We start from the raw sequence: 50758 nt of genomic DNA on the forward strand, positions 1-50758 counted from the left end.
CGGCCGATGTCGGTGTACTTGAGGAGGAGGTGGACGGTGGTGGCGACGAGGATGAGGAGCCAGACCATGACGGGCAGGCCGGCGATCTTGCCGCGTCCGAGGAAGACGAAGAGGTCGTTGTTGAGGACGTAGCCCTGGGCGCGGCCGTTGGAGACGAGTTGGGCGATGCCCTTGTAGGCGGCGAGGCCGGCGAGGGTGGCGATGGTGGGGTTGACGCGGCCGTAGACGATGACGACGCCGTTGAGGATGCCGACGGCGATGCCGATGCCGATGGCGGCGGCGATGCCGGCGAGGGCGTTGGAGCCGGCGGAGGTGAAGGCCATGGCGGAGACGACGGAGGCGATGCCGACCTGGGAGCCGACGGAGATGTCGAGGCCGCCGCAGATGATGACGACGGTCTGGACGACGGCGAGGAGGCCGGTGATGGTGGCGGCCTCGGCGATGACCTGCATGTTGGTGATGCTGAGGAAGTTGTCGTTCAGGATGCCGAACAGGGCCAGGACCAGGACGAGGGCGCCGATCAGGCTCAGGTTCTGACCGCCGACGGCGGCGAGCAGGGGCCTCCGGCGCGCGGCGGGTGCGGGCGCGGGCGCGGGCGCGGGCCGGTTCTTCACCGCCGGGGAGGGGGTGGTCGTGCTCATCGGGGTGCTCCAGGGAGGGTGGGGGCGGTCGGGCGGGCCGGGGCGGTCGAACCGGCGGAGGCGGTCCGGCCGGTGATGTCGTCGGCCATGGCGAGGGCGAGGATGGCTTCCTCGGTGGCCCGGGCGCGGGGGAGTTCGCCGGTGATGCGGCCGTTCTGCATGACGACGATCCGGTCGGCGAGGCCGAGGACTTCGGGGAGTTCGGAGGAGATGACCAGGACGGCGATGCCTTCCTGGGCGAGGTCGGCGATGATCTGGTAGATCTCGGCCTTGGCGCCGACGTCGATGCCGCGGGTGGGTTCGTCGAGGATGAGGACCTTGGGCTTGCGGGCGAGCCAGCGGGCGAGGACGACCTTCTGCTGGTTGCCGCCGGAGAGTTTGCGGACCTCGTGCTCGATGGAGGGGGTGCGCACGCGCAGGCGGTCGGTGTAGTCCTGGGCGAGTTCGCGTTCGGCGCCGCGGCGGACGAAGCGCAGGCGGCGCAGGCGTTCCAGGACGACGAGGGAGGTGTTGTCGCGGATGGAGCGCTGCAGGAACAGGGCCTGGGCCTTGCGTTCCTCGGGGGCCAGGCCGAGGCCGGCGCGGATGACGGCGCCGGGGTTGCCGGAGGGCAGGCGCTGGCCGTCGAGGGTGACGGTGCCGGAGTGGATGGGCAGGTCGCCGGCGAGGGCGAGGGCGAGTTCGGAGCGTCCGGCGCCGATCAGGCCGGCGAGGCCGAGGACTTCGCCGGCGTGGACGCGCAGGGTGATGTCGTGGACGGCGTCGGTGGTGACGTTCCGGACGTCGAGGACGACGCGGTCGGTGGCGACGTCCTGGCGGGAGAACATGCTGCTGAGGTCGCGGCCGACCATGAGGCGGACGAGTTCGCCCTCGGTGGTGGTGGCGGCGTCCTGGACGCCGGCGAGGGCTCCGTCGCGCAGGACGGCGATGCGGTCGGCGAGTTGGAAGATCTCCTGCATGCGGTGGGAGACGTAGATGACGGCGACGCCCTGGTCGCGCAGGCGGCGGATGAGGGCGAACAGGGCGTCGACCTCGTGCTCGGAGAGCGAGGAGGTGGGTTCGTCGAAGGCGATGACCTTGGCGTCGCCGGTCAGGGCGCGCAGGATCTCGACGAGTTGGCGCTGGGCGGGGGTGAGCTGGGAGCCGAGCAGGTCGGGGTCCAGGACGCCGGCGAAGCCGAGGCGCGACAGGTCGGTGGTGATGCGCCGGCGCAGTTCGGCGCGGTCCAGGCGGCGGCCGGCCCTGCGGGGCAGGGAGCCGGCGTAGACGTTCTCGGCGACCGAGACGTGCGGGATGATCTCGGGTTCCTGGGGGATGATCCGGATCCCGGCGCGGCGGGCGTCGGTCGGTGAGGACAGGGCCAGCGGGCGGCCGTCCAGGACGACGTGGCCCTCGGTCGGCTGGTGGTCACCGGTCAGGATCTTCAACAGGGTCGACTTGCCCGCCCCGTTCTCCCCCATCAACGCGGTCACCTGACCGGCCGGGAAGTCGAGGGTGACCCCGCGCAGTGCCTGGACGGCGCCGAACCGCTTGGTGACTGCCACGACAGCGGCCGCTCCGGTGGGTGGCCGGGACCCTGGACTGGACGGGCCGTGCGCTGTGGTCATGACGGATCACCTCAAGGGGTAGTGCGGGAGGGTGCCGGAGGCAGGTGGAGTGGCCGCCTCCGACCATGACGGGGCCGGAGGCGGCCGGGCCGGCCCCGTGGGGGCGTGGGGGCGGGCCGGTTCAGGGGGGTCAGCTGCAGGTGACTCCGGCGCTCTGCCAGGTCGTGGCGTCGACCATGGTGGTGGGCGCGAAGGCCTCCTTCGGAAAGTCCTTGCTGTTCTTGAGCTTGTCGTACATGGTCTGCACGGCCAGCGCGCCGACGTCCTTGCCGTTGATGAACAGCGCGGCCTTCATCCCGGTCGGCTTGCCGCCGCTCCAGTCCTTGCACGCCAGGTACGCGCCCAGACCCACCCCGATCACGTGGTCCGCCGAGATGCCCGCGTTCTGCAGCGCCGTCACCCCGCCCTGCACGTTCTCGTCGTTGCAGCCCCACAGCACCCAGTTCTTCACACCCGGGTTCGCCGTCACCGTCGCCGCGATCTTGTCCTGCGCGCCGGTCGGCGTGTTGTCCGTCGCCACGTCGATGTTCTGCACCCCGGGCACCGCGGCCGCGAACGCCTCCTTCGCACCCTTCACCCGGTCACCGCAGACCGTCACGTCCTGCTTCCACGCCGAGATCACCCGGGTCTCCGCCGGGTTCCAGCCCGCCTTCCTGAACTCCTCACCGGCCCGCTTGCCGACCTCGCCGCCCATCTGCAGCCCGGAGAACCCGATCCGCGACACCAGGTCGTCCTTCGAGCACGCCGCCGGGTCCGGACCACTGGCGCAGATCTGGTCGTCCGAGGTCAGCAGCGCCACCTTGGCATCCCGCGCGGTCTGCACGACCTGCGGCCCCACCGCCGGGTCCGGCACCACGATGATCACACCATTGGTCTTCTGTGCGACCGCGGACTGCACCTCGCTGATGGTCTTGTTCGCGTCGTTGCCGAGATTGACGACCTTCAGGTCGACCCCCAGCTCCGCGGCCTTCGCCTTCGCGCCCGCCGCCTCCCCGACGAAGTACTCCTGGTCGCCCTGCTTCTGCAGGTAGGTGATCGAGATCTTCCCGGAGACCGGCGCCACCGAGGCGTCGCCCGACTTCACGGACTCCTGACCGGTCGAACAGGCCGTGGCCAGGCCCAGCGTGAGGAGGAGACCGGCGGCGCCGGCGGCCCGGCTGCCATGGGTACGGAACATGGGGACGCTCCTTAGCGCGGGTACCGGGTCGGTGCCCGCACGGTGGTGTGGGGGGAGGGGGCGGGACCGCGAACGGCCCACCGGGTGCAGCGGCGGAGGCGCGACGGGGCGCCACCGGGAAAGCGGGCAAAGACGGCGAGGCGAGATCAGCAATAACGCTCAGAACTCAACATGTTCAAACGCGTTGGAACAATGACACTCGCCGCCCGTGCGGGCGTCAAGCTGGTAAACCGACTGATACGCGGTCGTAATCTTTTCCGCCCCGCGCCGACACCTCCCCGGGGCGAAATCCGGTGGGCCGAGAGCCCCCGACAAGCACCCCCCGAGGGGACGGCGAACCGGCCACCCCAGCCACCGGCACCCCTTCCGACCAGGGCGGACATCCACCCACCGGGCAGGTGTCGACTCCCCCGACCCGGCAGCACGCACCAGCCGCCGCAGGCCTGGTGGCGGTTCATCACGAAGCCGCATCACGCCGGGACAGGCCCTTGACTCCCCCGCCATCAGCGGTCAAGACTCAACGCCAGCTTCATGTTGGCGTAAACATCGGCCGTGAAGGGCACCCCGTGAGCACGTCGCAACTCCCCGCCCCACCCGCCCCCGTCGTCCGGCCCCCGGGCCGGCCCCGTCCACAGCTGCGTTCGAGCCGGCGCGGTCACGGGTCCTTCGGCTATGTCTTCTTCGCCCCGTTCCTGATCGTGTTCGTGATCGGCATCGCGGCCCCCCTCGGCTACGCCGCCTACCTGAGCTTCTTCCAGGACCGGCTGGTCGGCGGCAACGTCTTCGTCGGGTTCGACAACTACACCCGCGCCCTGGGGGACGAGCTCTTCCGGACCGGGCTGTGGCGGGTCACCCTCTTCCTGGTCGTCCAGGTCCCGCTGATGCTGCTGCTCGCCCTGCTGGCGGCGCTGGCCATCGACAGCGGACGGCTGCGCTGGCCCGGGCTGTTCCGGATCGGCATCTTCGTCCCGTACGCCGTCCCGGCCGTCGTGGCCTCGCTGATGTGGGGCTACCTGTACGGCGACCGCTTCGGGCTGATCCACCAGATCGGCGACGCCCTGCACACCGACGTGCCCCGCCTGCTCGGCGGCTCGTGGATGCTCGCCTCCATCGGCAACGTCGTGACCTGGGAGTACGTGGGCTACAACATGCTCATCCTGTACGCGGCCCTGCGGACCGTGCCGCAGGAGCTCTACGAGGCCGCCGAGGTCGACGGCGCGGGCGCGATCCGTACGGCCTGGAGCATCAAACTCCCCGCGCTGCGGCCCGCGCTGGCCCTGGCCACCGTCTTCTCGATCATCGGAACCTTCCAGCTCTTCAACGAGCCGAACGTCCTGCAGTCCCTCGCCCCGGACGTCATCTCCACCAGCTACACGCCCAACATGTACGCCTACAACCTGGCCTTCAACGGCCAGCAGTTCAACTACTCGGCGGCGGTCGCCGTGCTCCTGGGCGGAGTGACCGCAGTGGTCGCCTACGCCGTGCAGGCCCGGTCGATGCGAAAGGAACAGAGCCTGTGAGCGCGAACACCCCCAGCGGCCGGGCGGGGCGGGGGCGCAGGCGTTCCAATACGGCGCTCACCGTGGCCATGGGCCTGATGCTGGTCTACGCCCTGCTGCCGCTGCTGTGGCTGCTGATGTCCAGCACGAAGGACACCGGCTCGCTGACCACCGGGTTCGGGCTCTGGTTCGGCCGCGACTTCCACTTCTTCGACAACATCCACGCCGTCCTGACCTACGACCACGGCATCTACCTGCGCTGGTTCGCCAACACCCTGCTGTACGCCGTCGTGGGCGCGGGCGGAGCCGCCTTCATCTCCACCGCGGCCGGCTACGCCCTGGCCAAGTACCGCTTCCGGGGCCGCACCGCGCTGGCCGCGATCGTCCTGGGCGCCGTCGCGATCCCCGGGACCGCGCTGGCCGTGCCGACCTACCTGCTGTTCAGCAAGGTCGGCATCGTGGACACCCCCTGGGCCGTCCTGCTGCCCTCCCTGGCCAGCCCGTTCGGCGTCTACCTGATGCGGGTCTACGCCCTCGGCGCCGTCCCGGACTCGATGCTGGAGGCCGCCCGCATCGACGGGTCCGGCGAGCTGCGCACCTTCTTCACCATCTCGCTGCGCCTGCTCGCGCCCGGATTCGTCACAGTGCTGCTGTTCTCCCTCGTGGCGACCTGGAACAACTACTTCCTGCCGCTGATCGTGCTCAGCGACCCGCAGTGGTTCCCCCTCACCGTCGGCCTCAACCAGTGGAACTCGCTGGCGACCGGCGCGGCCGGCAGCGGTGCCACCACCACCGGCTTCTACCCGCTCGTCATCACCGGCAGCGTGCTGGCGATCGTCCCGCTCGTCGTCGCCTTCCTGTTCCTCCAGCGGTTCTGGCAGTCCGGCCTGGCCGCCGGCAGCGTCAAGGAATGACGCCCCCCGTTCCCGCCCCGCCCACCCCGCCCCACCTCCCGGCAAGGAAGCCCGCCATGACCCCTGCGCACTCCACCCCGCGCCGCAGACTGCTCGCGCTCGTGCCCGCCGCCGCGCTGGCCCTGACCCTGACCGCCTGCAGCTCCTCGGGCGGCGGCGAGGCCGCACCCGCCGACCCGGCGAAGGCCCTGGACACGCCCACCACGCTCACCTTCTGGACGTGGGCCCCCAACATGGACAAGACGGTCGCGCTCTTCGAGCAGAAGTACCCGAAGATCAAGGTCAACCTCGTCAACGCCGGCCAGTCGGCGACCGAGTACACCAAGCTCCAGACCGCAGTGAAGGCCGGCAGCGGCGGCCCCGACGTCGCCCAGGTCGAGTACTTCGCGCTGCCCGAACTCGCCCTGTCCAAGCGGCTGGTGAACCTCAAGGACTACGGCGCCGCCGCTCTGGAGAGCAAGTTCGCGGCCTCCGCCTGGTCCCAGGTGGCCATCGCCGACGGCGTCTACGCCATCCCGCAGGACACCGGCCCGATGGCGATGTTCTACAACAAGAAGATCCTCGACGAGCTGAAGATCGAACCCCCCAAGACCTGGGCCGAGTTCGAGGCCGCGGCCGTCAAGATCAAGGCGTCCGACCCGAAGCGGTTCATCACCTCCATCGACCCCGGCGACGCCGGCGGCGTGGACAGCCTGATCTGGCAGGCCGGCGGCCGCCCGTTCCAGCAGACCGACTCCACCTCGGTCACCGTCAAGCTCCAGGACGCCGGCGCCAAGAAGACCGCCGACCTGTGGACCTCCCTGATCAACCGCAAGCTCGTCGACACCGCCCCGGGGTGGACCAACGAGTGGTGGCAGTCGATGGGCAGCGGCCAGTACGCCATGTGGATCATCGGCGCCTGGGCCCCCGGCAACATCGCCTCCACCATCCCGGACACCGCGGCCGACTGGCGCGCCGCGCCCATCCCGCAGTGGAGCGCGAGCGAGAACGTCTCCTCCGAGAACGGCGGCTCCTCCGTCGCGGTGACCAGCAGCAGCAAGAACAAGGCCGCCGCCGCGGCCTTCGCGATCTGGCTGAACTCCGACCCGCAGGCCGTCCGTTCGCTCTCCGCCAACGGCCTCTTCCCGGCGACCAATGAGCTGCTCAAGGACCCGGCCTTCCTCGACCAGCCGGTGCAGGGCCTCGGCGGCCAGAAGGCCAACCAGGTCTTCGCCGACTCCTCCGCCGCCGTCGCCAAGGGCTGGCAGTACCTGCCCTACCAGCTGTACGCCAACTCGGTCTTCAAGGACACCGTCGGCCCGAACATCTCGACCGACATCAACACCGGCCTGAGCGCCTGGCAGAAGCGCATCACCGACTACGGCAACCAGCAGGGCTTCAAGGTCACCGCGCCGTGACCCGCCGCCGGCGCGGGCGTCCCGGGCGGTCCACCGCCCGCGCCCGCGCCGGCCGGTGACGAACCCGCCCGGACCGGCCGACCGGACCTCGCCGGCCGGTCCGCGCACCCACCTCTCCCAGGAGCAGCAGCACATGCCCGTCCTGCAGATCGACGACGAGGGGTTCACCCTCGACGGCCAGCCGCTGCGGATCATCTCCGGCGGCCTCCACTACTTCCGCGTCCACCCGGGCCACTGGGCCGACCGCCTGCGCAAGGCCCGCCTGATGGGCCTCAACACGGTGGAGACCTACGTCCCCTGGAACCTCCACCAGCCGCGCCCGGACGAGTTCCGCCTCGACGCCGCGCTGGACCTGCCGGCCTTCCTCGACCTGGCCGCCGCCGAGGGGCTGCACGTCCTGCTCCGCCCCGGCCCCTACATCTGCGCGGAGTGGGAGGGCGGGGGGCTGCCGTCCTGGCTCCTCGCCGATCCCGACATCCTGCTGCGCAGCCAGGACCCGCGCTACCTCGCCGCGGTGGACGACTTCTTCGAGCGGCTGCTGACGCCACTGCGCCGGCACCTGTCGACCAACGGCGGCCCGGTGCTGGCCGTACAGGTCGAGAACGAGTTCGGCGCCTACGACGGCGACACCGCCCACCTCGCGCACCTCGCCGCCACGCTGCGCCGCTGCGGCGTCGACGTGCCGCTGTTCACCTGCGACCAGCCCGGCGACCTCGTCCGCGGCGCCCTGCCCGGGACCCTGGCCACGGCCAACTTCGGCAGCCGCTCCGCGCAGGGCCTGGCCACCCTGCGCGCCCACCAGAGCACCGGCCCGTTGATGAGCACCGAGTTCTGGATCGGCTGGTTCGACCGCTGGGGCGGCCACCACGTGGTCCGCGACCCCGCCCAGGCCGCCGAGGAGCTGGACACCGTGCTGGCCACCGGCGCCTCCGTCAACCTGTACATGTTCCACGGCGGCACCAGCTTCGGGTTCACCAACGGCGCCAACGACAAGCACACCTACCGGCCCACCGTCACCTCCTACGACTACGACGCCCCGCTGGACGAGGCCGGTGACCCCACCGAGAAGTACGAGGCGTTCCGCCAGGTCATCGCCAAGTACGCCCCCGTGCCGGCCGAGCCGGTACCCGCGCGGGCACCGAAGATCGGTCCCCTCACCGTCGAACTGACGTCCTGCGCACCGCTGTTCGCCAACCTGCCGGCGCTGGGCGAGGCGGTGCGGGCCGAACGGCCGCTCACCATGGAGCAGCTCGGCCAGGACTTCGGCTTCGTCCTCTACGAGACCGTCCTGCCCGCCGCGGGGCCGGTCCTGCTGGAGGCGGAGACGGTCCGGGACCGGGCCCAGGTGTTCGTGGACGGCCAGCCGGTCGGGGTGCTGGAGCGCGAGCGGCACGAGCGGGCGATCGCGTTCACCGCGCCGCGCGCGGGCGCCGTCCTGAGCCTGCTGGTGGAGAACCAGGGCCGGGTGAACTACGGCCCGGGCATCCACGACCGCAAGGGCCTGCTGGGCCGGGTGCTGCTGGACGGCGCCGAGGCGGCCGGCTGGACCAGCCGGCCGCTGCCGCTGAGCAGCCTCGACGCGCTGCGCTTCACCGAGGACGCGGGCACCCAGGTCGGTCCGGCCTTCCACCGCGGCACCGTGCGGCTGGCCGAGGCCGGCGACACCTTCGTCCACCTGCCGGGCTGGACGAAGGGCAACGTCTGGGTCAACGGCTTCCACCTCGGCCGTTACTGGTCGCGCGGGCCGCAGCGCTCGCTGTTCGTGCCCGGCCCCGTCCTGCGCCCGGGGGCGAACGAGATCACCGTGCTGGAACTGCACGCTGCCCACCGCGCCCGCACCGTGGAGCTGCGCGAGCACGCCGACCTCGGACCGACCGAGGAGTAGGGCGCGACCGGAGCGCGGGGGGGGGGGGGGGGGGGGGGGGGGGGGGGGGGGTGTGGCCCCCCCCCCCCCCCCCCCCCCCGCCGTTGGCGTGGCCGGCACGTGCGCCCGGCGTCAGAAGCGCCCGGGGTCAGGAGCGCCCGTGCCGGAACCGCACGGTCAGGGCCTCCGGTTCGATGATCGGCGGCGGGTAGCCGTCGTCCAGGAGCCAGGGGCGGTGGACCAGCGGGCCGGGGAGGTGGGCGAGTTCGGGCACCCACCGGCGGACGTAATCGCCGTCGGGGTCGTAACGGTCGGCCTGGCGCAGCGGGTTGAGGACCCGGTTGGGCCGGGTGTCGGTACCGGTGCCCGCGACCCACTGCCAGTTGAGCTGGTTGTTGGCGACGTCGCCGTCGACGAGCAGGGACAGGAAGTGGGCGGCGCCGATGCGCCAGTCGAGGTAGAGGCTCTTGGTGAGGAAGCTCGCCGTCAGGAGGCGGGCGCGGTTGTGCATCCAGCCCTCGTGGGCGAGTTGGCGCATTCCGGCGTCGATGATCGGGTAGCCGGTGCGGCCCCGGCGCCACGCCTCGGCCTCGCGCTCGTCGTGGTGCCAGTGGTCGTCCCGGGTGCGGTAGTCGCGGTGCGCGGCCTCGGGGCGGGCGGCGAGCACCTGGTGGTGGAAGTCGCGCCAGGCGAGCTGCCGGACGAACGCCCGTGCGCCGGGGCCGTCGTGCCGCAGGGCGTCGGTGGCGAGTTCCGTCGGGGACAGGCAGCCGAAGTGCAGGTACGGGGAGAGCCGGGAGGTGTCGTCGGCCGCGAGGTCGTCGTGCAGGTCGGCGTAGCCGTCGACGTCCCAGTTCCGCCGGCGCCGGCGGGCCGCCGTCTCGCCGCCGGGCGGCAGGGCGGGTGAGCTCGGACGGGCGGCGGGGAGGTCCTCGCCGCGGACGTGCTCCGGGGTGGCGAGCCGGCGGGGTGCGGCCAGCACGGTCCGCCGGGGTACCTCCAGCCAGGCGCGGTGGTACGGGGTGAAGACCGTGTAGTGGTCGCGCCCGACCGGGGTGACGCGGCCGGGCGGGACGACGGTCAGGGACGCGTCGTGGACGTGCAGCCGGCCGTCGAGGAGCTTGCGCAGCCGTGCCTCGCGCCGGTGCGCGAAGCCGCTCGCGCCCGCGGCGACGTGCACGGTGGCGGCGCCGGTCTCGGCGGCGACGCGGGCCGCCTGCTCGGCCGGGTCGCCCGTGCGCAGGACGAGCCGGGAGCCGGCGGCCCGCAGGGAGGCGTCGAGGTCGGCGAGGCAGTCGGCGAGGAACGCCTGCCGGTTGGGGGCGGCGAACCCCGCGGCCGCGACGGCGGGGTCGAGCACGAACAGCGGGACGACCTGGTCGGCCGCGGTGTGCGCGGCGTGCAGCACGGGGTTGTCGTGCAGGCGCAGGTCCTGGGTGAACAGGGCGATCGAGACGGTCATCGGGGGGACCTCGGGGAGGACGGGGGCTGGGGGGTGCGGGGAGCTCGGGGTTCCCGCGGGGTCCGGCGGGGCGGCAGGGGCAGGAAGCCGCTGGTGCGGGCCGCGTACTCGGCCCAGCCGGGGCGGTGCGCGCCCATCCGGCGCTCCAGCATCGGCTTGCCGCTGCCGAAGGCCAGCAGGTAGGTCATCAGGAGCGGGCTGAGGACGAACGCCGCACCGGCCGGCGTGTCGGCGGCGAGCAGGTACAGGCCCCACCACACGCAGGCGTCGCCGAAGTAGTTCGGGTGGCGGGTGTAGCGCCAGAGGCCGCGGTCCATGACCGCGCCCCGGTTGCCGGGGTCGGCCTTGAACCGGGCGAGCTGCCGGTCGCCGACCGCCTCGAAGAGCAGGCCGACCGCCCAGAGCGCGGTGCCCGCCCAGGCGAGCGCGCCCGGCGGCCGGTCGGTGTACTGGGCGGCCAGGACCGGCAGCGCGACGAACCACACCAGGGCGGCCTGGAGCAGGTAGACGATCCGCAGCGCGTACCGGGTGCGGGCCGGGCCCTCGGGGGCGCGGGAGAGCATCGCGGCGTAGCGGGGGTCCTCGGGCGCTCCCCGGGCGCGCCACCACAGGTGCGCGGACAGGCGAAGGCCCCACACCAGGACGAGCGCGGTCGCGAGCAGCCGGCGGCCGTCGTCCCCGTGCCCGGCCGACAGCGCGTACCCGGTGAGCGCCACCGCGGCGAACGCCAGGCCCCAGGCGACGTCCACACCCCGGTGGCGGCCGGTCCGCACGCCCACCGCGAACGCGACGAGCAGGACGACGAGGGCCGCGGCGGCGGTCGCGGCGAGGCCGAGGAGGAAGGCTCCGGTGTTCACGTCGCCCCCTCCGCACGGGTCAGCAGCAGCTGGTGGACATCGAGGTACCCGGTGCGGAACCCGGCTTCGGAGTAGGCGAGGTACAGCTCCCACATCCGCCGGAACACCTCGTCGAAGCCGAGGGACTCGACCTCCTCGGGCCGTTCGCAGAAGCGCTCGCGCCACAGCCGCAGGGTCTCGGCGTAGTGCGGCCCGAACGCGTCGGTGCCGGTCACCCGCAGCCGGGTGTGGCGGGCGGCGGTCTCGGTCATCGCCCGCACGGACGGGATCCGGCCGCCGGGGAAGACGTACTTGAGGATCCAGGTGTGGCTGCGACTGCCGGCGAGCATGCGGTCGTGCGGCATGGTGATCGCCTGGAGGGCGACCCGGCCGCCGGGGGCGAGGACCCGGTCGAGCACGGTGAAGTAGTCCGGCCAGAACGGGCGTCCGACGGCCTCGATCATCTCGACGCTGACGACGGCGTCGTACTCGCCCTCCGCGGTGCGGTAGTCGCAGAGCCGGACCTCGGCCCGGTCCTGCTGTCCGGCCTCGGCGATCCGCCGCCGGGCGAGGGCGAGTTGCTCCTCGGAGAGGGTCAGGCTGACGACGCGGGCGCCCCGGGCGGCGGCGCGCAGGGCGAGTTCGCCCCAGCCGGTGCCGATCTCCAGCAGCCGGGTGCCGGGGCCGACGTCCGCGAGGTCGAGCAGCCGGTCGATCTTGCGGTGCTGGGCGGCGGCCAGCTCCTCCCGGGTGGCGGTCGGCCGACGGTCCGGTCCGGCGGCGAAGAGCGCCGAGGAGTAGGTCATCGTCGGGTCGAGGAACAGGGCGAACAGGTCGTTGGACAGGTCGTAGTGCCGGCGGACGTTGCTCCGGGCGTTCGCCGCGGTGGGCAGTTCCGCCGCCGGCGGGCGCCGGACGTAGAAGCGGCGCAGCCAGCGCGCGCCGGCCGGGACGAGGGTCTCGGGGGCGCTGGCCAGCGCGGTGAGCAGGGCGACCAGGTCGGGGCTGTCCCAGTCGCCGGCCTGGTAGGACTCGCCGAAGCCGATCAGGCCGCTCTCGCCGAGGCGGTGGAGGAAGGCCCGCGGGTGGTGCAGGCGCAGCACCGGCGCGCCGGGCGGAGCGGGCCGCAGGACCCGGCCGCCGGGGAGTTCGACGAGCAGGCCGCGCCGCGCGGCGACCCGGCGCAGCAGGCGTCCGGCGACGGCCGCGCGCAGCGGCACGTGCGGCACCCTGGCGACGTCCGGCCAGCGGGCGGGATCGACGACGGGCGTCGGCCTCGCCGTCGGGGGAACCGTGGTCGTCATGGGGCGGGCACCTCTTCCGTGGGCACTTCCGTGGGCTCTTCCGTGGGCGTGGACCGCTGCGCGCACCGGTCCGGGCCGGCGGTCGGGCGGGGGTGGACGGGCAGGCCGCTCAGCCAGAGGCGGACGCCCCGGTAGCGGATGTGGAGGCTGACCGCCCAGGTGGCGAGCGGGTGGGCGAGCGCGGCACGCAGCAGGGCGGCGGGGCCGGCCGGGCGGCCGGTGCCGCGGACGGTGGCCGTGAAGGCGTGGCCGCCGCCGCGGTCCAGGTGGACGGTCAGGGCCAGCCGCTCCCCCGGCTCCGGCAGCACCATCCGGTAGCGTCCGTCGACCGGGAAGAACGGTGAGACGTAGAAGTCCTTGGGGGTCTCGGCACGGCCGGCGGGATCGGGCGGCAGCAGGTAGCGGTGGCGGCCGCCGTAGGTGTTGTGGACCTCGACGACCGTGCGGAGCGGGTGGCCCGCGCCGTCGCGGCACCAGTACACGGTCAACGGGTTGAACACGTGCCCGAGCGACCGTGCCTGGGTGAGCATCAGGATCCGGCCCTCGCCGAGCCGTACGCCGTGCTCGGCCAGGTACCGGGCAATGTCCTGACGGATCGTCAACTCTCGGGCTCCCCGGTCGATCCGGTGGTCCCGCGGGCGGAAGGAGGCCAGCGGGCGCAGCGGCCACGGCACCCGGGGGAGGCGGTCCGGGTCGACCAGCCACAGGTAGCCGCGGTGGCGGAACGGCGGCCTGGGCGGATCGGTGCGCACATGGGTGGTGAGGGTGTCGTAGAGGACCGCGCCCCAGGGCCCGGGCAGGGTGGTCACGGCGCGCCCACCCCCAGCAGCGACCGGGCCGCCTCGACCCCGGAGCGGCAGCCGTCCTCGTGGAAGCCCCAGCCGTGGTAGGCGCCGGCGAACGCGGTGCGGGCCGTGGCGAGTTCGGGCAGCCGGCGCTGCGCGGCGAGGGTGCCCGCGGTGTAGACCGGGTGCTCGTAGACGGTGCGGGAGACCACCAGGTGCTCCGGGACGGGCTGGTCCCGGTCCTCGTTGAGGGTGACCAGGTAGTCGTCGTCGGCGTCCAGCCGGAGCAGCCGGTTGAGGTGGTAGCTGACCCGCACCCGGTCCGAGGGGGCGGTGCAGTGGGGCATCCGGTAGTTCCACGAGGCGCGGGCCCACCGGGCGGTGGGCAGCACGGAGGGGTCGCGGTGCAGCACGGTCGGGTTGCGCGAGTAGGTGAAGGCGCCGAGGATCTCCAGCTCCGCGTCGGTCGGGTCGGCGAGCAGGTGCAGCGCCTGGTCGGCGTGGGTGGCGACGACGACGGCGTCGGCCTCGGTCCGGTGTCCGTCCGCGGTGACGACGCTGACCCCGTCCGGGTGCCGGCGCACCGCCCGGACCGGGGCGGACCGGCGGACGGTGGTGAGCCGCTCGGCGATCCGCTCCACGTACGTGCGGGAGCCGCCGACGACGGTCCGCCAGGCCGGCGCGCCGGTCACCCCGAGCAGGCCGTGGTTGTCGAGGAACGTGAACAGGTACCGCGCCGGGTAGTCGCCCGCCAGGTCGGGGGCGCAGGACCACACCGCGGACACCACCGGGGTCATGAAGTGGCTCACGAAGTACGGGGAGAAGGCCTCGGCGGTGAGGAAGTCACGCAGGCTGGGGTCGCCGGCGGCCGGGTCGGCGAGCAGGCGGCGGGCCCGCCGGTGGAAGCGCGGCACCTCGGTGAGCATCCGCAGGTACCGGCCGCGCGTCAGGGCGTCGGGCCTGGCCAGCAGGCCGGCCGGTCCGCGCGCGCCCGCGTACTCCAGACCGCATCCGTCGCAGCGCACGGACATGCTCATCTCGGTGTCCTGGGTGCGCACTCCGAGTTCGGCGAAGAGCCGCAGCAGGTGGGGGTAGGTCCGGGTGTTGTGGACCAGGAAGCCGGTGTCCAGGTCCAGCACCCGCCCGTCCCGCGCGGTCGCCCGCTGGGTGTGGGCGTGGCCGCCGAGGCGCCCGTCGGCCTCGAACAGCTCGACCTCCGTCCCGGCGCGGGACAGCTCGTACGCCGCGGTGAGTCCGGCCACGCCGGACCCCACCACGGCCACCCGGCGCGGACGCGCGCCGCCGTCGCCGCGGGCGGGGGCCCGCGAGGTGGAGACGATGCCGAACGTGGTCACGAGAGCCCCTCCCGACAGGGCCGCGGCGCGGCCCGGTTTGTCGTTGCACCGGATCTTCGGAGCCGACCCGGCCCTTGGATTGGCCCGACTCGTGAAGCGCCCGGCTCGTGGGGACCGGCCCGACTCGTGGATCCGGGCCGACTCGTGGATCCGGGCTCGTGGAGCGGCCCGACTCGTGGATCCGGGCTCGTGGAGCGGCCCGACTCGTGGATCCCGGCTCGTGGAGCGGCCCGACTCGTGGATCCCGGCTCGTGGACCGCCCCGACTCGTGAAGCGGCCCGGCGTCGGGCTGCGGGGGCTCGTGCGCACCGCGCACCGTGGCCGACGAGCGTCCGGCACACCGGGCGGGACCGGCGCGGGACCGGCGCGGACCCGGCGGGGATCCGGCGCGGCCGGGAACCGGCCCGGCGGGCGGCGGAGGTCAGCCCGTGAGCGCCTGTTCGAGGAGGTCCACGGCGCTCCCGAGGGTGCGGGGGCAGGCGGCTCCGGCCGGGGGCAGGGCGCGGGCCCAGCCGGGGCCGGCGGCCACCACCAGGGCCCGGGTGCGGGAGCCGCGCGGGCCCCACATGCTGCCGCTCACCCGGCGCAGCAGCTCGGGGTCGGCGGTGTGCCGGTCCTGGGACCAGATCATCACGGCGCCCGGGCCGATCCGGTGGACGGCGTCGAGCAGGGCCCGGGAGGGGACGGCCGCCCCCAGCATCCGGAAGGGCAGGCCGCGCTCGGTGAGCGCCGCGGCCGTCGCCTCCAGCGGGAGGGTGTGCTGCTCGCCGGGCACCGCCGCGAGGACGACGGGCGGCACCGGCCGGGTCGGGCCGGTCTCCACGGCCACGCCGCGCAGGACGCTGGAGACGTGCCAGGAGAGCAGGTGCTCGACCTCGACGTACTGCTCGCCGTCGGCCGCCCACTTGCGGCCCGCGGCCCGCAGGGCGGGCATCATGACCTCCGTCCACGCCTCGACCACCCCCAGTGCGACGACCGCGTCGCGCAGGATCCCGGCGACCTCGGGTGCGTCCAGCCGGACCGCCGCCCGGGCCAGGCCGCGGCACTCGGGGCGTACCGTCCCGACCCGCAGGGCACGGCTGCCGCCCGGGTCGCGGCGGGCCGGGATGTCACCCGGCCCCTCCGTTCCGGGCGGCCGGCCGGCGGGCGGCGGTGCGTCGTGGAGCGCGGCGCGGCGCTCGGCCAGGGCGGCCCGGGCCGCCTCGCCCGGCGGCACTCCGCGGGCCGTGAGGCGGCACATGGCCTCCAGGACGGCGATGTCCTGCCGGCTCCAGCGGCGATGGTGCCCGGCCGCGCGGTCGGCCGGGCCGATGCCGTAGCGGCGTTCCCACGAGCGGACCGTGGTCGGCGACACGCCGAGGCGGCGGGCGACTCCGCCGGTGGGCAGCCCCGCGTCCTCGGGGGCGTCCGGTGGGCCCGCCCGGCCACCGCCCCACGGGCCGGCGCCGTGCTCGGCGGGCAGGGTCACCATCCCCCGATCCTCCCCACCGCGAAGCCGACGCAGCAGACCACCAGCACGGTGATCACCAGGAGGGGGATCCAGCCGGGCCAGGCCGTGTGCAGCTCGGTCGACTCCGGGGTGGAGATGCCCGCGCAGGTCGACGCCTCGCACTCGGGCGTCTCGGTGGGCGGGCTCGCGGGCACGGGGCGTTCGTGCGCGGGGGTGCGGTGGTCGAGAGTCATGATGTCCTCCCGCTGGTGGGACGGTGCGTGGGCCTGCGTCGGAGCGCTGCCGCCCCGGGCATCGGGTAGGTGCTCGCGTGCGCGTAGGGGCTCGCGTGGTCAACCGTATACGCGGCCGCGGACGCCCGGTGGCGACGGCCACCGACGGTGGCCGGTCGTCAGAAGTGACGCTTCCATGCTCTCCCGCACGGCACCCCGCCGCCCGGCGCAGCGTTCCCGCACCGTTGCGCGCGGCCGGAGCCGGCGGGCCCGCCGGCGGGCGCGGGCGGACCCCTGCCGGGGCGGCGCCGCAGCCCGCTTCCGGCGATCGCGGGCCGCTCCCGGCCGGTGACCGGCCCGGGCTGCCGGTGCCGGGGGACGGCTGGGCCGGCACTCCCCCCGGGCGCGCTCCGCCCCGGTCCGGCAGCGCGAACGCGGCCCGGAGCCGGGTCAGACCGTCGCGGATCCGGGTCTTGACGGTGCCCAGCGGCACCTCCAACCGATGCGCGATCTCGCGCTGCGAGTACCCGCCGAAGTAGGCCAGCACCACCGCCTCGCGCTGGACGCCGCTCAGACCCGCGAGTGCCGACCGGACCCGCAGCCGGTCCAGTGAGCGGACGGCCTGTTCGTCGGGCGGGTCGGCCTCCGTGGCGTCCCGGCGGGCTAGGCTCCGGTCGCGCTCGGTGGCCGCCCGGGCGGCGCGGGCGCGGTCCACGGCCCGGTGGTGCGCGATGGTCAGCACCCACGTCAGCACGGACCCGCGCTCGGGCCGGTAGGCCGCGGCCGTGCGCCACACTTCGAACAGGACCTCCTGGGCGACCTCCTCGGCGTGGGCCGGATCGCGCAGCGTCCGCAGCGCGGTTCCGTACACCGGCCCGGCGACCGCGCGGTACAACTGCTCGAACGCCGCCTCGTCGCCGCGAGCCGAGCGGGCCAGGAGCCGTGGCAGGTCGTCGCCGGCCGGCGCCGCCCGCTGGAGGGGGACGCCGACACAGGTCCGCGTGGGTGGGGTCACGTCCCCACGCTGCAGCGATTCCGCTCCATCGGCCCAGTCGAATCGTTTGTGCAGCGTTTTGCGTTCGCGCCGCCCGGGGTCGGCGCCGCGCCGCCGACCATGCCCGAGAGGACACCGGGAGGACCCCGGCAGCCCGCGCAGCCGCGGCCGCCCCCAGGAGGGACCGGGCGGTCACGGTTTCCTTGCCAGTTCTGCGGAAACCAGGATAAAAGGGGGTATGAGCGTAAATTCGGGCATTTTCCGGCGATGGTTCACCCGTCGCTCCGGAAAGCCCGGCGCCACCGAACCGCCCCGGACCGAGGCCGCCGCCCCGGAGCCGACGGGCGAGTCGACGGCCGAGTCGCGCCCGTTCGCCGGCCGGACCCGGCCGGCCACCCGCAGCTTCGCCCGGGAGGTCTTCTTCCTCCAACTGCTGCTGGTGATCCTGCTCATCGCCGGGGCGCTGGTGGCCCTCGTCCTGCAGACCCGGCGCGAGACCCTGGCCGACGCCCGGAACCGCACGGTCGCCGCCGCCCAGTCCTTCGCGCACGCCCCCGGCCTCCTGGAGGCCCTGGACAGCGACGATCCCAGCGCGACGCTGCAGCCCCTGGCCGAGGAGGCCCGCAAGGCCGCCGGCGTCGACGCCATCATCGTGTACAAGCTGGACGGGATCACCCTCACCCACAGCGACACCTCGCAGATCGGCAAGCACGTCATCGGTCCGTACGCCCAGGCGGCGCAGGGCATCTCCTTCACCCGGACCTTCAACGGAGTGCTGGGCCCGTCGGTGATCTCCGCCGCCCCCGTCAAGGACCCCTCGGGCAAGGTGGTCGCGATCGTCTCCGTCCCGGTCACGGTGGAATCGGTGCAGCACTCGGTGAACCGGCAGCTGCCCCTCTTCCTGGCCAGCGCCGGCGTGGCCGTCGTGCTGGCCGCCTGCGGCGCCGCCCTGGTGAGCCACCGGCTGCGCCGCCAGACCCACGGCCTGGGCCCGGCCGAGATGACCCGGATGTACGAACACCACGACGCCGTCCTGCACGCCGTGCGGGAGGGCGTGCTCATCACCGGCGACGACGACCGGCTGCTGCTCGCCAACGACGAGGCCAGGCGGCTGCTGGACCTCCCGCCCGACGCGGAGGGACGCCGGATCGGCGACCTGGGGCTGGACCCCCGCACCGCCGACCTGCTGAGCTCGGACCGGATCGCCAGCGACGAGGTCCACCTGGCGGCGGACCGCCTGCTGGCCCTCAACAAGCGCTCCACCACCCCCTTCGGCGTGCACCGCACCAACGTGGTGACCCTGCGCGACACCACCGAGCTGCGCTCGCTGTCCGGCCGGGCGGAGGTGGCCCGGGGGCGGCTGCGGCTGCTCTACGACGCCGGGATGCGGATCGGCTCCACGCTGGACGTGGTGCGCACCGCCGAGGAGCTCGCCCAGGTCGCCGTCCCCGGGTTCGCCGACGTCGTCACCGTCGAGTTGCGCGACGCCGTGCTGCGCGGCGAGGAGCCGGACGGGGCCAGCGTCCGGCTGCGCCGCAGCGCGGTCGCCGGGCTGGCCGAGGACCACCCGCTCTACCCGGTCGGCAAGCTGATCCGGTTCGCGCCCGACACGCCCATGGCGGCCAGCGTGCACGACGGGCGCTCCCTCGTGGAGCCGGACCTGGCCGGCTCCGGCGGCTGGCGCTCCCAGGACCCCGAACGCGCCCAGCAGATCCTCGACTACGGGATCCACTCGCTCGCGGTGGTGCCCCTGCAGGCCCGCGGGGTGGTGCTCGGTCTGGTGAACTTCTGGCGCGCCGGGGCCTCCCTGCCGTTCGACCAGGAGGACCTCTCCTTCGCCGAGGAGGTCGCCGGCCGCGCCGCGGTGTGCATCGACAACGCGCGGCGCTACACCCGCGAACACGCCATGGCGGTGACCCTGCAGCGCAGCCTGATGCCCCGCGGCATGCCGGAGCAGCAGGCCCTGGAGGTGGCCCACCGCTACCTGCCCGCGCAGGCCGGGGCCGGCGGCGACTGGTTCGACGTGATCCCGCTGCCCGGCGCCCGGGTCGCGCTGGTGGTCGGCGACGTGGTGGGGCACGGACTGCACGCCGCCGCCACCATGGGCCGGCTGCGCATCGCCATCCACAACTTCTCGGCGCTGGACCTGCCCCCCGACGAGTTGCTCGGCCACCTGGACGAGCTCGTCTCCCGGATCGACGTCCAGGACGATGACAGCGAGAGCAGCGTCCAGGCGATCACCGGCGCCACCTGCCTCTACGTGGTCTACGACTCCGTGTCCGGGCAGGTCACCGCGGCCACCGCCGGCCACCTCCCGCCCGCCGTGGCCCACCCCGACGGGACGGTGACGTTCCTGCGCCCACCGGTCTCCCCGCCGCTGGGCCTCGGCGCCGGCCTGCCCGTGGAGACCGCCGAGCTGACCGTGCCCGAGGGCTCCCGGCTGGTCCTCTACACCGACGGGCTGCTCGGCGACCGCACCCGCGACGTGGACGCGGCGCTGGAGGAGCTGCGGACGACCGTCGGCGGGGCGGACTCCTCGCCGGAGGCGGTCTGCGCCGCCGTGATGGCGACGCTGCCGCCCGGCCGACCGGACGACGACGTCGCGCTGCTGGTGGCGCGGACCCGGCTGCTGGAGCGCGACCACGTCGCCGAGTGGGAGGTGGCCCGGGACCCGGCCGCGGTCGGCCCGGTGCGCAACGCCTGTGCCCGCAAGCTGGCGGAGTGGGGCCTGGAGCACATCTCCTTCGGCACCGAGCTCATCCTCAGCGAACTGATCACCAACGCCGTCCGCTACGGCAAGGACCCGGTCCGGGTGCGGCTGCTCCTCACCCAGACACTGGTCTGCGAGGTCTCCGACGGCAGCAGTACCGCCCCGCACATCCGCCGGGCCAAGGACACCGACGAGGGCGGCCGCGGCCTGTTCCTCGTCGCCCAGTACGCCCAGCACTGGGGCACCCGGTACTCCCCGCGGGGCAAGACCATCTGGGCCTCCCAGACCCTCGACAGCGGCGGGGCGCAGGACGAGGAGGCGCTGGGCGCCATGCTGCTGGGCTCCTGGGACGACATCGAGCTCTGAGGCCGGTCGCGGGGCGGGTCGGGCGGGGATTCGCGAGGCCGGTCGTCCATTTCCGGCGCAACCGCCCACCGGACCGGTAGTCTGGTACTCAGCGTCACCGCGACCCGGAATTCGTCACTCATCGTCACTACATCGGAACCGGCCGCAGGCTCCGTGGCCCGGCCGGGCGACCCCGCGGTCGGCAGTCCTCCGGTCGGCAACGCCTCGCCCTCGGGCCGGACGCGGGACCCGTGGGTCCACGGGCCGCCGGACACCCCGCCGCCCGGCACCGGCCCCCGCCGAGACCTCGCCGCCGCCCCCGCCCTTCCGGCGGCGGCCCGGCCCCCGAACTTCCCTGCACTCCTTCTGGAGGCGTCGTGGTCACACCTCGTCGAAGCCACCTGGCCGCACTCGCCGCCTGCCTGACCCTGGTGACCGTCGGACTCGCCGGCTGCGGCGGCCAGAGCGCCGGCACGCCGGTGGCGGCGGCCCGCTCCGCCTCCGCCCAGGACATCGGCGGCATGGACGAGCTGGTCCGGCAGGCGCAGGCGGAGGGACAGCTCAACACCACCACGCTGCTCCCCCACTGGGCGAACTACGGCGGCCTGATGGACGGGTTCTCGAAGAAGTACGGGATCAAGGTCGTGAACGACAACCCGGAGGGCTCCAGCCAGCAGGAGATCGACGACATCAAGCGGCTCAAGGGGCAGCCCGGCGCGCCCGACGTGCTCGACCTCGGCGACTCCTTCGCCCAGTCCGCGGCCGCACAGGGCCTGCTGGCCCCGTACCGCACGACCGGGTACGACCAGATACCCGCCGCCCAGAAGGACCACCAGGCCCGCTGGTACAACAGCTACGGCGGCTACGTCTCGATCGGCTGCGACGCCCACCGGGTGAAGACCTGCCCGAACTCCTTCGCCGAGCTGTTCGACCCGCAGTACAAGGGCATGATCGCGTTCACCGGCGAACCCACCAGCGCCGGGTCGGCCTTCGCCGCCGTGTACGCCGTGGCCCTGGCGAACGGCGGGTCGTTCGACGACATCCAGCCCGGTATCGACTTCTTCGCCCGGCTGAACGAGGCCGGCAACTTCAGCCACGCCAACTCCGACCTGGCCGCGATCACCACCGGGAAGACGCCGATCAGCATCGAGTGGGACTTCCTCAACCTCCAGCACGTCGACCAGCTGCGCCCGGCGGGCGTGGACTGGAGGGTCTCCATCCCGTTCGACGGCAGCTTCTCCCAGTACTACGCGCAGGCCGTCAACAAGGACGCCCCGCACCCGGCCGCCGCCCGCCTCTGGGAGGAGTACCTCGCCTCCCCCGAGGGCCAGAACCTGCGGCTGGTGGACTTCGCCCGGCCGGTCCTGATGGACGCCATGGCCAAGAACGGCACCCTCGACACCGCGCTCGCCGCGAAGCTGCCGACGGTGGAGGGCACCCCCGCCTTCCCGAAGGAGTCCCAGGTGGCGAAAGCGCAGACCGTCGTCAAGAACAACTGGCCCACCGCCGTACCGAAATGACCGGCCGCACCGACCGGTGCACGGCGAGGCCCGGCCCCGCCGGGCCGGGCCTCGCCGTGCGCCCCGGTGCACCGGCCCCTCACTGGCCGGCGGAACCGTCCGGGCGGACGGTTCAGTTACCGAGGTCGACCGAGGTGTCGTCGATCAGGAACGTGGTCCGGGCGGCGAGGTCCTCCGACCCCACGAACCGCAGGTTGACGTACTGCCCGGCGTACGCGGACAGGTCGACGCTCCTGCGGACGTAGCCGGTGGTGGCGTCCAGGTTGGAGTAGGTGGCCAGCACGGTGTCCCCGGCCTGCACGGTGAGCTTGTCGTAGGGGATGCTCCTGGTGCCCTCGTCGGTGGTGATGTCCACCCAGAAGCCGAGGGTGGCCCGGCACCCCCAGGGGATGTACACGGTCTGGGACAGCGTGTCGGTGTGGCGGTCCCCGTAGCCGTTCAGCCAGGCCTTCCAGCTGCCGCTGCGCGGGGCGGTGTAGGGGTTGGTGGAGTCGATCATCCGACTGGTGGAGGCGAACCAGGCCGTCGGGCCCGACTCGAAGCCGGGGTTGGCGAGTCGCTGGGACGTCGCGCACTGGCCGAGGGTGTAGGTGGTCCAGAGGAACGACACGACGTCCAGCGCCCCGGTGGAGTCCTTGACGGTGAGCGTCACGGTGCTCGCGGCCTGGGCGGTGGGGGTGCCGGTGATCCGGCCGGTGGCGGCGTTGATCGTCAGGCCGGCGGGCAGCCCGGTGGCCGCGTAGGCCAGGGCGCCGGGATTGCTGCTGACGCCCTTGGTCTGCAGGCTCACCGCCGTACCGGTCCTGGTGACCTGGTCACCGGGGTTGGTGACCGTCACGCCCTGGGTGAGGCGCGCGCCGACGTTGACCGCGGCCCACGCGTTGGCGGCGTTCTTGTAGGTCGGACTCGTGGCGCCGTAGAGGTCGGCGGCCGCCTTGAGGGTGGCCGTACGGGCGGCGGCGTAGTCGGTGGTGGAGGTCATGTAGGTGCTCAGCGCCCGGTACCAGATCCTGGTGGCGGCGTCGCGGCCGACCGGGTTGACCGGCAGGCCGTCGTGGGTCGGCGAGTCGTAGTTCACACCGTTGACCCGCTTGGCGCCGCTGCCCTCGGAGGCCAGGTAGAACCAGTGGTTGGCCACGCCCGAGGAGAAGTGGACGTCCTCGGACCCCACACCGGAGTACCAGTAGTCCTTGGAGTAGCCGTCCTTGGAGGGCTGGTCCTGGTAGCGCAGCGGCTTGCCGTCGCCGTCGATGTTGATCTTCTCGCCGATCAGGTAGTCGCCCGGGTCGGCGGCGTTGTTCGCCCAGAACTCCACGGCGGTGCCCATGATGTCGGAGGTGGCCTCGTTCAGGCCGCCGGACTCGTTGCCGTAGACGAGGTCGGCGGTGGCGGAGGTGACGCCGTGCGTCATCTCGTGGGCGGCGACGTCGATCGACGTGAGCGGGTTGGCATCGCCCTCGCCGTCGCCGTACGTCATGCAGAAGCAGCCGTCCCACCAGTACGCGTTGACGTACGAGGTGCCGTAGTGCACGCGGCTGTGGGCGGCGACGCCGTCGTTCCTGATGCCGTTGCGGCCCAGCACGTTCCGGTAGAAGTCCCAGGTCAGTTGGGCACCGTACTGCGCGTCCACACCGGCGGTCTGCGCGTTGCCGGGGGCGCCGTCGCCCCACACGTCGTCCGCGTCGGTGAACAGCGTACCCGGTGTGTCGTCGGTCTCCTGGTGCTGCAGGTCGTACGTCCGGTGCCCGCCACGGGCGTTGTCGGTCAGGCTGTACGCGCCGGCCGACCCGGCGGTGCCGATGGTGACCTGACCGGAGTACTGGCTGTTGCCGACCCCGTTCTTCACGTCCTGGTACTCGAACAGCCTGCCGCCGGTCGCCGCGTCGGTGATCACGTGCAGCTCGGAGGGGGTGCCGTCGTGCTGCAGACCGCCGACGACGCTCTCCCAGGCGAGCGCCGGGCTGCCGGAGGCCGCCCAGACCACCTTGCGGACGGACTCGGACTTCGCGTCCTTCGCCCCCTCGGCCCTGGCGCGCTCCAGGGCGGCGGTCTCGGCGGTCTCGGCGGTGACCGCCGCGAGGGCGGGCGCGATCGCGATGGCCGCGCCGGTGGCCTTGTCGACGCCGGTGGTGGCGCCGTTCGCGGCCGTGTGCACGACCAGGTCACCACCGAGGACGGGCAGTCCGGCGAAGGTGCGGTCGTACCGGGTGTGCACCGTGCCGTCCGCGTCCCTGGCGACCGCCTTCGGCACCAACTCCTCCTGGGCGCCAAGGCCGAGGGCTTTCGCGGTGGCGGCGCGGCGCTCCCGGGCGTCGGCCAGCAGCGCCGTCCGCTCCTCCTCGCCCAGCGGCGCCGCGAGGGCACCGGCCCTGGGGGCGGGAGCTTCGGACGCGGGGGCGGGAGCTTCCGACACGGGGGCGGGAGCTTCGGACACGGGGGCGGGGGCGGCATGTGCCGGGAAGGTGACGGCGATCATCGCGGATGCGGCGATCAACGCACCTGCGGCGACGGTCTTGCGGGGGGAACCTCTCAACGGAACTCCTCGTGGAGGCGGCCGATGCACGACCTCGGCCGGTGCGGGCCCGGCCGGGCAGGACCCTGGCCGTCCGGGTGGAGCGGAACCGTGTTCGTCCGACGGAGCAGGGGGCGGTGACCGATGCTGACCCAACGTCAACTACCGAAGTTGTACGGCCATCTTGGACGCGAACGGCTAGCGGCAGCGTGCCATGTTTGCGCGGACATGTCAGCATCCGCCCGCCGGGTTGGCCGAAACCCGGCCCGCCCGTCCGCCGCTTGACGCCCCGGGTGCCTGACGGCCCATCGGGCACCGCCGGCTCCCCCACCGGCCCGAAGCCCCACCGCACCCCCACCCAACCGCCGATGGTCCGCACCGGGTGGTGCGGACCATCATCGACAGGCTCGATCCCGCTGTCGCCACCGGCTACCCGGACTCCGCCACCACCGCTCACGGGCCCCGGGGGCACCACCGCACACGTCCGCCCCGGTACCGGGGTCCGGTACCGGGGCGGAGGTCGTGCTGGTGGCAGGTGCGGCGGAGGCCGGGTGCTCACGGGTCGGGAGACCGGCCCGGGGCCCTTCGGTGCGGTCCGGCGAGCGGGATCACCCCGGCGGCGGCTGGCGCCGCGGGTCGGACTCCCGTGCCCCCGACAGGTCGACGGGCGGCGGCTCGCGGTCCTTGCGGCGCTGCCCCAGGACGAAGGCGAGCATGAGGGCGACGACCAGGAGGACGCCCACGGCGATCAGCCAGAGGTGTGCGCCCGCCCCGTCCGCGGCGAGTGGAGTGGTCCGGGTGAGATCGATGACTGCCATGCGCCGCGCCTTTCCGCTGCGGGCCCGCGCAAACGGTGCGCGTCCGAGTACCCGACGGGGCCGGGCGTCCGACCCAGGGGCGCGACACCCGCACTACACGCCCGGCGCCCGGGCTCCCGCCCGGCGCGACCCTCAGCCGGCGATGGCGGCCGCCAGCCAGTCGCGGTAGTGGGTGGGCGCGAGGCGGGCCTCGGGGCCGGGGGTGAGGACGTCGCCGCGGACGGCGGCGAACAGGCCCGCCTGGTCGTCGGTGACGACGGGGCGCCGGTCGCCCTTGGCGGCCAGGGTGATCCGGCCGAGCTCGTCCAGCGTGAACCGGTCGGGGCCCGCGATGTCGAGGGTGCCGGTCAGCGGGGCCGCCGTGGCCACCTCCGCGAGGACGTCGACCACGTCGTCGGCGGCGATGGGCTGGAGGGGAGTCGCGGGCAGCCGGACGGCGCTGCCGTCCGAGGTCCACGACATGGTGGGCTCCACGAACTCGAAGAACTGCGTGGCGCGGACGATCGAGTAGGGGGTGGGGCCGCCGCGCAGCAGGTCCTCCTGGAGGGTCTTCGCCCGGTAGTAGTCGAGCTGGGGCACCTGGTCCACGCCGACGATCGACAGGGCGACCTGGTGGCGCACACCCGCCTTGTCGCCGGCGTCGAGCAGGTTGCCGACGGTGGTGCGGAAGAAGTCGAGGGACTGCTCGTCGAAGGTCGGGGAGTTGGTCACGTTGACGACCGTGTGGGCGCCGGCGACCGCCTGGTCGAGACCCTCGCCGGTGAGCAGGTCGAGGCCGGACGACCGGGACACCGCCGTCACGTCGTGGCCCTGCCGCTCAAGCACGTCGGCGAGCCGGGAGCCGATCAGGCCGGTGCCGATGACGGTGATCTTCATGGTGTGCCTTCCTTCGTGACGGGGGCTTCCCCTGGGGGCAAACCCGGATATCAGATGTCCGGGATAATACTCGGATAGTCTATGTCCGAGTCAATGTGGAGGCGACATGAAGCTGTCCGGCGGCGTCGAATGGGCGCTGCACTGCTGTGTGGTCCTGACCGCCGCCGGGGAGCCGGTACCGGCGGCCCGGCTGGCCGAACTGCACGAGGTGTCGCCCAGCTACCTGGCCAAGCAGTTGCAGGCCCTCTCGCGGGCGGGTCTGGTGCGCTCGGTCCAGGGCAAGACCGGCGGCTACGTGATCACCAGGGCGGCCCACGAGATCACGCTGCTGGATGTCGTCGAGGCCGTCGACGGCGCCACCCCGGCGTTCGTGTGCACCGAGATACGCCGGCGCGGGCCGTTCGCGACACCAGCTGAGCAGTGCACCGAGCCGTGCCCCATCGCCCGCGCCATGGGGGCGGCGGACGCCGCCTGGCGGGCCTCGCTGGCCGGGGTCACGATCGCCGACCTGGCCGCCACGGTGGAGGCCGACAACGGGCCGGACGCCCTCCCCGGGATCGGGGCCTGGCTGACCTCGGGCGCCGACCCGCGCGGACCGGCCGCACCGTAGGGCCGCGCCCTCTCCGGCCGCCGCACCCGGCGGACCCGGCGAACCGCGCCGCGTACGCTCGGCGCTGTGCCACGCCACCCGAGAAAGCCCCGCCGACTGGTCGCCGACGGCCGGACGTACCTGTGGTCACTCCGCCACAGCCACCCCGAACCGGCCGGCGAGGCCTTCACCGACTGCCGCGAGACCCTCACCCTGCACCCGCAGCCGGCCGGCTCCGGCGGGACGCTGCGCATCGTCTTCGCCGGCGGACCCGACCGGTACGTCCCCGGCGGGTTCCCCCTGGGCTCCGGGGACGTCGGGTTCGTCCGGGGTGGCTCACTGAACCTGCACGAACCGGGCGCCGTCCGGGCCCTGCTGGACACGGCCGCGGCCCACGGATGGCAGCCGGGAGACCGGCGAGCGGTGGAGTTCGACGGCTGGTCGCTGCTGGAGGAGGCAGCCGCCGCCCGCACCGGGGAGCTCGGCCGGCCTTCGTGAGAGCCGACGTGTAGGGGCTCCGCAACAGCCACCCGTCGGGCGCGCGCACGAAGCCGCGGGGCGCCGGCCTCCGTGCGGACGCGGAGCTGGTCGTCGAAGGTCGGGGCATCGTCCTGGCGCCAGGCGCAGCCGCGTGCCGCGAGACGGCCGAGGACCGTCTCGTACGTCACGGAGCCGGCGGGCTCGGGCTCACCGATGGCCAGGTGCGAGGGAAGGCGGAACCGCCCTTCGGTGTCCACCGGGTCGAGTCCGAGAGCTCCCCTGGGGACCGCCCCGGACCTCCAGGCTGCCGCCCCTGTTGACCGGCCCCTCGCCCGGTGGTCGGCCCCCCGGACCGGTCGAGGCCGGTCCCGCCGCCCAACAGCCGATCGGCCTCTCCACCGGTCATGCCGGGCCGGATCCCGGCGGTCTCGCCGGGGCCGCGATGGAGACGATCAGGTCGGGCACGGTGCCGTGCCCAGGGCACAGGAGGCCACCCGCGCGGCCGCTCGCGCCCACGGCCCCGGCCGACGGTGCTGTGGGCTCGTCACTTCTCGGGCGGTGCCGTGAGGCCGCGCGATCGGGGCTGCCGCTGCCCGCCTCGGCGTACCGCCCTTCCCAGGGGAATTCCCCCGGTCGTCGCCCGACAGCCGCTCCCCGGATCGCGGCTCGGCCTCCTCCTCGGCCGAGCCCCGGAGGGCGTGCGCCGGGCCCGACCGGTGCCGACGACCGGTCGGCGCCCCGGCAGTGCCGGTCGACTCGGGGGCGGGTCTGCTCAGGGGCGGGTCTGCTCAGGGCCGGTCGCCCAGTCGTAGGTGGGTGGTGAGGTGGCGGCGGCCTCCGGTCAGGGCCTCGGCGACGACCGCGAGGGCGGTCAGCGCGGCGAGCGCAGCGGCCGGGAGGAGCAGGGGCGCCGCCGTGGGGCGCAGCCCGGTCGGCACCGGGGCGCCGACCAGGGTGGACAGGTCGACGGCCGGCCCGAGCAGGGCGACGGCAGCCAGCGCGGCCAGGGCGCCGCCGGCCGCGGCCAGCAGGGTCTGCGGCAGCGTCTCGGCGAGGACGAGCGCGAGGCCCTGCCGGGAGCGCAGGCCCATGGTGCGCAGCCGGGCCAGCAGGGCGGCCCGGTCGGGGGCGGCGCGCAGCAGTGTGAGCAGGACGGCGAGCAGGGTGAAGGCGCCCGCGGCGGCCTGGGCCTGGCCGAACAGGCGGCCCGCCGCGTGCTGGAGGGGGTCCTGGGCGAGGTCGGCGGCGACGGCGGCGCTGGTCCGGGTGACGTAGCCGCTGCGCAGCGCGGCGGGGTCGTTGCCGACCACGGCGGTGGCGGCGGTCGGCCCGGGCGGCGGCGGGGCGCCGGGGTCGGCGAGGGAGGAGGCCGGCAGCGCGCGGACCAGGCCGGCCAGGGCCGGCTCGTCGATCCGGCCGAGCGCGAACCAGTCGGTGATGCGGGCGAGTTCCGGCAGCACGGCGCTCGCGGCGGGGGTCGGCAGGACGATGAAGGGGCGGGTGGCGCCGGGCAGGGCGGGGGTCGCGTCGACCGTGCCGGCGTGGGCTGTGAGGACTTCGCCGCCGCTGGGCAGTCGCAGCCGGTGGCCGCCGGGGCCGAGGTGGCGGGCGAGATCGGCGCTGAACAGGGCGGGGACGGTCGGCGCCCCCGGCTCCGCCGCGGTCGGCGCGTCGAGCGCCGCCGGGTCGAAGGTGCCCGCCCCGACAGCGCCGGCGATCCGCGCGTAGGCCCGGGGTTCGGCGACCACCAGGGTGACCTGGGTGGCCTCCGGGTCGACACCCGCGCGCACCCCCGGGACCCCCTCCAGCAGGAACGCCTCGCTCTCCAGCCGCACGGCGGTGGCGGCCGTGACCCCCGGCAGCGCTGCGGCGGCCGCGGCGAACCCGGGCGGCAGGGTCATCCCGGCCGGCGCCGCCACCGAGGCGTCCGCCCCGACCACGAGCTTCGCGGCCTGCTCCCGGGCGAGCCCGACGCCCGCCAGCACGCTCGCGCCGAAGCCGGCGGTGGTGACCGCGAGCACCAGGGCCAGGAGCGGTAGGACGGAGGGCCGCGACCGCCGGCCGCCCCGGCCACCGGAGCCCCGGGCGGCGCGGGCCAGGCCCAGGAACGCCACCGTGCCGGCGGAACGGGCGGCCGCCCGGGCCAGGCCGCCCGCGAGGACGGGCAGCAGGCGTGCCAGCAGTAGCGCCGCGGTGAGGGCGATCAGCAGCGGGGCCGCCACCAGCAGCAGGTCGGGGCCCGCGTCCGGTGGGGCGACGCCACGGCGCCGGACACCGGACACCGCCGCCACCGTCACGGCGAGGACGACGAGTTCGGCGATCAGCCGGCCCCGGCGCGCGGCCCTGCCGGAGCCGTCGGCCGGCGGCAGCGCGGCCCGGACCGGGACGGCGAGCAGGGCGAGGACGGTGGTGACCAGCGCGGCGGCCACCGCCGCCGCCCAGCGCGGCGTGGGCCACAGCCAGAGCGCCGACGCGGTGGCCGCGACGGCCGCCGGCAGGACGGTGACCGCGCCCTCCCCGCAGAGCCGCAGCAGGAGCCCGGTGCCGGACCCGCCCCGGGCCCTCAGCAGCCGCAGTTCCGCGCCGCGCCGGTCGGTGGTGAGCGCGGTGGCCAGGGCCAGCACCACCCCCGCGACCCCCGCCACGGCGGCCGGCCCGATCAGGGCCGTCGGCGCGACCGCGGCCTGCCGCGCCACCGCCCGGTCGAGGTGGCCGGGCAGCCGGGACGTCGTCGACAGGTCGGAGCGGCCGGTGGCGGCGAGCAGTGCGGTGGCCGTCGGCCCGGTGAGGAACGCGGCGACATCGTGCCTGACCCCGGCCAGCCGGTCGGCCCGCAGCACGCCGGTGTCCACCGGGAGCCGCCAGAAGTCACGCGTGTTGCGCCCCCAGCGCCCGAGGGCGCCCAGGTCGTCGCCCCCGATCACCGCGGCGGTGTGCCAGCTCCGGATGTTGGGGTCGCTGAGCGAGCGTTCCAGGCAGGCCCGGCCCGTGCACGGCAGGTCGGCCCAGTACGGCTCGGCCGGGTCGGTGACGGTGTAGAGGCCGGTCACCCGCACCCGCTGCGGGGGCACCGAGTCGTCGTCGAGGACCGCACCGAGCCGGATCCCGATCGTCTCCGCCGCACTGCGGGCCACCGCGATCGGGATCGGCTCGCCCTTGCTCCCGCCGGCCGGCCAGGCGCCGGCGACCAGGGTGGTGTGCTCGGTGAAGCCATGGAGGTAGCGCAGGTGCAGGGTCGGCGGGGAGTGCCCGTCCGGGCGGTCCAGGCCGGGGGTGGTCAGCGCGTGGCGCAGCAGGGCCTCGGCGCCGAACACCGGTCCCGACGGCGCCACCGGGAGGCCGGCCCCGGCCCGGGCGACCAGCTGGGCGGCCACCGCCTCCAGCTCCGCCTCCGTCCCGCCGCCCTCCGGGGAGCGAGCGGTGCTGAGCAGGCTCGTCTCCAGCGGGCCCCGGTCGTGCAGGAAGTCCCGCAGCGCCGCGTCCGCGCCGCGGTCCAGCACTCTCGGGATCGCCGCCGACAGGAACACCAGCACGAAGGCCAGTCCGGCGGTGAGCAGCGCCGCCCAGGGGCCGGTGCGCAGCCTCGTCCGCACCCACCGGGCCGGCCGGTGGGCACCGGCGGTCACCGGGCGGGCGGGACCGGCCGGGCTCGCCGGCCGGGTGGGGTCGGAGCTGGTCACGGGAACCTCCGTCGGGGCAGGACGGCGGTCACCGACGGTCCGTCACGCAGTAGCGGCCGATGGTGCCAGAACAGCGCCCGGGAGCGGAAGGTTCCCGGGCGAAGCATGGACCGAAGAGGCACCTCCGGCACGGCCGAACGGGCACTCCGGCGGGCCGCCCCGGAGGAGCGACGCGCCCGGTTCAGCGGATCCGGTCGTAGACGAGGGCCAGCGTGCCGTGCTCCCCCGCGGTCTGGCTGACGAGCGCCCACTCGGCGGCGGGCAAGCCGTCGTCGAACAGGCGCGGTCCGTCGCCGAGGAAGACCGGGAAAACGGTGAGTGCCAGCCGGTCGACCTCGTCGGCCGCCAGCAGTGCCTTGATGACGCTCGCGCTGGAGAGCACCAGGATGTCGCCGCCCCCGGCGGCCCTGAGGCCGGCGACCACCTCGGCGGTCGGCCGGTCGACGACCGTCGTCCGCTCCCACGGCGCCCCGCCGGGGGCGGACTCGCCGAGGGTGCTGGAGAGGACCACCTTGTCGGCGTCGACGAGCCACTTCGCGAAGCCCTCGTCGCGCGGGTCGACGCCCGGCATGCCGATGACGGTGGGCCAGAAGCCGAGGAAGCCCTCGGCGTTGACCCGCCCGAGCAGGGCGGTCGTCGCGGGCTCCCAGAGGCCGGTCAGGTGGTCGCGGGCGACGTCGGTGTGGGCGTACGGCATCACCCAGCTCATGTCCCGGGGGTCGCGCCGGGCGTAGCGGCCGTCGAGGGAGAGGCTCATGTTGGTGACGACCCGGCGGCTTGCGGTCTGCTCGGTCATTGCGTACTCCTCGTGTCGTTGTCGTCAGTGGTCAGTGGCTGTCGTCGGTGGCTGTCGCCGTCGGCGGCCGTGAGGGCCGCCGCGAGCTTGTCGAGGCTCTGGCCGAAGCCGGTCTCGATCCCGGCGACGAAGTCCGCCGAGTCGACGGTGCTGTCGGTGATCCGCCAGTGGACGTCGAGCTCGGTGCCCGTACCGGTGCCCGGGTCCGTGCCGGTCGGCCGGAGGCCGAGCTCGACGTGGGCGGTGAAGGCGGTGCCGCCGCCGGGGAGCAGCGGGGAGAGCCGGTAGGCGAGGCGCTCGCCCGGGCGGACGTCGTCGACGACTCCCTCCGCTCGGCCGGCGACCGGGTCGGAGCCGTCGGTGTCCTCGATGTCGCGGTACTCCTGGACGATCCGGCCGCCCGGCCGGGCCTCGAAGACGAGCTCGGAGACCCGGAGGTCATCGGGCGTCCACCAGCGGGCGAGCAGGGCGGCCTCGACCAGATGGCGCCAGACCAGGTCCGGGCGCCCCGGCAGCTCCCGGTGGAACCGGAACGAGCGGCCGTCGGCCCACCCTGCCTCTCCCGCCGCGCGCCGCTCCGCGTGGACGCCGAGCCCGTAGCGCTCGTGGGTCTCGCCCGGGCCGCCGGGCCGGTCCGCGCTGTCGGCGAGCCGGGCGAGCTCGGCCGCCAGCTCCCGCAGGGGGGCGGAGCGGAGCGCGTAGACGCGCCGCTGGCCGATGCGCTCGGAGGTGACGACACCGGCACGCTCAAGGGCTTGCAGGTGCTTGGTCGTCTGAGGCTGGCGCGCCTCGGCGAGTCGGGCGAGCACCCCGACCGGGTGGGGCCGCTCGGCCAGCAGGCTCACGAGGCGCCAGCGCGCCGGATCGGCCAGTGCGGCGAGGAGTGCGTCCATGAGGAGAAGTATTCGTCACAAAGAATATTCGTGTCAAGGAATATTTCTGGACACACCTCCGCACGGCGGTCGGCCGCATGTCGGAGCCGGGAGCGGGCACGCTCCAGGTCCTACGGTCGGGCGAGGACCGGACACCACGGGCAGGCGCCGAGGCGCCGCCGGGAACGGAGTGTGACCCCATGGACATCCCCCCGAACGCCGCCGAGACCCGCCAGGACCGCTACGACCGCGGCCTGGAGACGCTCACCCGGATCGACGGCGAGGCCGGCCGGCGGGTGGTCGAGGCGCTGGCCGACATCAGCCCCGAACTCGCCCACCAGATCGTGGCCTGGGGGTTCGGCGAGATCTACCGGCGCCCCGGGCTGGCGCCGCGCGACCGGCAGTTGGTGACCCTGGGGATGCTCACCGCGCTCGGCGGCTGCGAGTCCCAGCTCGACGTCCACGTCAACGCCGCCCTCAACGTCGGCCTCACCCCCGAGGAGATCGTCGAGGCCCTGCTGCACTCCGCCGGCTACTGCGGCTTCCCCAGGGCCCTCAACGCCACCTTCGTCGCCAAGAAGGTCTTCGCCGAACGCGGCCTCCTGCCGGTCGCGGGCGACTGAGGCCGGGCCGCGGCGGGCGGCGGACCGGCCCCGGCGCGGGAGCCGCCGACCCGCCGGGCCCGCACCGCCGACAGCCTGCGCCACCATGAGCAGAGCGCGAGGGCCGGGAACACCACCCGCACCCGGCCGTGCGTTCGTCCGGGGCTGGTGACACGGTCGCCGACGCTGCCCGGACTCCCCGGTGTCGGCCGGGGTCTCCAGGGAAGGCGGCGACACGCGGCGCCCGTCGAACGCGTCCCCGGCCGCACCGGGGGAAGGATGGGAGCTTCGGGCCGCCCCAGGCGCCCGACCCGAGGCCGAGCCGCCCCCGGACGAGAGGAAGCCCATGCAGATCGCCGTCACCACCCCGACCGGCAACGTCGGCCGCCACGTCGTCGCCACGCTGATCCGGGCCGGCGTCCGGCCGCGCGTCCTGCTGCGCGAACCCGGCCGGCTGGCTCCCGAGATCAGGGGCGAGGTGGACGCCGTGCGGGTCGACCAGTTCGACCCCGAGGCGGTGGCGGCCGCCACCGAGGGCGTCGACGCGCTGTACTGGGTGGACCCGACCACCGGCGGCGAGGACCCGCTCGCGGACTACGCCCGCGCCACCGCCGCCGTGGTCCGTGCCGTCACCGGCAACCGGATCGGCCGGGTGGTCTTCCAGAGCAGTGTCGGCGCCGAGAAGCGGCACGGCGCCGGCGAGATCGACGGCCTGGCGGGGACCGAGACCGCCCTGGACGACCTCGGGGTCGACGTCACCCATCTGAGGTGCGGCTACTTCTTCACCAATCTCGAACTCCAGCTCGACGCCCTCCGGGCGGGCACGCTCCAGGTGGTCCTCCCCCTCGATCAGCCCATGGCCTGGGTGGCACCGCGCGACATCGCCGAGGTGGCCGCCACCCGGCTGCTCTCCCCCGCCTGGTCCGGGCGGTGCGTGCGGGCGGTGCACGGACCGGCGGACCTGACCTGGCGGCAGGTGGCCGGAATCCTCACCGCCGCTACCGGCCGGCGGATCGGCGTCGAGCGGATCACCGACGACGCCATGCGCGCCGGGCTCCGGCGGTCCGGGATGACCGAGGGGCTGGTGGAGGCCGTGCTCGGCATGTCGACCGGCCTCCGTGCGGACTTCACGCCCGAACAGCGCCGCAGCGTCCGGACCACCACGCCGACCACGCTCGCCGCCTGGGCCTACGACCACCTCCGGCACCGGCTCGCCGACGGCTCCTGAGCGCGGCCCGCGCGGGGAGCGGGCGGAGGAACGGCGGGCCGCTCCGGAGCCGGCGCGTCACCCGGCGAGGAGCTCCCCGACGAGCCGGCGGGCGTACTCGGCGTCGAGGCCGGCCGGGCGGAAGAGGATGCGGTACATCATCGGGGCCACCACGCGGTCCATCACCGTCTCCACCTCGGGGGCGGGCTCCCCGCGGTCGCCCGCCCGGGCCAGCACGACGTCGACCTGTTCGGCCGCGTAGGCCGAGCACTGGCCGGCGTTGCTGCCGTCCGGGTCGCCGAGCAGGGCGTCGCGGATGTAGGCACGCCCCGACGGGGACGCCATCTCGTCGAGGAACTGCTCGGCCCAGGCGGTCAGGTCGGACCGCAGGTCGCCGTGGTCCGCCGGCTCCGCGTCGGGCCGCAGCCGCTCCACCGCGACGTCCGACAGCAGCTCCTGCAGATCTCCCCAGCGGCGGTACACCGTGGACGGGGTGACGCCCGCCCGCTGGGCGACCAGCGGAACCGTCAGCCCGTCGCGGCCCACCTCGGCGAGGAGTTCACGCACAGCGGTGTGCACCGACGCCTGGACCCGGGCGCTGCGACCGCCGGGGCGCACCATCTGCTTGCGACTCATGGGACCAGCTTAAAGCACAGTCCTTGCGTTTAGGGGGCGCCCACCCCGGTACCGACCGGCGCCGGCACGGGGGCCGGCCGCGACTGCTCGTAGGCGTGGCCGACCCGCAGGAGGAGGCGCTCCCCGAGGGGCCGGCCGAGCAGTTGCATCCCGATCGGCAGGCCCGCCGCGTCGTGGCCGACCGGGACGGTCAGCGCCGGCACCCCGGTGATGTTGGCGGGGGCACTGAGGCGCACCAGGGCGTCGGCGACGCCCTCGGACGTGCCGTCCGACCAGGTCACCGTCGTCTGACCGGCCCGCATCGCGGTCGTCGGGACCGTCGGGGCGGCGACCACGTCGACCCCGGCCAGCACGCGGGCCCACTCCTCCCGCATCAGGGTCCGGGAGCGCTGCGCCCGCAGGTAGTCCCCGGCGGTCATCAGCTCGCCGGCCTCCAGGAGGATCCGGACGTCCGCCTGGTACAGCTCGGGCACCGTCCGCAGGGTGCGCTCGTGGTACGCGCTGGCCTCCGGCGCCACCAGCCCCCAGAGGGTCGCCCGGATGTAGCGGGCCATCGGGATCCCGACGTCGACGAGCTCCGCGCCGAGGTCCGCCAGGTGCCCGATGGCGCGCCGGACGGCGGTCTCGACCTCCGGGTCGAGGTGGTCGAAGTAGTAGTCGCGCGGCACGCCGACCCGCAGCCCCGTCAGGTCGGTACCCGGGCCGGGCCGGTGGTCCACGGCGGCGGCGGCCAGCGAGGCGGGGTCGCGCGGGTCGTGACCGGCCAGCGCCGTCAGGACGACGGCCGCGTCCTCGACGGTGCGGGTGATCGGACCGACGTGGTCCAGCGACCAGGACAGCGAGGTGACGCCGTGCCGGGGGACGAGGCCGTAGGTCGGCTTGAGGCCGACGACGCCGTTGAGCGCGGCCGGCACCCGGATCGAGCCGCCGGTGTCGGTGCCCAGCGCGAAGGTCGCCGCACCCGAGGCGACGGCGACCGCGGAGCCGCCGCTGGACCCGCCGGCGACCCGGCCGTGGTCCCGGGCGTTGCGGGTCTGCGGGGTGGTCAGGCCGTAGGCGAACTCGTGGGTGTGCGTCTTGCCGAGCAGGATCGCGCCTGCCGCCGTCAGCCGCGCGGCGACCGTGCTGTCGGCCTGCGCGCGGTGGCCCTCGCGGACCCGGGAGCTGGCCGTGGTCGCGGTGCCCGCGACGTCGATCAGGTCCTTGAGACCCATCGGGATGCCGTGCAGCGCCCCCCGGAAGCGGCCGTGCGCCGCTTCGTGCTCGGCCTCGCGCGCCGCACCCCGCGCCTGCTCCGCGAGGACCGAGACATAGGCGTTGAGCTGCGGTTCCACCTGTTCGATGCGGTCGAGCACCGAGCCGACCAGCTCCACGGGAGACAGCCGCCGGGCCCGGATCTCGTCGGCCGCGGCGGCGACGGTGAGCTCATACGGCTGCATCGGACAGCTCCGTTCCCGCGCGGTAGACGATCGCGGGCGGGGTGTCCCCGAAGTCCAGCTCCCGCAGGACCGCGACGACGGCGTGGAGCTGGTCGGCGGTGGCCGCGACCGGCCCGTGCCGGTCGTCGGGCAAGGGAAGACCCGCCCGGGCGGCCCAGCGGGCCGCCTCCTGCGGCGTCAGTTCGGCGGCAGACATGGGTGTCCTCTCCTCGTCGGGACGGGAGCCGCGAAGCACTCCCGACACAAAAGCTAACAGTTTGCTTTAGCCGAACGTAGGTTCTACGGTCAGCTAAAGCAAATCAATTGCTTTTGCCGCCAAGGAGCCCCCTTCCATGCCCGGCGCCCCCTCCGACACACCCGCCCACCTCCCCCGCCGGGCCGCCCTCGGCCGCACGACCTCGTTCGTCCTCCACCGGCTCGATCCTGCCCGCCCTGCCGGCGGCCTCCAGTGCCCCGATGCCGCTCTCCGCGACGCCCGACCGCGGCCCGACCGCGGCGCCCGGCCGGGAAACGCCGTCCGCTACGCCTCGCCGGCGTCTCCGAGCGCGTAGAGGCCGGGGAGGTTGACCACGATGGCCTCCTGGGTGCTGCGGGCGATGACGACGACCGCCTCCTCGTGCGGGTCGGGGTTCTCCTCGCGGTGCGGGACGAAGGGCGGGACGAAGATGTAGTCGCCCGGGCCGGTGCGCAGCCGGATCTCCTCGGGCGTGCCGGAGGAGTCGTCGACGAAGACGAACTCGGGGTGTCCGCTGACGACGTGGATGGCGGTCTCGGACTCGCCGTGGTGGTGGTCCGAGGAGGCGGTCGCGGGGGCGACGTGGGTCTGGCCCATCCAGAGCTTCTCCGAGCCGACCGTCCGTCCGCTGATCGCGGCGAACCGCCGCATCCCGCCGGTCTGGGCGGTGTCGCCGTCCAGTTCACCGGCCCGGACGTGGTGCAGCCGGGCCCGCAGTCCGGTGGCGGCGGCGTCCGTGCCGTGCAGGTGCGGGTGGAAGCCGGTGCCCGCCTCCGTGACGACGGCCGTCTCCTCGCCGGAGGGGGCGGGCGCGGGGTCGTGCGGGTGGGAGTCGGCGGACATGGTGCTCCTCGGTCGGGTCGGAAGGGGCGTGGCGGGCGCGGAAGGATGCCCGGCGGCCGCACCGGGGGGCGGAACGGCACCGCCGCTCGGCGTGCGGCACCCGACGACCGGCGCGCGGCACCCGGCGACCGGCGGCCCGCGCCGGATGGCATCGGACGGTAAGCCCGGCGGCGAAAGGATGTCAAGAGGTGTCCTTTCGCGCGCGTCGGGCCCCGCCCTTGGCGGACAAGGCACTTGAGCACCGTGCCGACCAAGGGATACTCGGGTGCATGCACATCTCCGCCAAGGCCGACTACGCCGCCCGGGCGCTGGTCGAGCTCGCCTGCGACACCTCGCGCCCCCTCACCTGCGAGGCCATCGCCGCCTCCCAGGGCATCCCGTTCCGCTTCCTCAAGTCCGTGGTGGGTGAACTGCGACGGGCCGGGCTGGTCCGCAGCCAGCGCGGCTGTGAGGGCGGCTACTGGCTCGGCCGGGCGGCCGAGGAGATCACCCTGTTGGACGTGGTCCGCGCGGTGGACGGCGAGGTGATAACCCTGCGCGGCGAGCCGCTCGCCGCACTCGACTACCCGGGCCCGGCCCACGGACTGCCCTCGGTCTGGCGCAGCGTCGAGGAGCGCGCGGTGGAGATCCTGTCGGGCATGACCGTGGCCGGGCTGGTGCGCTCCGGCGAGCGGGTGGCGACCGCGTGAGCACGCCGGCCGGGGCCGGGGCGGCGGCCGCACCGGGGTCCGGGGTCGAGATCGTGGAGTACACCGACCCGATGTGCCCGTGGTCCTGGGCGGCCGAGCCGCGGCTGCGCGCCCTGCTCCGCGAGGCGGCGGGGCTCGGCCGGCACCGCCGGGTCTTCGGCGCCCTGTTCGACGACGACGAGGAGCCGGCTCCGGACGCCGCCGCCGAGACGGCCTGGTACGCGCGGTACGTGGAGCGGATCACCGACCACGCGGGCGCGCCGCGCGCCCTCCGACTGGGCTGGGTGGCGGCGAGCAGCCGCCCCGCCTCGCTGGCCGCGGCGGCAGCCGAGGCCCAGGGCCCGCTGGTCGCCGAGCGGGTGCTGCGCCGGCTGCGGGAGAGCGTCTTCGTCCTCGGCGAACCCGCCGACACTCCGGAACGGGTGCGCGCGGCGGTGGCGGGGGTGCCCGGCCTCGACGAGGCGCGGCTGCACGCCGATCTGGCCTCCGAGGCCGTCCGGGCGCGGATCCGCCGCGACCGTGCCGAGGCCAGGCGGCCGCTGCCGGAGGTGATCGGTCTGCGCGGGGACGGCCCGCACCCCGGGGCGGCGAAGGAGACCGAGGACGGCGGCCACCGGTACGCGCTGCCGACCGTGGTGTTCACCGGGCCGCGCGGGCGGCGGGTGGTGCCGGGCTGGCGGACCACGGACGAGTACCGGTCCGCGCTGGCGGCGGTCTCCCCCGCGCCGTTGCCGGCGGTGGACGGCGCCCCCACGGCCGCGCGGCTCCTGGCGCGGTACCGGAGTCTGACCGGGCCCGAGCTGGCCGGTGCGACCGGTGGGCTGCCGGCCGGCACGCTGCGGGTGCCGACCGCGAACGGGGACGTCCTGCTCCATCCGCAGGAACGCTCCGGGCCCGCCTTCACGGCGGCCCGCCGCTCCCCCGACCACGGCTGAGGGGCCCCGGACATCGCCCCCGCGTCCTCCGGAACCCGTGCCGGACGAACGCGTCCCACCTGCCGGGACCGGCCGCGGCAAGCGGCGAAGACGTCACACGGCGCGGCCCCGTACGACTCTGGCCGGGTGGGGCAACGGCGCTCCGTGGGCGTCGCAACGGCCCCGCGTGAACGGCGTGTTGAGGGCGTGTTGCAGCACCCCCCGCAGCAAAGAGACACCTTTTGGTGTCCATTGACAGCAGGCCGCTGACCTGGCCAGGATGAGTCCATGACCTCCACGCACCCCCTCCCGGTGCGCCGCTGGACGAGTCACCGACGCATCAGCAGCGCCCTCTGTTGTTGACCGCGTCCGGACCCGGCGGCCACCGCGCCGCCGAGCCCCGGCCGGCCCGGCCGAACCGCTCGTACGGGCCCTGACCCGGGACCACGCGTCCCCGGTGCCCGGCCGGGCCGGTACCGCACCGGCCGGCCCGCCCCCGCGCCACCCGGGTGACACCCGGCCCGACGGGCCCACCCGCGCCCGGCCCCGCCGCCCCGCACGCACCCGTCCGGCCTCGGTCGGCCCGGTGCGGCGCACCCTCCACCGCCCCGCTCCGCCCCACACCCCCGTGCCGCCGGCCGTCCCGGACCCGCACCCGCCCCATGCCCACGGCATGGCACGGCCCGGCACGGCCGCGCACCCTCCGACGCGCACCCTCCGAAAGGTGACCAACCGTCATGACCAGCTCCCCCGCCGACCGCCCGCTCCTCGGCAGACGTTCCCTGCTCGGCCTCGGCCTCGGGCTCGGCGCCTCCCTCGCCCTCGCCGCGTGCGCCGCTCCCGGCCAGGCCGGAACGGCCGGCGGCGGCCCCGGCGGCACCCTCAAGTGGGGCTGGGCGCTGCCGACTTCGTGGGACCCGGTGTTCTCCTCGGCCGGCTGGGACGTCCACGCGCTGTCGCTGGTCTACGCGGGCCTCACCAAGCTCGACGAGCAGGGCACCGCCGTCCCGGCCCTGGCCTCGGCCTGGGCGTTCAGCGCCGACGGCAGTGAGGTCACCTTCACCCTGCGCCCCGGGCTGACCTTCGCCGACGGCAGCCCGCTGGACGCCACGGCCGTCAAGAAGAGCCTGGACCGCGGCCGTACCGAGGCCAAGTCCCTGGTCGCCCCGCAGCTCACCGGAGTCCGCGAGGTGTCCGCACCCGACCCGCGGACCGTGGTGCTCCACCTGTCCTCGCCCGACTACCAGATCCCCAACCTGCTCGCCGGCAAGACCGGCCTGGTCGTCAACCCGAAGGCCTTCGAGTCGGACGCCGCCGGGCTGGCCACCCGCCCGGCGGGCGCCGGGCCGTTCACCCTCACCTCCTACACGCAGAACGCCAAGGCCGTCCTGCGGCGCAACCCCGGCTACTGGGACGCGCCCGCGATCAAGTTGGAGAACTTCGAGCTCTACCCGCTGCCGGACACCGCCACCGTGGTCGCCGGGCTGCAGTCCGGGCAGTTCGACGTGGCCCAGATCCCCGGCAGCCAGGTCGCCGCGGCCAAGGCGGCGGGCCTGGAGGTCCAGGTGATCCCGTCCCTGGTGGTGGCGGTCCTGGACGTCAACGTCGAGAAGGCGCCGTTCGACGACCCCCGGGTGGTCGAGGCGCTCAAGTTCGCGATCGACCGCGAGGCCCTGCTCAAGACCCAGCTCTTCGGCTACGGCGAGGTGAACTACCAGCCGTTCCCGAAGGGTTACGTCGGCCACGACCCCGGTTCGGCCGACCTCTACCGCTACGACCCGGCGAAGGCGCGGGCGCTGCTCACGGCGGCCGGCCACCCCGACGGCGTCGACCTCACCGTCACCACCACGGCCGCGCAAGGGCTGCCCGAGCAGCTCCAGGCCCAGCTGAAGGAGGTCGGCATCCGGGCCACCATCGACGTCGTCCCGGCGGCGCAGGCCACCCAGATCGTCTACATCCAGCACGCCCGCGCCCTGTTCACCGACCAGTTCGCGGGCCGCGACTCCGCGGCGCAGGCCTTCCAGGTGCTCTTCGGCGAGCAGGGCCTGATGAACCCGGGCCGGCGCACCCCGCCGGAGCTGGCCGCCGCCGTCGCGCAGGTCTCGCGCACCCCGCTGGACTCGCCGGAGTACCCGAAGGTCCTCCAGGCGGCGACCGCGCTCGCGGTGCGCACGATGCCCAACACCTTCCTCTACAGCGTCCCCCGGCTGCTGGCCCGGCGGAAGTCGGTCTCGCCGATCCCCGCGTTCACGGTGGTGCAGCGGTTCGAGGGGGTGACCGCGTCGTGAGCGCCGTTTTGCCGCACGCGGGCGCCCGGCGGGCGGGCCCGCTCGCCCGCCGGGCGGCGCGCGCCCCGCGCTCACTCGGGCGGGTGCTCGCGGGCACCGCCACCGTCTTCCTGCTCTCCTCGCTGCTCACCTTCGGCCTGGGTGCCCTCTCGGACGCCAACCCGGCCGCCGCCGTCCTCGGCGACACCGCCACCGCGGCCGACATCGCCCGGCTGGACCACGAGTTCGGCCTGGACCGGCCGCTGCCGGAGCAGTACGGCCACTGGCTGGCGGACGCGGTCGGCGGCGACCTCGGGACCTCCTGGTTCACCACCGTGCCGGTCGCCGACTCGATCGCCACCGCGCTGCCGGTCGACCTCTCCGTCGCCGGGCTGGCCCTGCTGCTGGCCGTCCTGCTGGGCGGCGCGGCGGGCATCGCGGCGGCGCTCGACAACGGCGGCCGGCTGGACCGCGCGATCACCGCCGTCTGCACCCTGCTCGGCACCCTGCCCGCCTTCGTGATCGCGATCGGCCTGATCACCCTGGTCGCCGTCCAGCTGCGGCTGCTGCCCTCCGGCGGCTACGTGCCGTTCTCGCAACAGCCCGGCGAGTGGCTGCGGTTCGCGCTGCTGCCCGCGTTGGCCCTCAGCCTGGACGCCGCCGCCGGGATCGCCCGCCAGCTGCGGACCTCGCTCGTCGCGGAGCTGCGCCGCAACTACGCGACCGGCGCCCTGATGCGGGGCCTGTCCGGCCGCCGGGTGCTGTTCGGCCACGCGCTGCGCAACGCCGCCGGACCGGCCGTCACGGTGCTCGGCATGAGCGTGCCGGTCCTCATCGGCGGCGCCGTGGTCACCGAACGCATCTTCAACCTGCCGGGCATCGCCCAGCTCTCGCTCCGCGCCGCCGAACAGCACGACGTGCCGGTGATCCAGGGCACCCTGCTGGTCACCGTCGCGGTCGTCCTGGCGGCCAACCTGGCCGTCGACACCCTCCTCCTCGCGCTCAACCCGGCGGCCCGCCGCGGGCCGCGGCCGGGCGGGCACGCGGTGCCGGCGACGGGAGGGGCCCGGTGAACTCCCCGCGCACCGCCCTGCGGGTACCGGTCGCCCGCGCCGCCTGCGCCGTACTGGCCGTCGTCCTGCTGCTGGCCCTGGCCGGCGGGTGGCTCGCCCCGGCGGACCCGCTGGCCCAGGACACCGCCCACGTGCTGGGCGGCCCCGGCGCGGACGACCTGCTCGGCACCGACTACCTGGGTCGCGACGTGCTGAGCCGGCTGCTGGCCGGCACCGGGCTCTCGGTGCTCGCCGCCGTCGAGGCGGTGGCCGTCGCCGCCCTGCTCGGGGTCGTCCCCGGCCTGCTGTCGGTACGGTTCGGCGCGGCCGGCTCCTGGCTGGTGCTGCGCGCCGTGGACTCCCTGATGACGCTGCCGTTCACGCTCTTCGCGATCGCCGCCGTCGGTCTGCTCGGCAACGGGCTCCACCAGGCGATGCTGGCGCTCGGCGTGCTGCTCTCGCCGCTGTTCTTCCGCGTCACCCGGGCCGCCGCGCTCGGCCTCGACCGCGCCCAGTACGTCGAGGCGGCCGAGCTGATGGGCGCCTCCCGGGCCTGGATCCTGCGGGTTCACGTCTGGCGCAAGGTGCTGCCGACCGTCGCCGTCACCACCGCGCACGCGCTGGCCACCGGGCTGCTCACGGTCGCCTCGCTCACCTTCCTCGGGATCGGTGTCCAGCCGCCGGCCCCGACCTGGGGCGGCATGCTGGCCGGCGATCTCGGCTTCCTGGCCCAGCAGCCGTGGGCGCCCGTCCCGCCCGCCGTCCTGATCATGCTCACCGTCGGAGCGCTGAACCTGCTCGCCGACGTCCTCGCCGACGCCGACCGCACCGGCGCCGTCGCCACCGGCCGCCGGAGCCGTGCCGCGGCGAAGCGGGCGGCGGGCGCCCGCGCGGGCCGCGGCGCCGCCGGGGCCCAGGCCGCACCACTGCCCGCGCCGACCGGACCGGAACGGAAGGAGCACGACCGTGCCCCCCACCCCGCCTGACCGCACCGCCACCCTGCGGGTGGAGGGCCTGCACGTGACCGTCGGCCACGGCCGCACCGAGGCCGTCCGGGACGTCTCGTTCGAGGTGTTCCCCGGCGAGGCCGTCGGACTGGTCGGCGAGTCCGGCAGCGGCAAGACCCTCACCTGCCGCTCGGTGCTGGGCCTGCCCGCGCCCGGGGTCTCCGTCGCCGCCGGACGGATCGTCCTCGGCGGCTCGACCGGCGCCGCCGGGGCGCGGCCCGCAGCGGACCTCACCGCCCTGACCGACCGCCAGTGGCGGGAGGTGCGCGGCAGCCGGCTCGGCGCCGTGTTCCAGGACCCGGGCTCGTACCTGAACCCCACCCTCACCGTCGGGCGCCAGCTCGGCGAGCCGCTGCGCCGCGGCGGGCTGTCCCGGCCCGCGGCCCGCCGACGGGCGGTGGAACTCTTCGAGGCCGTCGGCCTGCACGACCCGGAGCGGGTGCACGACAGCTACCCGCACGAGCTCTCCGGCGGCATGCTCCAGCGGGTCCTGATCGCGGTCGCGATCTCCGGCGACCCGCAGCTGCTGGTCGCCGACGAGGCCACCACCGCGCTGGACACCGTCGTCCAGGCCGAGGTGCTGGACCTGCTGGCCGGGTTGCGCGACCGGCACGCGCTGGCCCTCCTGCTGGTCAGTCACGACCTGGCCGTGGTCGCCGAGGTCTGCGACCGGATCGTCGTCCTGTACGCCGGCGAGGTCGTCGAGGAGGGCCGCACCGCCGACGTGGTCGCCTCCCCCGCGCACCCGTACACGGAGGCGCTGCTGCGGGTCGCCGCGCCGGGCCGGCGCGCCCGCCGGGAACTCGCCGTCATCCCTGGGCGGCCGCCCGAGCCCGGCACGGCCGGACCGGGCTGCCGCTTCGCCCCCCGCTGCGAGTACGCCACCGCCGCCTGCACCGGGCAGGGCGTCCCGCTCACGCCGCTCCCCCGCGCCGACGGCCGGGCGGTGCGCTGCCTGCGCGCCGGAGAACTGTCCCTCACCGGCGCCTCCGGACGAACGGACGCCCTCGAACGAACGGAGGTCCCGGTATGAGCACCGCCACCGCCCCGACCCTCCCGGCCGCCCAGGCCGGTCCGGCGGCCGCCACCCTGCGCGTCGAGGGCCTCGACGTCCACTACGGCCGCACCCCCGTCCTGACCGGCGTCGACCTGGAGGCGCGCGCCGGCGAGATCCTGGGCATCATCGGCGAGACCGGCTCCGGGAAGACCACGCTGGCCCGGGCCGTGGCCGGGCTCGCGCCCGTCACCGCCGGCCGGATCACCGTGGACGGCGCCGACCGCACCGCGCTGCGCGGCCGTGCCCTGCGGGCGGCCCGGCGGACCGGCGCGGTGCAGTACATGTTCCAGGATCCGCTGCGCTCCCTCGACCCCGACCTGACGGTCGACCGGCTGGTCGGCGAACCGCTCGCCGTGGCGGGCGTGCCCCGGGCCGAACGCGGACCGCGGGTGCGGGAGGCGCTCGACCGGGTCGGCCTGGACCCCGCGCTCGCCGCCCGCACCCCGGGCGCACTGTCCGGCGGGCAGCGCCAACGGGTCGCCCTGGCCCGGGCGGTCGTCGGACGGCCCAGGCTGCTGCTGGCCGACGAACCGGTCAGCGCCCTGGACGCCTCCAACCGCAACCACGTGCTGCGGCTGCTCGACCGGCTCCGCCACGAGCTGGGCCTGGCGGTGGTGGTGATCTCGCACGACCTCGACTCGCTGGCGGGCATCGCCGACCGGATCGCCGTCCTCTACCGCGGCCGGATCGTCGAACAGGGCCCGGCGGAGGCGGTGCTGGACAGCCCCCGGCACCCGTACAGCGCGCTGCTGGCCGCCTCCGCGCCGGGCCCGGACCCGGCGCGCCGAGCCGAACTGCGGCTCCTGCGAACGCCCGCCGGGTCCACCGGAGTCGCGGCGGCCGACGGCTGCGCCTTCGCGCACCGGTGCCCGTTCGCGGACGCGGCCTGCGCGGTGGTCCCGCCGCTCGGCCCGCCCACCGGGGGCGCCACCGCCAACGACGCGGGCCACGCCGCCGCCTGCCACCACAGCCCCGACTGGCGGGCCCGGCTGCCCCGCCGAGCGTTCCCCCCACCCGCCGCCACCCCCGACCCGGAGCACGCCCGATGACCCAGGCACCGACCGCCCCCGCCCGACCGGCGCCCCCGCCGCCCGACCTCGACGGCCTGCCCGCCCTGACCGCCGCCCTCGCGGCGCGCGCCGCCGAGCACGACCGGGACGCCACCTTCCCCACCGAGGGCGTCGCGCTCGTCCACCGGGCCGGTCTGCTCACCGCGACCGTCGCCGAACGGCACGGCGGCCCCGGCCGCGGTCTCGCCGACACCGTCCGCATCCTGCACGCCCTCGGCGCGGGCGACCCGGCGGTCGCCCTGGTCACCGCGATGACCCTGTTCGTCCATGCGGCCGAGGCCCGGGCACCCCACTGGCCGGCCGGCCCGCTGGCGCAGCTGCTCGCCGAGTCCGCCGAGCGCCCGACCCTGGTCAACCACGTCCGGGTGGAGCCGGAACTCGGCACCCCCGTCCGCGGCGGGCTGCCGGCCACGGTGGCCAGGCGGCGCGGCGACCGCTGGGAACTGACCGGGCGCAAGACCTTCTCCACCGGCGCACCCGCGCTGCGCTGGTTGCTGGTGTGGGCCCGCACCGACGAACCCGAGCCCCGGGTCGGCTCGTTCCTGGTCCGCGGTGACCTGCCCGGCCTCACCGTCGAACCCACCTGGGACCACCTGGGCCTGCGGGCCAGCCGCAGCGACGACGTGGTGCTGGACGCGGTACCCGTCCCGCTCGACCACACCGCCCGGCTCGCCGCGCCCGCGCCGGACGGCGGCCGCGACCCGCTCGGCGGCGCCTGGAACGCGCTCGGCCTGACCGCGCTCTACCTGGGCGTCGCCCGCGCGGCACAGACCTGGCTCACCGGCTTCCTGCACGAGCGGACCCCGAGCGCCCTGGGCGCGCCGCTGGCGAGCCTGCCCCGGTTCCAGCAGGAGCTGGGCCTGATCGACGTCGAACTCGGCGGCGCCGAACGGCTGGTGACCGCCCTGGCCACGGCCGTCGACGCGGGCGACCCGCAGGCAGCCGAGGAGTCGCCCGGCGCGAAGCTGCTCGGCACCCGCGCCGCCGTCGACTCCGTCCAGCGGGCCGTCGCGCTGGTCGGCAACCACGGGCTGACCCGGCACCACCCGCTCCAGCGCCACCTGCGCGACGTGCTGTGCGGCCGGGTGCACACCCCGCAGGACGACACCGTGCTGCTCGCCCGGGGGCGGGCCGCCCTGCTCCGGCCGCCGCTCGCCTGACCCGAACCCCCGAACCGCTCCCCCGAACCGCTCCTCCGATCACCCTGCTACGAAAGGCACTTCGCCATGCCCGTCGAGTTCATCGGCATGATCTCCACCCACGACGTCTCCGAGACCCGGCCCGCGTACGGCCCGGTGGTCGACCCCGACTACACCCGCCGGTTCGCCCGGGCCCACGAGGAGGCCGGCTTCGACCGCATCCTGGTCGCGCACTCGTCGGCCAGTCCCGACCCCAACCAGGTCGCCGCGTTCGCCGCCGCGAACACCGAGCGGCTGGGCCTGCTGATCGCGCACCGCCCCGGCTTCGTCGCGCCGACGGTCGCCGCCCGGACCTTCGCGACCCTGGACCAGTTCTCCGGCGGCCGGGTCGCCGTCCACATCATCACCGGCGGCCACGACGCCGAGCAGCGCCGCGACGGGGACTACCTGACCAAGGACGAGCGCTACGCCCGCACCGACGACTACCTGACCGTCCTGACCCGGGCCTGGACGGCCGAAGGGCCCTTCGACCACGAGGGCCCGTACTACCGCCTCGCCGACTTCCGGTCGGAGGTGCGGCCCGCCCAGCAGCCCCGCATCCCGCTGTTCTTCGGCGGCTCCTCCGAGGCCGCCTACCGGGTCGGCGGCAAGCACGCCGACACCTTCGCGCTGTGGGGCGAGCCGCTCGCGGAGACCGCCCAGCAGATCGCCTCCGTCCGCGCCGCCGCCACCGCCGCCGGCCGCGGCGACGTGCAGGGGATCAGCGTCTCCTTCCGCCCGATCCTCGGCCGCACCGAGGAGGAGGCCTGGGACCGCGCCCACCGCGTCCTGGCCACCATCAAGGAGCGCGGCGACGCCTTCGGGGGCCGCCGTCCGATCCTGCCGACCGGACCGGGGGCCACCCCGCAGAACGTCGGCTCCCAGCGCCTGCTGGCCGCCGCCGCCAAGGGCGACCGGCACGACCGGGCGCTGTGGACGGCCCCGGCCGCGGCGACCGGCGCCGCCGGGAACTCGACCGCCCTGGTCGGCACGCCGGAGACGGTCGCCCAGGCCCTGCTGGACTACGTCGACCTCGGCGCCACCACGCTGCTGATCCGCGGCTACGACCCGCTGGACGACGCCCTCGACTACGGCCGGGAGCTCATCCCGCTGGTCCGCCAGGAGGTCGCCCGCCGGGACGCCCGCGCGGCCCGCGCCGCCGAGGCCGAGCAGGCCGAGCGGACCGCGGCCGCCGTCGCGGTGGCCGGTGCGGTGGCCGGTGCGGCCCGATGACCACCGCCACCGCCGGCCCTCCCCCGGCCACGGCCACGGCCACCGACCCGTCGTCCCCGGTCTGGGAGCCCGCCGGCGGCGTCACCGTGCGCGGCACCGTCCTGCTGCTGCCCGGCCGCGGTGAGCACCCGGGCGTGTACGCCCGCTTCGGCCGCCGGCTGGCCTTCGACGGTTACCGCGTGGTCGCCCGGGCCTCGGCCGACATCGAGGGCGAGCCACCGGACCTGACCGGCGCGGTGACACGCGCCCGCGCCACCGCGCCGCCCGGCACCCCCGTGGTGCTGGCGGGCTCGGACTCCGGCGCGCTGCTCGCCCTGGCCGCCGCCGGAGCCGCCGCCGCCGACGGGCTGCTGCTCGTCGGCCTGCCCCCGACTCCCGGCAGCGGCGGCGACGGCGCCACCTGGACGGACGAGCTCGGCGCCCGGACGTCCTGCCCGGCGCACCGGGGCCTGCTGGCCGCCGACCCGGACTTCCGGCCGGGCGCGCTCGGCCGGGGCGTCCCCGCCGCCCTCGCCGCGGCGGCCGAGACCGCTGCCCCCGGCGTACCGGCCCTGGTGGTGCACGGCGCCGCCGACCCGGTGTCACCGCCCGCCACCGCCCGGTGGTTCGCCGGCCGGCTGGCCGCCGCACTCGTGCTGGTCGCCGACGGCCGGCACGACGCGCTCAACGACGCCGCCCACCGCAGCGTCGCGGCCGCCGTCGTCCAGTGGCTGGAGCGACTGCGCGGCGGCCCGCACCTGCCCGCCCAGCTCGTCACCACCGACCCGTCCGGCGCCGGCGACACCGGCGCCACCGCCCCGGGCGGGCGCACGCCCCGACCGTCCGTCCTGGAAGGAGACCCGGCATGACCACCCTCGACGAGCGGCCCGCGCTCGCCGGCCCCCGCGGAGCCGACCTGCTCCGCAGCGCCCTGCGCCGGCACGCGGCCGGCGTCACGGTGATCACCGTGGCGGGCCCCGGCGGCCACGCCGGCTTCACCGCCACCTCGTTCACCTCGGTGAGCCTGGAACCCGCCCTGGTGTCCTTCTACCTGTCGGCCACCGCCTCGGCCGCGCCCGCGGTACGGGACGCCGAGGCCTTCACCGTGCACATCCTGCGCGACGACCAGCAGGAGCTGGCGAACCGGTTCGCCCGCAGCGGCATCGACCGGTTCGCCGGTGCGGACTGGCGGCGCGGCCCTTACGGCACGCCGGTCCTGGCGGGCGCCGCGGCCCGGCTGACGGCCCGTCCGGTGCTGCTCCAGCCGGTCGGGGACCACCTGCTGGTCGTCGGCGAGGTGCTGGCCGTCGACACCGCCGGCGGGCCGCCGCTGGTCCACCACGACGGCGGCTACGGCGGGTTCACCCCGGCACGGGAGGACTGAGCCGCCATGGCGCTGACCGCCCACTGGTTCCTGCCGACGACCGGCGACAGCCGGCACGTCGTCGGCGGCGGCCACGGCTCCGTCCCCGGCCGGGCCGGGTCGGACCGCCCGCCGAGCATCGCCTACCTGGGCCAGATCGCCCGCACCGCCGAGCAGTTGGGCTTCACCGGAGCACTGACGCCGACCGGCGCCTGGTGCGAGGACGCCTGGCTGACCACGGCGATGCTCACCCGGGTCACCGAACGGCTGAAGTACCTGGTGGCCTTCCGGCCCGGCCAGCTCAGCCCGACGCTGGCCGCCCAGATGGCCGCGAGCTACCAGAACCAGTCGGGCGGCCGGCTACTGCTCAACGTCGTCACCGGCGGCGAGTCCGCCGAGCAGCGCGCGTACGGGGACTTCCTCGACAAGGCGGGCCGCTACGCCCGCACCGGGGAGTTCCTGGACATCACCGGCCGGCTCTGGCGCGGTGAACGGGTCGACCACCGGGGCGCCCACCTCCGGGTCGAGGGCGCCCGGTTGACCCGGCTGCCGGAGCCCGTCCCCGAGGTGTACTTCGGCGGTTCCTCCCCCGAGGCCGCCGAGGTCGCCGCCCGCCACGCCGACGTCTACCTCACCTGGGGCGAGCCGCCCGCCATGGTGGCCGGGACGATCCGGCGCATCCGCGCGCTCGCCGCCGGGCACGGCCGCAGTCCGCGGTTCGGCATCCGGCTCCACGTCATCACCCGGGACACCCCGGAGGCGGCGTGGGCGGAGGCCGGGCGCCTGCTCGCCGGGATGGCCCCGGCGCGGATCGCCGCCACCCAGGAGGCGCTCGCCCGCAGCGAGTCCGAGGGGCAGCGGCGGATGCGCCTGCTGCACGGCGGCTCGACCGACCGGCTGGAGATCGCGCCCAACCTGTGGGCCGGGATCGGCCTGGTGCGCGGCGGCGCGGGCACCGCCCTGGTGGGCGGCCATCACGAGGTGGCCGACCGGATCGAGGAGTACCACCGGCTGGGCATCGACGAGTTCGTCCTCTCCGGGGCGCCGCACCTGGAGGAGGCGTACTGGGTCGGCGAGAACGTCCTGCCGCTCCTCGCCGACCGGGGGCTCTGGAAGCGCGGGGGCTGACGCGGCCGGGGGGGGGGGGAGGGGGGGGGGTGGGGGGTGGGGGGGGGGGGGGGGGGGGGGGGGGGGGGGGAGTGGGGGGGGGGGGGGGGGGGACTAGCGGGTGCGCTGGTGTTCGCCCTGACGCTCGGGGCCGGCGCGGCTATCGCCGTCGCGGCGGTGGTGGT

42 protein-coding genes and 1 pseudogene are annotated in these 50758 nt (G+C 75.2%); 22 read left to right on the top strand and 21 right to left on the bottom strand.

The genetic code is table 11. From position 1 onward, the window contains the following. From ACZ4UX_RS35705 to ACZ4UX_RS35715, 3 genes are all read right to left on the bottom strand, one after another. Positions 1-641: ABC transporter permease (locus tag ACZ4UX_RS35705; RefSeq protein WP_465709682.1), on the bottom strand; the 641-nt coding region annotated here is incomplete at its 3' end. Next, positions 638-2248, bottom strand: a complete 1611-nt coding sequence (locus tag ACZ4UX_RS35710) for a sugar ABC transporter ATP-binding protein (RefSeq protein WP_465709683.1) — start codon at positions 2246-2248, stop codon at positions 638-640. The genes ACZ4UX_RS35710 and ACZ4UX_RS35705, both read right to left, overlap by 4 nt. Positions 2249-2378: 130 nt before the next feature. After that, on the bottom strand, positions 2379-3425 hold the full coding sequence (locus ACZ4UX_RS35715) for a substrate-binding domain-containing protein (protein ID WP_465709684.1): 1047 nt from the start codon (positions 3423-3425) through the stop codon (positions 2379-2381). 566 nt (positions 3426-3991) lie between these two features. Here ACZ4UX_RS35715 and ACZ4UX_RS35720 point away from each other — a divergent pair. From ACZ4UX_RS35720 to ACZ4UX_RS35735, 4 genes are all read left to right on the top strand, one after another. Beyond that, positions 3992-4945: a carbohydrate ABC transporter permease gene (locus ACZ4UX_RS35720; RefSeq protein WP_465709685.1), complete on the top strand. Its 954-nt coding sequence runs from the start codon at positions 3992-3994 to the stop codon at positions 4943-4945. Further along, complete coding sequence (locus ACZ4UX_RS35725; RefSeq protein ID WP_465709686.1) at positions 4942-5838, top strand: carbohydrate ABC transporter permease; 897 nt, start codon at positions 4942-4944, stop codon at positions 5836-5838. The genes ACZ4UX_RS35720 and ACZ4UX_RS35725 overlap by 4 nt, the downstream gene beginning before the upstream one ends. Positions 5839-5894: 56 nt before the next feature. Then, on the top strand, positions 5895-7235 hold the full coding sequence (locus tag ACZ4UX_RS35730) for an ABC transporter substrate-binding protein (RefSeq protein ID WP_465709687.1): 1341 nt from the start codon (positions 5895-5897) through the stop codon (positions 7233-7235). A gap of 133 nt (positions 7236-7368) precedes the next feature. Then, positions 7369-9120, top strand: a complete 1752-nt coding sequence (locus ACZ4UX_RS35735) for a glycoside hydrolase family 35 protein (protein ID WP_465709717.1) — start codon at positions 7369-7371, stop codon at positions 9118-9120. Between the two features lie 127 nt (positions 9121-9247). On the opposite strand, the gene ACZ4UX_RS35740 is transcribed toward ACZ4UX_RS35735, so the two are convergent. From ACZ4UX_RS35740 to ACZ4UX_RS35775, 8 genes and pseudogenes are all read right to left on the bottom strand, one after another. Continuing rightward, the gene (locus ACZ4UX_RS35740) at positions 9248-10561 is read right to left on the bottom strand and encodes a cryptochrome/photolyase family protein (protein WP_465709688.1); all 1314 of its coding nucleotides are present in this window, start codon (positions 10559-10561) and stop codon (positions 9248-9250) included. Continuing rightward, the gene (locus ACZ4UX_RS35745) at positions 10558-11418 is read right to left on the bottom strand and encodes a DUF1295 domain-containing protein (RefSeq protein WP_465709689.1); all 861 of its coding nucleotides are present in this window, start codon (positions 11416-11418) and stop codon (positions 10558-10560) included. Before ACZ4UX_RS35745 ends, ACZ4UX_RS35740 begins: the two co-directional genes overlap by 4 nt. After that, on the bottom strand, positions 11415-12701 hold the full coding sequence (locus ACZ4UX_RS35750; RefSeq protein ID WP_465709690.1) for a class I SAM-dependent methyltransferase: 1287 nt from the start codon (positions 12699-12701) through the stop codon (positions 11415-11417). The genes ACZ4UX_RS35745 and ACZ4UX_RS35750 overlap by 4 nt, the downstream gene beginning before the upstream one ends. Next, on the bottom strand, positions 12698-13501 hold the full coding sequence (locus ACZ4UX_RS35755) for a DUF1365 domain-containing protein (RefSeq protein ID WP_465709718.1): 804 nt from the start codon (positions 13499-13501) through the stop codon (positions 12698-12700). The genes ACZ4UX_RS35750 and ACZ4UX_RS35755 overlap by 4 nt, the downstream gene beginning before the upstream one ends. Before the next feature lie 5 nt (positions 13502-13506). Further along, complete coding sequence (locus ACZ4UX_RS35760) at positions 13507-14769, bottom strand: NAD(P)/FAD-dependent oxidoreductase (protein ID WP_465709719.1); 1263 nt, start codon at positions 14767-14769, stop codon at positions 13507-13509. 493 nt (positions 14770-15262) lie between these two features. Continuing rightward, positions 15263-16312, bottom strand: a complete 1050-nt coding sequence (locus ACZ4UX_RS35765) for a MerR family transcriptional regulator (RefSeq protein ID WP_465709720.1) — start codon at positions 16310-16312, stop codon at positions 15263-15265. Further along, on the bottom strand, positions 16306-16524 hold the full coding sequence (locus ACZ4UX_RS35770) for a DUF6480 family protein (protein WP_352290233.1): 219 nt from the start codon (positions 16522-16524) through the stop codon (positions 16306-16308). The genes ACZ4UX_RS35765 and ACZ4UX_RS35770 overlap by 7 nt, the downstream gene beginning before the upstream one ends. A gap of 427 nt (positions 16525-16951) precedes the next feature. Beyond that, positions 16952-17518 (bottom strand): annotated as a pseudogene (locus ACZ4UX_RS35775) (sigma-70 family RNA polymerase sigma factor); the annotation flags it as partial. 217 nt (positions 17519-17735) lie between these two features. On the opposite strand from ACZ4UX_RS35775, the gene ACZ4UX_RS35780 reads away from it, so the two are divergent. Beyond that, positions 17736-20573, top strand: a complete 2838-nt coding sequence (locus ACZ4UX_RS35780; protein WP_465709691.1) for a SpoIIE family protein phosphatase — start codon at positions 17736-17738, stop codon at positions 20571-20573. Between the two features lie 356 nt (positions 20574-20929). Then, positions 20930-22072, top strand: a complete 1143-nt coding sequence (locus ACZ4UX_RS35785; protein WP_465709692.1) for an ABC transporter substrate-binding protein — start codon at positions 20930-20932, stop codon at positions 22070-22072. A 112-nt stretch (positions 22073-22184) separates the two neighbouring features. Here ACZ4UX_RS35785 and ACZ4UX_RS35790 read toward each other — a convergent pair whose 3' ends face one another. From ACZ4UX_RS35790 to ACZ4UX_RS35800, 3 genes are all read right to left on the bottom strand, one after another. Beyond that, complete coding sequence (locus ACZ4UX_RS35790; protein WP_465709693.1) at positions 22185-24605, bottom strand: M4 family metallopeptidase; 2421 nt, start codon at positions 24603-24605, stop codon at positions 22185-22187. A 587-nt stretch (positions 24606-25192) separates the two neighbouring features. After that, the gene (locus ACZ4UX_RS35795) at positions 25193-25402 is read right to left on the bottom strand and encodes a DUF6479 family protein (RefSeq protein WP_329491594.1); all 210 of its coding nucleotides are present in this window, start codon (positions 25400-25402) and stop codon (positions 25193-25195) included. Between the two features lie 132 nt (positions 25403-25534). Further along, complete coding sequence (locus ACZ4UX_RS35800) at positions 25535-26278, bottom strand: SDR family oxidoreductase (RefSeq protein ID WP_465709694.1); 744 nt, start codon at positions 26276-26278, stop codon at positions 25535-25537. A gap of 106 nt (positions 26279-26384) precedes the next feature. On the opposite strand from ACZ4UX_RS35800, the gene ACZ4UX_RS35805 reads away from it, so the two are divergent. Together ACZ4UX_RS35805 and ACZ4UX_RS35810 are read left to right on the top strand one after the other, a co-directional pair. Further along, complete coding sequence (locus ACZ4UX_RS35805) at positions 26385-26888, top strand: RrF2 family transcriptional regulator (protein WP_465709695.1); 504 nt, start codon at positions 26385-26387, stop codon at positions 26886-26888. 66 nt (positions 26889-26954) lie between these two features. Continuing rightward, a complete protein-coding gene (locus tag ACZ4UX_RS35810; RefSeq protein ID WP_465709696.1) occupies positions 26955-27365 on the top strand; it encodes a hypothetical protein in 411 nt (136 codons plus the stop codon). A gap of 770 nt (positions 27366-28135) precedes the next feature. Here the strand turns inward: ACZ4UX_RS35810 and ACZ4UX_RS35815 are convergent. The 3 genes from ACZ4UX_RS35815 to ACZ4UX_RS35825 form a co-directional block, all read right to left on the bottom strand. Further along, entirely contained in the window at positions 28136-31027 is a 2892-nt protein-coding gene (locus ACZ4UX_RS35815) for a hypothetical protein (protein ID WP_465709697.1), read from the bottom strand. A gap of 181 nt (positions 31028-31208) precedes the next feature. Further along, entirely contained in the window at positions 31209-31823 is a 615-nt protein-coding gene (locus ACZ4UX_RS35820) for a dihydrofolate reductase family protein (protein ID WP_465709698.1), read from the bottom strand. Beyond that, positions 31820-32716, bottom strand: a complete 897-nt coding sequence (locus ACZ4UX_RS35825) for a metalloregulator ArsR/SmtB family transcription factor (protein ID WP_465709699.1) — start codon at positions 32714-32716, stop codon at positions 31820-31822. Before ACZ4UX_RS35825 ends, ACZ4UX_RS35820 begins: the two co-directional genes overlap by 4 nt. A 179-nt stretch (positions 32717-32895) precedes the next feature. On the opposite strand from ACZ4UX_RS35825, the gene ACZ4UX_RS35830 reads away from it, so the two are divergent. Beyond that, the gene (locus ACZ4UX_RS35830) at positions 32896-33318 is read left to right on the top strand and encodes a carboxymuconolactone decarboxylase family protein (RefSeq protein WP_465709700.1); all 423 of its coding nucleotides are present in this window, start codon (positions 32896-32898) and stop codon (positions 33316-33318) included. Positions 33319-33643: 325 nt separating this feature from the next. Next, positions 33644-34525, top strand: coding sequence for an NAD(P)H-binding protein (locus ACZ4UX_RS35835; RefSeq protein ID WP_465709701.1), 882 nt, complete (start codon positions 33644-33646; stop codon positions 34523-34525). 57 nt (positions 34526-34582) lie between these two features. Here the strand turns inward: ACZ4UX_RS35835 and ACZ4UX_RS35840 are convergent, their stop codons facing one another. The 4 genes from ACZ4UX_RS35840 to ACZ4UX_RS35855 form a co-directional block, all read right to left on the bottom strand. Next, on the bottom strand, positions 34583-35140 hold the full coding sequence (locus ACZ4UX_RS35840) for a TetR/AcrR family transcriptional regulator (protein ID WP_465709702.1): 558 nt from the start codon (positions 35138-35140) through the stop codon (positions 34583-34585). Positions 35141-35169: 29 nt separating this feature from the next. Beyond that, on the bottom strand, positions 35170-36579 hold the full coding sequence (locus tag ACZ4UX_RS35845; RefSeq protein ID WP_465709703.1) for an amidase: 1410 nt from the start codon (positions 36577-36579) through the stop codon (positions 35170-35172). Continuing rightward, entirely contained in the window at positions 36566-36775 is a 210-nt protein-coding gene (locus tag ACZ4UX_RS35850; protein ID WP_465709704.1) for a hypothetical protein, read from the bottom strand. Before ACZ4UX_RS35850 ends, ACZ4UX_RS35845 begins: the two co-directional genes overlap by 14 nt. A gap of 324 nt (positions 36776-37099) precedes the next feature. After that, a complete protein-coding gene (locus tag ACZ4UX_RS35855; protein ID WP_465709705.1) occupies positions 37100-37657 on the bottom strand; it encodes a cupin domain-containing protein in 558 nt (185 codons plus the stop codon). Between the two features lie 269 nt (positions 37658-37926). Between ACZ4UX_RS35855 and ACZ4UX_RS35860 the strand changes: the two genes are divergently transcribed. From ACZ4UX_RS35860 to ACZ4UX_RS35915, 12 genes are all read left to right on the top strand, one after another. Then, on the top strand, positions 37927-38346 hold the full coding sequence (locus ACZ4UX_RS35860; protein WP_465709706.1) for an RrF2 family transcriptional regulator: 420 nt from the start codon (positions 37927-37929) through the stop codon (positions 38344-38346). A gap of 71 nt (positions 38347-38417) precedes the next feature. Then, positions 38418-39281, top strand: a complete 864-nt coding sequence (locus ACZ4UX_RS35865; RefSeq protein WP_465709721.1) for a DsbA family protein — start codon at positions 38418-38420, stop codon at positions 39279-39281. 716 nt (positions 39282-39997) lie between these two features. Continuing rightward, on the top strand, positions 39998-41548 hold the full coding sequence (locus ACZ4UX_RS35870; RefSeq protein WP_465709707.1) for an ABC transporter substrate-binding protein: 1551 nt from the start codon (positions 39998-40000) through the stop codon (positions 41546-41548). Further along, positions 41545-42600, top strand: a complete 1056-nt coding sequence (locus ACZ4UX_RS35875) for an ABC transporter permease (protein ID WP_465709708.1) — start codon at positions 41545-41547, stop codon at positions 42598-42600. The genes ACZ4UX_RS35870 and ACZ4UX_RS35875 overlap by 4 nt, the downstream gene beginning before the upstream one ends. Further along, positions 42597-43565, top strand: coding sequence for an ABC transporter permease (locus ACZ4UX_RS35880; protein WP_465709709.1), 969 nt, complete (start codon positions 42597-42599; stop codon positions 43563-43565). The genes ACZ4UX_RS35875 and ACZ4UX_RS35880 overlap by 4 nt, the downstream gene beginning before the upstream one ends. Then, the gene (locus tag ACZ4UX_RS35885; RefSeq protein WP_465709710.1) at positions 43546-44619 is read left to right on the top strand and encodes an ABC transporter ATP-binding protein; all 1074 of its coding nucleotides are present in this window, start codon (positions 43546-43548) and stop codon (positions 44617-44619) included. The genes ACZ4UX_RS35880 and ACZ4UX_RS35885 overlap by 20 nt, the downstream gene beginning before the upstream one ends. Further along, positions 44616-45692: an ABC transporter ATP-binding protein gene (locus ACZ4UX_RS35890; RefSeq protein WP_465709711.1), complete on the top strand. Its 1077-nt coding sequence runs from the start codon at positions 44616-44618 to the stop codon at positions 45690-45692. Before ACZ4UX_RS35885 ends, ACZ4UX_RS35890 begins: the two co-directional genes overlap by 4 nt. Next, entirely contained in the window at positions 45689-46873 is a 1185-nt protein-coding gene (locus ACZ4UX_RS35895; RefSeq protein ID WP_465709712.1) for an acyl-CoA dehydrogenase family protein, read from the top strand. The genes ACZ4UX_RS35890 and ACZ4UX_RS35895 overlap by 4 nt, the downstream gene beginning before the upstream one ends. A gap of 66 nt (positions 46874-46939) precedes the next feature. Next, positions 46940-48124 carry an LLM class flavin-dependent oxidoreductase gene (locus tag ACZ4UX_RS35900; RefSeq protein WP_465709713.1) on the top strand — a complete coding sequence of 395 codons (1185 nt, stop codon included), beginning with the start codon at positions 46940-46942 and terminating at the stop codon, positions 48122-48124. Beyond that, the gene (locus ACZ4UX_RS35905; RefSeq protein ID WP_465709714.1) at positions 48121-48972 is read left to right on the top strand and encodes an alpha/beta hydrolase; all 852 of its coding nucleotides are present in this window, start codon (positions 48121-48123) and stop codon (positions 48970-48972) included. The genes ACZ4UX_RS35900 and ACZ4UX_RS35905 overlap by 4 nt, the downstream gene beginning before the upstream one ends. After that, complete coding sequence (locus tag ACZ4UX_RS35910) at positions 48969-49487, top strand: flavin reductase family protein (protein WP_465709715.1); 519 nt, start codon at positions 48969-48971, stop codon at positions 49485-49487. Before ACZ4UX_RS35905 ends, ACZ4UX_RS35910 begins: the two co-directional genes overlap by 4 nt. A gap of 6 nt (positions 49488-49493) precedes the next feature. Next, positions 49494-50594, top strand: coding sequence for an LLM class flavin-dependent oxidoreductase (locus tag ACZ4UX_RS35915; protein WP_465709716.1), 1101 nt, complete (start codon positions 49494-49496; stop codon positions 50592-50594). Positions 50595-50758 lie beyond the last annotated feature (164 nt).

The organism is Kitasatospora sp. NPDC028961, from assembly GCF_055564815.1.

What these genes read in the sequence shown, in the direction of transcription:
- ACZ4UX_RS35890 (WP_465709711.1), top strand. Translation starts at nt 44,616, where the DNA reads ATGAGCACCGCCACCGCCCCGACCCTCCCGGCCGCCCAGGCCGGTCCG.
- ACZ4UX_RS35765 (WP_465709720.1), bottom strand. Translation starts at nt 16,312, where the DNA reads ATGGTGACCCTGCCCGCCGAGCACGGCGCCGGCCCGTGGGGCGGTGGC.
- ACZ4UX_RS35730 (WP_465709687.1), top strand. Translation starts at nt 5,895, where the DNA reads ATGACCCCTGCGCACTCCACCCCGCGCCGCAGACTGCTCGCGCTCGTG.
- ACZ4UX_RS35895 (WP_465709712.1), top strand. Translation starts at nt 45,689, where the DNA reads ATGACCCAGGCACCGACCGCCCCCGCCCGACCGGCGCCCCCGCCGCCC.
- ACZ4UX_RS35830 (WP_465709700.1), top strand. Translation starts at nt 32,896, where the DNA reads ATGGACATCCCCCCGAACGCCGCCGAGACCCGCCAGGACCGCTACGAC.
- ACZ4UX_RS35715 (WP_465709684.1), bottom strand. Translation starts at nt 3,425, where the DNA reads ATGTTCCGTACCCATGGCAGCCGGGCCGCCGGCGCCGCCGGTCTCCTC.
- ACZ4UX_RS35740 (WP_465709688.1), bottom strand. Translation starts at nt 10,561, where the DNA reads ATGACCGTCTCGATCGCCCTGTTCACCCAGGACCTGCGCCTGCACGAC.
- ACZ4UX_RS35845 (WP_465709703.1), bottom strand. Translation starts at nt 36,579, where the DNA reads ATGCAGCCGTATGAGCTCACCGTCGCCGCCGCGGCCGACGAGATCCGG.
- ACZ4UX_RS35905 (WP_465709714.1), top strand. Translation starts at nt 48,121, where the DNA reads ATGACCACCGCCACCGCCGGCCCTCCCCCGGCCACGGCCACGGCCACC.
- ACZ4UX_RS35860 (WP_465709706.1), top strand. Translation starts at nt 37,927, where the DNA reads ATGCACATCTCCGCCAAGGCCGACTACGCCGCCCGGGCGCTGGTCGAG.
- ACZ4UX_RS35865 (WP_465709721.1), top strand. Translation starts at nt 38,418, where the DNA reads ATGTGCCCGTGGTCCTGGGCGGCCGAGCCGCGGCTGCGCGCCCTGCTC.
- ACZ4UX_RS35915 (WP_465709716.1), top strand. Translation starts at nt 49,494, where the DNA reads ATGGCGCTGACCGCCCACTGGTTCCTGCCGACGACCGGCGACAGCCGG.
- ACZ4UX_RS35825 (WP_465709699.1), bottom strand. Translation starts at nt 32,716, where the DNA reads ATGGACGCACTCCTCGCCGCACTGGCCGATCCGGCGCGCTGGCGCCTC.
- ACZ4UX_RS35780 (WP_465709691.1), top strand. Translation starts at nt 17,736, where the DNA reads ATGAGCGTAAATTCGGGCATTTTCCGGCGATGGTTCACCCGTCGCTCC.
- ACZ4UX_RS35795 (WP_329491594.1), bottom strand. Translation starts at nt 25,402, where the DNA reads ATGGCAGTCATCGATCTCACCCGGACCACTCCACTCGCCGCGGACGGG.
- ACZ4UX_RS35835 (WP_465709701.1), top strand. Translation starts at nt 33,644, where the DNA reads ATGCAGATCGCCGTCACCACCCCGACCGGCAACGTCGGCCGCCACGTC.
- ACZ4UX_RS35805 (WP_465709695.1), top strand. Translation starts at nt 26,385, where the DNA reads ATGAAGCTGTCCGGCGGCGTCGAATGGGCGCTGCACTGCTGTGTGGTC.
- ACZ4UX_RS35850 (WP_465709704.1), bottom strand. Translation starts at nt 36,775, where the DNA reads ATGTCTGCCGCCGAACTGACGCCGCAGGAGGCGGCCCGCTGGGCCGCC.
- ACZ4UX_RS35710 (WP_465709683.1), bottom strand. Translation starts at nt 2,248, where the DNA reads ATGACCACAGCGCACGGCCCGTCCAGTCCAGGGTCCCGGCCACCCACC.
- ACZ4UX_RS35770 (WP_352290233.1), bottom strand. Translation starts at nt 16,524, where the DNA reads ATGACTCTCGACCACCGCACCCCCGCGCACGAACGCCCCGTGCCCGCG.
- ACZ4UX_RS35840 (WP_465709702.1), bottom strand. Translation starts at nt 35,140, where the DNA reads ATGAGTCGCAAGCAGATGGTGCGCCCCGGCGGTCGCAGCGCCCGGGTC.
- ACZ4UX_RS35800 (WP_465709694.1), bottom strand. Translation starts at nt 26,278, where the DNA reads ATGAAGATCACCGTCATCGGCACCGGCCTGATCGGCTCCCGGCTCGCC.
- ACZ4UX_RS35910 (WP_465709715.1), top strand. Translation starts at nt 48,969, where the DNA reads ATGACCACCCTCGACGAGCGGCCCGCGCTCGCCGGCCCCCGCGGAGCC.
- ACZ4UX_RS35870 (WP_465709707.1), top strand. Translation starts at nt 39,998, where the DNA reads ATGACCAGCTCCCCCGCCGACCGCCCGCTCCTCGGCAGACGTTCCCTG.
- ACZ4UX_RS35820 (WP_465709698.1), bottom strand. Translation starts at nt 31,823, where the DNA reads ATGACCGAGCAGACCGCAAGCCGCCGGGTCGTCACCAACATGAGCCTC.
- ACZ4UX_RS35900 (WP_465709713.1), top strand. Translation starts at nt 46,940, where the DNA reads ATGCCCGTCGAGTTCATCGGCATGATCTCCACCCACGACGTCTCCGAG.
- ACZ4UX_RS35855 (WP_465709705.1), bottom strand. Translation starts at nt 37,657, where the DNA reads ATGTCCGCCGACTCCCACCCGCACGACCCCGCGCCCGCCCCCTCCGGC.
- ACZ4UX_RS35735 (WP_465709717.1), top strand. Translation starts at nt 7,369, where the DNA reads ATGCCCGTCCTGCAGATCGACGACGAGGGGTTCACCCTCGACGGCCAG.
- ACZ4UX_RS35750 (WP_465709690.1), bottom strand. Translation starts at nt 12,701, where the DNA reads ATGACGACCACGGTTCCCCCGACGGCGAGGCCGACGCCCGTCGTCGAT.